Origin of the sequence: Aureimonas altamirensis, from assembly GCF_023702225.1 — a bacterium.
Taxonomy (GTDB): domain Bacteria; phylum Pseudomonadota; class Alphaproteobacteria; order Rhizobiales; family Rhizobiaceae; genus Aureimonas; species Aureimonas altamirensis_B.
On record NZ_JAMQCO010000006.1, the window covers coordinates 57,672 to 115,342 of the forward strand.

General features: G+C 65.6%; 45 protein-coding genes and 1 tRNA gene (2 of these 46 cut by a window edge). 24 read left to right on the forward strand and 22 right to left on the reverse strand.

Translation table 11 applies throughout. From position 1 onward, the window contains the following. From NDN16_RS11400 to glmS, 3 genes are all read left to right on the forward strand, one after another. Window positions 1-418, forward strand: the 3' portion of a protein-coding gene (locus NDN16_RS11400) for a cytochrome c biogenesis CcdA family protein (protein ID WP_251113708.1). 320 nt of this gene lie to the left of the window's left edge; the window shows 418 of its 738 coding nt (coding positions 321-738); its start codon lies off the left edge, out of view; it ends in the stop codon at window positions 416-418. Between the two features lie 39 nt (window positions 419-457). Next, complete coding sequence (glmU, locus tag NDN16_RS11405; RefSeq protein ID WP_251113709.1) at window positions 458-1,828, forward strand: bifunctional UDP-N-acetylglucosamine diphosphorylase/glucosamine-1-phosphate N-acetyltransferase GlmU; 1,371 nt, start codon at window positions 458-460, stop codon at window positions 1,826-1,828. Between the two features lie 106 nt (window positions 1,829-1,934). Beyond that, window positions 1,935-3,761: a glutamine--fructose-6-phosphate transaminase (isomerizing) gene (gene glmS, locus NDN16_RS11410; protein WP_251113710.1), complete on the forward strand. Its 1,827-nt coding sequence runs from the start codon at window positions 1,935-1,937 to the stop codon at window positions 3,759-3,761. Here the strand turns inward: glmS and recG are convergent, their stop codons facing one another. Beyond that, window positions 3,762-5,867: an ATP-dependent DNA helicase RecG gene (gene recG / locus NDN16_RS11415; protein ID WP_251113711.1), complete on the reverse strand. Its 2,106-nt coding sequence runs from the start codon at window positions 5,865-5,867 to the stop codon at window positions 3,762-3,764. Between the two features lie 110 nt (window positions 5,868-5,977). Here recG and NDN16_RS11420 point away from each other — a divergent pair, with 110 nt between their 5' ends. Further along, on the forward strand, window positions 5,978-6,274 hold the full coding sequence (locus tag NDN16_RS11420) for a succinate dehydrogenase assembly factor 2 (RefSeq protein ID WP_251113712.1): 297 nt from the start codon (window positions 5,978-5,980) through the stop codon (window positions 6,272-6,274). Next, window positions 6,271-9,786: a transcription-repair coupling factor gene (gene mfd / locus NDN16_RS11425; protein ID WP_435301094.1), complete on the forward strand. Its 3,516-nt coding sequence runs from the start codon at window positions 6,271-6,273 to the stop codon at window positions 9,784-9,786. The genes NDN16_RS11420 and mfd overlap by 4 nt, the downstream gene beginning before the upstream one ends. Window positions 9,787-9,850: 64 nt before the next feature. Here mfd and NDN16_RS11430 read toward each other — a convergent pair whose 3' ends face one another. The 3 genes from NDN16_RS11430 to parE form a co-directional block, all read right to left on the reverse strand. Next, window positions 9,851-11,353, reverse strand: a complete 1,503-nt coding sequence (locus tag NDN16_RS11430; RefSeq protein ID WP_251113713.1) for a DEAD/DEAH box helicase — start codon at window positions 11,351-11,353, stop codon at window positions 9,851-9,853. A 184-nt stretch (window positions 11,354-11,537) separates the two neighbouring features. Then, window positions 11,538-12,050 carry a hypothetical protein gene (locus tag NDN16_RS11435; protein ID WP_251113714.1) on the reverse strand — a complete coding sequence of 171 codons (513 nt, stop codon included), beginning with the start codon at window positions 12,048-12,050 and terminating at the stop codon, window positions 11,538-11,540. A 2-nt stretch (window positions 12,051-12,052) separates the two neighbouring features. Beyond that, complete coding sequence (parE, locus tag NDN16_RS11440; protein ID WP_251113715.1) at window positions 12,053-14,086, reverse strand: DNA topoisomerase IV subunit B; 2,034 nt, start codon at window positions 14,084-14,086, stop codon at window positions 12,053-12,055. Between the two features lie 235 nt (window positions 14,087-14,321). Here parE and NDN16_RS11445 point away from each other — a divergent pair, with 235 nt between their 5' ends. Further along, entirely contained in the window at window positions 14,322-15,218 is an 897-nt protein-coding gene (locus tag NDN16_RS11445) for a hypothetical protein (protein ID WP_251113716.1), read from the forward strand. A 310-nt stretch (window positions 15,219-15,528) separates the two neighbouring features. Here NDN16_RS11445 and glnA read toward each other — a convergent pair whose 3' ends face one another. Together glnA and NDN16_RS11455 are read right to left on the reverse strand one after the other, a co-directional pair. Then, the gene (gene glnA, locus NDN16_RS11450; protein WP_251113717.1) at window positions 15,529-16,938 is read right to left on the reverse strand and encodes a type I glutamate--ammonia ligase; all 1,410 of its coding nucleotides are present in this window, start codon (window positions 16,936-16,938) and stop codon (window positions 15,529-15,531) included. A 49-nt stretch (window positions 16,939-16,987) separates the two neighbouring features. Beyond that, window positions 16,988-17,326 (reverse strand): P-II family nitrogen regulator, encoded by a 339-nt coding sequence (locus tag NDN16_RS11455; RefSeq protein ID WP_039196266.1) that lies wholly within the window; start codon window positions 17,324-17,326, stop codon window positions 16,988-16,990. A gap of 135 nt (window positions 17,327-17,461) precedes the next feature. On the opposite strand from NDN16_RS11455, the gene NDN16_RS11460 reads away from it, so the two are divergent. Next, a complete protein-coding gene (locus NDN16_RS11460; protein ID WP_285292619.1) occupies window positions 17,462-19,000 on the forward strand; it encodes an NAD(P)H-hydrate dehydratase in 1,539 nt (512 codons plus the stop codon). Here NDN16_RS11460 and uvrA read toward each other — a convergent pair. Then, a complete protein-coding gene (gene uvrA / locus NDN16_RS11465) occupies window positions 18,956-21,832 on the reverse strand; it encodes an excinuclease ABC subunit UvrA (RefSeq protein WP_251113719.1) in 2,877 nt (958 codons plus the stop codon). The genes NDN16_RS11460 and uvrA overlap by 45 nt on opposite strands. Before the next feature lie 427 nt (window positions 21,833-22,259). Here uvrA and ssb point away from each other — a divergent pair, with 427 nt between their 5' ends. After that, window positions 22,260-22,808, forward strand: coding sequence for a single-stranded DNA-binding protein (ssb, locus tag NDN16_RS11470; protein WP_251113720.1), 549 nt, complete (start codon window positions 22,260-22,262; stop codon window positions 22,806-22,808). A gap of 75 nt (window positions 22,809-22,883) precedes the next feature. On the opposite strand, the gene NDN16_RS11475 is transcribed toward ssb, so the two are convergent. Then, window positions 22,884-23,510 (reverse strand): MarC family protein, encoded by a 627-nt coding sequence (locus NDN16_RS11475; RefSeq protein ID WP_251113898.1) that lies wholly within the window; start codon window positions 23,508-23,510, stop codon window positions 22,884-22,886. Between the two features lie 306 nt (window positions 23,511-23,816). Between NDN16_RS11475 and gyrA the strand changes: the two genes are divergently transcribed. Beyond that, complete coding sequence (gyrA, locus tag NDN16_RS11480; RefSeq protein ID WP_435301095.1) at window positions 23,817-26,510, forward strand: DNA gyrase subunit A; 2,694 nt, start codon at window positions 23,817-23,819, stop codon at window positions 26,508-26,510. Window positions 26,511-26,596: 86 nt separating this feature from the next. Here gyrA and NDN16_RS20950 read toward each other — a convergent pair whose 3' ends face one another. Beyond that, entirely contained in the window at window positions 26,597-26,725 is a 129-nt protein-coding gene (locus NDN16_RS20950; protein WP_285292620.1) for a hypothetical protein, read from the reverse strand. 192 nt (window positions 26,726-26,917) lie between these two features. Between NDN16_RS20950 and coaD the strand changes: the two genes are divergently transcribed. From coaD to ribA, 6 genes are all read left to right on the forward strand, one after another. Continuing rightward, window positions 26,918-27,406 carry a pantetheine-phosphate adenylyltransferase gene (gene coaD, locus NDN16_RS11485; RefSeq protein ID WP_251113721.1) on the forward strand — a complete coding sequence of 163 codons (489 nt, stop codon included), beginning with the start codon at window positions 26,918-26,920 and terminating at the stop codon, window positions 27,404-27,406. Window positions 27,407-27,424: 18 nt separating this feature from the next. Continuing rightward, window positions 27,425-27,979, forward strand: coding sequence for a peptidylprolyl isomerase (locus tag NDN16_RS11490; RefSeq protein WP_251113722.1), 555 nt, complete (start codon window positions 27,425-27,427; stop codon window positions 27,977-27,979). 81 nt (window positions 27,980-28,060) lie between these two features. Beyond that, a complete protein-coding gene (locus NDN16_RS11495; protein WP_251113723.1) occupies window positions 28,061-28,531 on the forward strand; it encodes a peptidylprolyl isomerase in 471 nt (156 codons plus the stop codon). 18 nt (window positions 28,532-28,549) lie between these two features. After that, complete coding sequence (gene queA / locus NDN16_RS11500) at window positions 28,550-29,599, forward strand: tRNA preQ1(34) S-adenosylmethionine ribosyltransferase-isomerase QueA (protein ID WP_251113724.1); 1,050 nt, start codon at window positions 28,550-28,552, stop codon at window positions 29,597-29,599. Then, complete coding sequence (tgt, locus tag NDN16_RS11505; RefSeq protein ID WP_251113725.1) at window positions 29,596-30,732, forward strand: tRNA guanosine(34) transglycosylase Tgt; 1,137 nt, start codon at window positions 29,596-29,598, stop codon at window positions 30,730-30,732. Before queA ends, tgt begins: the two co-directional genes overlap by 4 nt. Window positions 30,733-30,832: 100 nt before the next feature. Further along, window positions 30,833-31,981, forward strand: coding sequence for a GTP cyclohydrolase II RibA (gene ribA / locus NDN16_RS11510; RefSeq protein WP_251113726.1), 1,149 nt, complete (start codon window positions 30,833-30,835; stop codon window positions 31,979-31,981). 6 nt (window positions 31,982-31,987) lie between these two features. Here the strand turns inward: ribA and NDN16_RS11515 are convergent, their stop codons facing one another. From NDN16_RS11515 to NDN16_RS11525, 3 genes are all read right to left on the reverse strand, one after another. Continuing rightward, entirely contained in the window at window positions 31,988-32,962 is a 975-nt protein-coding gene (locus tag NDN16_RS11515) for an alpha/beta hydrolase (protein ID WP_251113727.1), read from the reverse strand. A gap of 61 nt (window positions 32,963-33,023) precedes the next feature. Beyond that, on the reverse strand, window positions 33,024-33,218 hold the full coding sequence (locus NDN16_RS11520; RefSeq protein ID WP_251113728.1) for a hypothetical protein: 195 nt from the start codon (window positions 33,216-33,218) through the stop codon (window positions 33,024-33,026). A gap of 73 nt (window positions 33,219-33,291) precedes the next feature. After that, on the reverse strand, window positions 33,292-34,101 hold the full coding sequence (locus NDN16_RS11525; protein WP_251113729.1) for an IclR family transcriptional regulator: 810 nt from the start codon (window positions 34,099-34,101) through the stop codon (window positions 33,292-33,294). A gap of 136 nt (window positions 34,102-34,237) precedes the next feature. On the opposite strand from NDN16_RS11525, the gene NDN16_RS11530 reads away from it, so the two are divergent. The 7 genes from NDN16_RS11530 to NDN16_RS11560 are packed head-to-tail and all read left to right on the forward strand — an operon-like array spanning window position 34,238 to window position 43,552. Next, complete coding sequence (locus NDN16_RS11530; RefSeq protein WP_251113730.1) at window positions 34,238-35,830, forward strand: ABC transporter substrate-binding protein; 1,593 nt, start codon at window positions 34,238-34,240, stop codon at window positions 35,828-35,830. Between the two features lie 47 nt (window positions 35,831-35,877). Then, window positions 35,878-36,819, forward strand: coding sequence for an ABC transporter permease (locus tag NDN16_RS11535; protein ID WP_251113731.1), 942 nt, complete (start codon window positions 35,878-35,880; stop codon window positions 36,817-36,819). After that, window positions 36,819-37,700, forward strand: a complete 882-nt coding sequence (locus NDN16_RS11540; protein ID WP_251113732.1) for an ABC transporter permease — start codon at window positions 36,819-36,821, stop codon at window positions 37,698-37,700. The genes NDN16_RS11535 and NDN16_RS11540 overlap by 1 nt, the downstream gene beginning before the upstream one ends. Before the next feature lie 3 nt (window positions 37,701-37,703). Beyond that, window positions 37,704-39,368, forward strand: a complete 1,665-nt coding sequence (locus NDN16_RS11545; RefSeq protein WP_251113733.1) for a dipeptide ABC transporter ATP-binding protein — start codon at window positions 37,704-37,706, stop codon at window positions 39,366-39,368. After that, window positions 39,365-40,861 (forward strand): M81 family metallopeptidase, encoded by a 1,497-nt coding sequence (locus NDN16_RS11550; RefSeq protein WP_251113734.1) that lies wholly within the window; start codon window positions 39,365-39,367, stop codon window positions 40,859-40,861. Before NDN16_RS11545 ends, NDN16_RS11550 begins: the two co-directional genes overlap by 4 nt. Window positions 40,862-40,886: 25 nt before the next feature. Beyond that, window positions 40,887-42,047 carry a M20 aminoacylase family protein gene (locus tag NDN16_RS11555; protein ID WP_251113735.1) on the forward strand — a complete coding sequence of 387 codons (1,161 nt, stop codon included), beginning with the start codon at window positions 40,887-40,889 and terminating at the stop codon, window positions 42,045-42,047. After that, entirely contained in the window at window positions 42,044-43,552 is a 1,509-nt protein-coding gene (locus NDN16_RS11560) for an amidase (protein WP_251113736.1), read from the forward strand. Before NDN16_RS11555 ends, NDN16_RS11560 begins: the two co-directional genes overlap by 4 nt. 90 nt (window positions 43,553-43,642) lie before the next feature. Here the strand turns inward: NDN16_RS11560 and NDN16_RS11565 are convergent. Next, window positions 43,643-43,719: transfer RNA gene (locus tag NDN16_RS11565), tRNA-Pro, on the reverse strand. Between the two features lie 708 nt (window positions 43,720-44,427). Then, window positions 44,428-45,027: an NAD(P)H:quinone oxidoreductase gene (gene wrbA, locus NDN16_RS11570; RefSeq protein WP_251113737.1), complete on the reverse strand. Its 600-nt coding sequence runs from the start codon at window positions 45,025-45,027 to the stop codon at window positions 44,428-44,430. Window positions 45,028-45,169: 142 nt separating this feature from the next. Here wrbA and NDN16_RS11575 point away from each other — a divergent pair, with 142 nt between their 5' ends. Both NDN16_RS11575 and gpt read left to right on the forward strand, forming a co-directional pair. Further along, window positions 45,170-45,910 carry a competence/damage-inducible protein A gene (locus NDN16_RS11575; RefSeq protein ID WP_251113738.1) on the forward strand — a complete coding sequence of 247 codons (741 nt, stop codon included), beginning with the start codon at window positions 45,170-45,172 and terminating at the stop codon, window positions 45,908-45,910. Window positions 45,911-45,985: 75 nt separating this feature from the next. Then, window positions 45,986-46,480, forward strand: coding sequence for a xanthine phosphoribosyltransferase (gpt, locus tag NDN16_RS11580; RefSeq protein ID WP_251113739.1), 495 nt, complete (start codon window positions 45,986-45,988; stop codon window positions 46,478-46,480). Between the two features lie 82 nt (window positions 46,481-46,562). Here gpt and NDN16_RS11585 read toward each other — a convergent pair whose 3' ends face one another. The 8 genes from NDN16_RS11585 to NDN16_RS11620 form a co-directional block, all read right to left on the reverse strand. Continuing rightward, the gene (locus NDN16_RS11585; protein ID WP_251113740.1) at window positions 46,563-48,365 is read right to left on the reverse strand and encodes an NAD(P)/FAD-dependent oxidoreductase; all 1,803 of its coding nucleotides are present in this window, start codon (window positions 48,363-48,365) and stop codon (window positions 46,563-46,565) included. Window positions 48,366-48,553: 188 nt separating this feature from the next. Continuing rightward, window positions 48,554-50,437, reverse strand: coding sequence for a sigma-54-dependent Fis family transcriptional regulator (locus NDN16_RS11590; RefSeq protein WP_251113899.1), 1,884 nt, complete (start codon window positions 50,435-50,437; stop codon window positions 48,554-48,556). 99 nt (window positions 50,438-50,536) lie between these two features. Then, complete coding sequence (locus NDN16_RS11595; RefSeq protein ID WP_251113741.1) at window positions 50,537-51,223, reverse strand: CBS domain-containing protein; 687 nt, start codon at window positions 51,221-51,223, stop codon at window positions 50,537-50,539. Between the two features lie 66 nt (window positions 51,224-51,289). Then, window positions 51,290-53,245: a Fe(3+)-hydroxamate ABC transporter permease FhuB gene (gene fhuB, locus NDN16_RS11600; RefSeq protein WP_251113742.1), complete on the reverse strand. Its 1,956-nt coding sequence runs from the start codon at window positions 53,243-53,245 to the stop codon at window positions 51,290-51,292. Next, the gene (locus NDN16_RS11605) at window positions 53,242-54,123 is read right to left on the reverse strand and encodes an ABC transporter substrate-binding protein (protein WP_251113743.1); all 882 of its coding nucleotides are present in this window, start codon (window positions 54,121-54,123) and stop codon (window positions 53,242-53,244) included. The genes fhuB and NDN16_RS11605 overlap by 4 nt, the downstream gene beginning before the upstream one ends. An 8-nt stretch (window positions 54,124-54,131) precedes the next feature. Continuing rightward, complete coding sequence (locus tag NDN16_RS11610) at window positions 54,132-56,276, reverse strand: TonB-dependent siderophore receptor (RefSeq protein WP_251113744.1); 2,145 nt, start codon at window positions 56,274-56,276, stop codon at window positions 54,132-54,134. A gap of 116 nt (window positions 56,277-56,392) precedes the next feature. After that, a complete protein-coding gene (locus tag NDN16_RS11615) occupies window positions 56,393-56,977 on the reverse strand; it encodes a glycerol-3-phosphate responsive antiterminator (RefSeq protein WP_251113745.1) in 585 nt (194 codons plus the stop codon). Window positions 56,978-56,979: 2 nt separating this feature from the next. Continuing rightward, window positions 56,980-57,671 carry the final stretch of an FAD-binding oxidoreductase gene (locus tag NDN16_RS11620; protein ID WP_251113746.1) on the reverse strand. 862 nt of this gene lie beyond the right edge of the window, so the window shows 692 of its 1,554 coding nt (coding positions 863-1,554); its start codon lies beyond the right edge, outside the window; its stop codon occupies window positions 56,980-56,982.

The window sequence follows — 57,671 nt, forward strand, 5'->3', positions numbered from 1 at the left end:
CGGCGTCTTCAGGCTTTCCTTCCTGTCGCGGGAGATGCGCGTGGCGGCGCCCGACAAGCCACGCAGCTTCTGGGGCGCCTATCTGATGGGCCTTGCCTTCGCTTTCGGGTGGACACCGTGCATCGGCCCCGTCCTCGGCGCGATCCTGGGGCTTGCCGGGGCGCAGCAGACGGTGGGCGAGGGCGCCGTCCTGCTCGCCTTCTATTCGGCCGGCCTCGGCATCCCGTTCATTCTGGCGGCCGCGTTCTCCGGCGTGTTCCTGCGCGGGCTCGGACGCTTCCGCGCTTATTACGGCACGGTCGAGAAAGCCATGGGCGGGCTCCTCGTCGTGACGGGCATCCTCTTCCTGACCGGCGGCATGCAGACGATGGCGTTCTGGCTGCTGGAAACCTTCCCTACGCTGCAGATGATTGGCTAAAGCGGTTAAGTGTTGCCGCGGATCGACGAACGGATACTCATGAGCAGAACCTGCCTGACCATCATCCTCGCTGCCGGCGAAGGAACGCGGATGAAATCCAGCCGCGCCAAGGTGCTGCACCCGGTTGCCGGTTTGCCGCTGGTCTGCCACGTGGCGGCGGCCGCCGAAAAGGCCGGCGCCGACGCCATCGCAGTGGTGACGGGGCGGGATGCCGAGGCCGTGGAGGCGGCAGTCGCCGTTCATCACGGCGAGGTGCAATCCTTCCGGCAGATCGAGCGGCTCGGCACGGCCCATGCCGTTCTTGCCGCAGCGCCCGAGATCGAGCGCGGCTATGACGATATCCTCGTCCTGTTCGGCGATACGCCTCTGCTGACGGGCGAAAGCCTGGCAAAGGCGCGGGGGCAACTCGCCGCCGGTGCCGGCGTGGTCGTCTTTGGCTTTCATTCCAAAACTCCAACGGGTTACGGACGATTGCTGACCCAGGACGGCGAGTTGCTCGCCATCCGGGAGGAAAAGGACGCATCGCCGAAAGAGCGGGCGGTCACCTTCTGTAATGGCGGGTTGATGGCGATGGACGGTCGACGGGTCGCGCCGCTGCTGCGCGACATCGGCAACGGGAATGCCAAGGGTGAGTATTACCTGACCGATATCGTGGCGCTGGCGCGCGCGGCGGGCGAGCGGGTCGTAGCCCTGGAGACCGAAGAAAGCGAGTTGCAGGGTGTCAACGATCGCGCCGACCTGGCCTGCGTCGAAGCGGCCTGGCAGGCGCGGCGGCGCGAGGAAATCATGGAAGCCGGAGTGACGATGATCGACCCGGCGACGATATTCCTGTCCTTCGATACGCGCATCGGCGCCGACTGCGTGCTGGAGCCGAATGTCTTCTTCGGCCCGGGCGTCTCCATCGGCCCCGGATGCACCATCCATGCCTTCTGCCACATCGAAGGCGCAACGCTTGCGGGCCATTCGGAGATCGGGCCCTTCGCAAGGCTGCGCCCCGGCACCGAGCTGGCGGACAAGACGAAGGTCGGGAATTTCTGCGAAACCAAGAACGCCAAGGTGGAGCGGGGGGCGAAGATCAACCACCTGTCCTATATTGGCGATGCGCGCGTCGGCGCCGAGGCCAATATCGGCGCGGGCACGATCACCTGCAACTACGATGGCGCGCTGAAGCATCATACGGACATCGGCGCCGAGACCTTCATCGGTTCCAACTCCTCGCTGGTCGCGCCGATCACGATCGGCGATGGAGCCTATGTCGCCTCCGGAAGCGTCGTGACCGAGGACGTGCCGGCCGATGCCCTGGCCTTCGGTCGCGCGCGACAGGTGGTCAAGGAAGGGCGGGGCCTTGCCATCCGCCAGCGCAACGCCGCCGCCAAGGCTGCGCGGAATGCGGCAAGGCAGTCGGGTTGAGCGCCTTGCAAGGCGAAACGATCGGACATCAAAATTGACACCCCTCGTACGCCGCTTCCGCTAAATCTCTCGTCAAACGTATCGCGTCGGTTTCTGGAGCAATCCCATGTGCGGCATCATCGGCATCGTCAGCAACCAGCCCGTGGCCGGACGCCTCGTGGATTCCCTGAAGCGCCTCGAATATCGCGGCTACGATTCTGCCGGTATCGCAACGCTGGATGGCGGTCGGCTGGATCGTCGGCGCGCAGAGGGCAAGTTGCGCCACCTCGAGGCGCGCCTTGCGGAAGCGCCCCTGCCGGGAACCATCGGCATAGGCCACACGCGCTGGGCCACGCATGGGGCGGCCACCGTGGCCAATGCGCACCCGCACGCGTCCGGACCGGTCTGTGTCGTGCATAACGGCATCATCGAGAATTTTCGCGAGCTCAAGAACGAGTTGATCGCCGACGGCTTCACCTTCGAGAGCGAAACCGATACCGAGATCGTCGCCGTGATGGTGGCGCGCGAGCTGAAGCAGGGCGCCTCGCCCCGCGATGCCGTGTCGCGCATCCTGCCGAGGCTGGAAGGCGCGTTCGCCCTGGCTTTCCTGTTCGAGGGCGAGGAAAACCTCATGATCGGTGCCCGGCGTGGCAGCCCGCTGGCCGTGGGCTCGGGCGAGGGCGAGATGTTCCTCGGCTCGGATGCCATCGCCCTGTCGCCCTTCACCGATACGGTGCGTTACCTGAACGATGGCGACTGGGTGGTGCTCGGGCACGACCATGCCGAAATCTTCGACGCCGAAAACAGGCCGGTGGACCGGCCGGTGCGACAGGCGGTGGGCAAGAGCTTCAACGTCGACAAGGGCAATTACCGCCACTTCATGCAGAAGGAGATGTTCGAGCAACCGGAAGTCATCTCCCATACGCTGGGCGCCTATGTGGACATGGCAAGCGGGCGGACACGCCTGCCGGCCGGCGCCGACATCGATTTCGGCAAGGTGCGGCGCATCGCGCTGTCGGCCTGCGGAACGGGCTACTATGCGGCGCTGGTGGGCCGCTACTACTTCGAGCGTTATGCCCGCATCGCCTGCGATCTCGATGTCGCTTCAGAGTTCCGCTATCGCGAAAGCCCGCTCGACGGCATCGACCTGGCGCTCTTCGTTTCGCAGTCCGGCGAGACGGCCGATACGCTGGCTTCGCTGCGCTATGCAAAGTCGCAGGGCGTACCAGCTGCCGCCATCGTCAACGTGCCGGAATCCACCATCGCGCGCGAGGCCGATGTCGTGTGGCCAACCCTTGCCGGGCCCGAGATCGGCGTCGCTTCAACCAAGGCCTTCACCTGCCAGCTTACCGCCCTGGCCGCCCTGGCGATCCGCGCCGGGGTGGCGCGCGGCGTGATCGATGACGCAGAAGAACTCGAATTGACCCGTCAACTGATGGAAATCCCGCGGCTGGTGAACGAGGCGCTGGCGCTGGAGCCGGAGATCGAGACGCTCGGCCACGACCTGGCAGGCAAGCGACACGCTCTGTATCTCGGCCGCGGATTCTCTTTCCCACTGGCCCTCGAAGGCGCATTGAAGCTGAAGGAAATCAGCTACATACACGCCGAAGGTTATGCAGCAGGCGAGCTGAAGCACGGGCCGATCGCGCTGATCGACGAAACGATGGACGTGGTGGTTATCGCCCCGCACGACCGCGTCTTCGACAAGACGGTTTCCAACATGCAGGAGGTTGCGGCGCGCGGCGGCCGTATCCTTCTCATTACCGATGCGCCGGGTGCCGAAGCCTGCGCCATGCGCGACCTGCGGACGCTGGTCCTGCCGGTCATGCCGGAAATCCTGACGCCCATCGTCTATGCCGTACCGTTGCAGATGCTGGCCTATCATACGGCGGTGCAGATGGGCACCGATGTCGACCAGCCCCGCAACCTCGCCAAGTCCGTCACGGTGGAGTAGTCATCCGGAGCGCAACAGGCGCACCGCCTCATCCTTGCCGAACAGATACAGGAGGGCGCGGACGGCCTGTCCGCGCGGCGAGGTCAGATCCGGATCCTGTGTCAGGAGCAGGCGCGCGTCGTCACGGGCGATCTCCATAAGGGCGGAATGCTCTTCCAGACGGGCGATGCGAAAACTCTGCATGCCCGATTGTCGCGTGCCGAGAATGTCGCCTTCGCCCCGCAGGCGCAGGTCCTCCTCCGCGATCCGGAAGCCGTCTTCCGTTTCGCGCATGATGGCCAGCCTGGCATGGGCCGTCTGCCCCAATGGTCCGCGGTAAAGAAGAACGCAAGTGGAGGCGCGCGTTCCACGGCCGACACGCCCTCGCAACTGGTGAAGTTGCGACAGGCCGAAGCGCTCGGCATGCTCGATCACGATGATGGAGGCCTCCGGCACGTCGACGCCGACTTCGATGACGGTCGTCGCCACGATCAGCTTCGTATCGCCCGCCTTGAAGGCCGCCATCGCGGCGTCCTTCTCGTCACCGCTCATCTGGCCATGGACCAGCCCGACCTTGTCGCCGAACCAGCTTTTCAGCGTCTCGTACCGCTCCTGTGCGGCGGTCAGGTCGCTTTTCTCCGATTCCTCGACGAGCGGGCAGACCCAGTAGACGCGGTCGCCGCCATCCATCGCCTTGCCGATGCGTTGCACGATTTCGCCGATCCGCTCGGTGGAGACGGCCACGGTGGCTATCGGCAGCCGGCCGGCCGGCTTGCCGGACAGCCGGGAAACGTCCATGTCGCCGAACGCCGCCAGTACGAGCGTGCGCGGGATCGGCGTCGCGGTCATGACGAGAAGGTCGGGCGCAACGCCTTTCCTGGTCAGTTGCAGGCGCTGATGGACGCCGAAGCGATGCTGCTCGTCCACCACGACGAGGCCGAGATTGCCGTAGGCGACATCCGCCTGGAACAGCGCATGCGTTCCGACCACGATGTCGACCGAGCCGTCGGCCATGGCCTGCAGCTTGCGTTCGCGTGCCTTGCCGCTGTCACGCCCGGTCAGCAGCGCGATGGACATGCCGGCCTTGGCGCATATCGCCTCCAATCCGGCAAAATGCTGACGGGCAAGGATCTCCGTCGGCGCCAGCAAAGCGGATTGCGCGCCGGATTCACGTGCGGCGGCCATCGCCATAAGCGCGACGACCGTCTTGCCGGCGCCGACATCGCCCTGCAGCAGCCGAAGCATTCGATCGGGCGCGGCCATGTCGGTGTAGATTTCCTGCAGCGCCGCGTCCTGCGCTTCCGTCAGCGTGAAGGGAAGCGCATCGACGACGCGCGCACGCAACGCGCCGTCGCCGCCAAGGCTTTGGCCGCGCAGCTTGCGCATGCGCTGACGCGACAGGGCAAGCGCCATCTGGCTGGCGAGGAACTCGTCATAGGCTAGGCGTTGGAAGGCCGGGCTCTTCGGTTCCGCATGGTCCGGGGTTTCGGGGTTGTGGATCTGCAGCAGCGCTTCCGCGAAGGCAGGAAAGCGCTGGCGCGCCAGTGCCTGCGGCTCTATCCATTCCGCCAGCGGCGGAACGCTCGTCAGCGCCGCCTCCACCGCCTTGCGCAGGGTGCGCGGCGACAGGCCCGCCGTCATCGGGTAGACAGGTTCCACCAAGGCGAGATGTTCCGCCTCGTCCAGCGGCGCGACGAAATCCGGATGGACCATGGACGGGCGGCCGTTGAACCGCTCGACCTTGCCGGAGACGAGAACGTCGGCCTCCAGCGGCAGAAGTTTTTCGATCCACGGCCGGTTCGGCCGGAAATAGGTGAGGGTGATTTCTCCGGTCTCGTCGGTCGCCAGGATTCGGGCGGGCTGGTTGCCGGCCTTGCCGCCGGGAAAGAAGTGCCGTGTCACGCGCAGCGCCAGGCTGACGATCTCGCCCTCCGGCGCATCGGCCACCGCGACGCGCCTTCGCCTGTCGATCACACCGGAGGGCAAATGGAACAGGAGGTCGCGGACCCGTGCGTCCCCGCCACCGGAGGGCGCGACAAGGCCAGCCATTGAGGCAGCCACCTTGGGCCCGACGCCGGGCAGGCTCGTGATCGGCGCAAAGAGAGGATCGAGGGCGGAAGGGCGCATGCCATTCCAATACCCCGGCAGGCCGCAGATGCAAGCGCCGGGCTTTCCGTTTGCGTCCGCGATGCCCTATATGTGCGCGCTCGTGCTGCAAGGAGCCGCAAGGAAAGACGATGACAGGTATCGGCCGTACATCCAGCGATCTCGACCCGCGCAGGCGCAAGGTGCTGTTCCGCTCCTGGCATCGCGGCACGCGCGAGATGGACCTGGTGCTGGGCCGCTTCGCCGATGCCGAGATAGACCGGCTGAGCGAGGATGAACTGACCGTCTACGAGGCGCTCATCGAAGCGCCCGACCGGGAAATATTCTCGTGGATCACGGGTACGGAGCCGACGCCGGCCGAATACGATACGCCGATCTTCCGGCGCATCCGCGATTTCTATGCGCTGCCGGAAGGCGATGCGCGATGAGCCAGCCGGCGGATTTGAAGAAAGGGCTGTCCAGGGACGGCGCGCTCGCCATCGGCAATGTGCTGGACGGCTATGTGCCCTTCATCCTGGCCGAGATCGCCCGCCACCGGGGCGGCGATCGGCCGATCGTCTTCGTCATGCGCGACGGCGGCTCCATGGGAGAGGTCGAGGATGCCTTGCGCTTCGTCGCCCCCGAGCTTCCCGTGTTGACGCTTCCCGCCTGGGATTGCCTGCCTTACGACCGCGTCGGCCCGTCTTCCGGCACGGCGGCCACCCGCCTTGCCGCCATGACGGCCATCGGCGAATTGCGGACCCAGCCGCACCGCGCCGTGATCCTGACGACGGCGAACGCCCTTCTGCAACGCATGCCGCCGCTTGCTGCGCTGATGGACGAGACGATCCGCGCCAAGGCCAGCGGCCGCGTGCCGATGAACAAGATCGTCGACGCGCTGCAACTGGGCGGGTTCGAGCGCGTCACCACCGTGCGGGAAGCCGGCGAATTCGCGGTGCGCGGCGGCATACTGGACCTGTATGCCCCCGGCGAGGACGAACCGGTGCGCCTGGATTTCTTCGGCGATACGTTGGAGACGATCCGCAGCTTCGATCCGGCCACGCAGCGCAGTACCGGCACCCGCAAGACATTCGAGCTTGCGCCGGTATCGGAGGTTTCGCTGCGCGAGGAGTCGATCTCGCGGTTCCGCAGCAATTACGTGCGCCGTTTCGGGGCGCCCTCGCGCGAGGATGGGCTCTATGCGTCCATCTCGGAAGGCAAGCGCTTCGCCGGCATGGAGCACTGGCTGCCGCTCTTCCATGAGCGGCTCGAGACCATGTTCGATTATGTGGACGGCTTTCCGATCGTACTCGACCATCTGCTGGTAGAGGCCGCAGGCGAGCGCCGGAAGCTGATCGACGACTATTACGAGGCGCGGCGCCGATCCATCGCGGCCGAGAGCGCCGGAGGCGTGCCGTACAATCCCATCGTCCCGGACGAACTGTACCTTCCGATGGACGAGCTGAACGACCGGATCGCGGCATCCGGCCCCGTGCGCCTGTCGGCCTATGCGCTGACCGATGCCGGCGGCGCCGATACGTTGAACCTCGACGTGACGCGCGGCCGCAATTTTGCCGGCGAGCGTCAGGCCGGCGACGTCAATGTGTTTTCCGCGGCGGTGGATCATATTTCGCGGCTGCGGGCCGACGGCAGACAGGTGATCCTGGCCGCCTGGACCGAGGGATCGCGGGACAGGCTCACCCAGATCGTGGAAGAGCACGGGCTCGGCAACATCAAGCCCGTGGACAATCTGAAGCAGGCGCTGGAAATCGGCCGCAATACGGTGGCCACCGCCGTCCTCGGGGTGGAAGCGGGGTTCGAGACGCAGCGCATCGCTGTCGTCGGCGAGCAGGACATACTGGGCGACAGGCTCATTCGTCGGGCGCGGCGGCGCAAGCGCGGATCGGATTTCATCAGCGAGGTGTCGGGCTTGGCCGAGGGCGACATCGTCGTCCATGTGGATCACGGCATCGGGCGCTTCGTCGGCCTGCGCACGATCGAGGCGGCGGGCGCCCCGCACGATTGCGTGGAGCTGCGCTACGCCGGAGACGACCGGCTGTTCCTGCCGGTCGAAAATATCGAACTTCTGTCGCGCTATGGCGGCGAGGGCTCCGAGGCCAACCTCGACAAGCTCGGCGGCGGCGCATGGCAGGCGCGCAAGGCCAGGCTCAAGCGTCGGCTCCTGGACATGGCGGGCGAACTCATTCGCATCGCCGCGGTGCGCCAGACGCGCGGCGCGCCCAAGCTGCTGCCGCCGGAAGGGCTGTGGGACGAGTTCCAGGCGCGCTTTCCCTACGAGGAGACGGACGACCAGCTTGGCGCCATCGAGGCGGTGGCCGACGATCTCGGCGCCGGCCGGCCGATGGATCGCCTCGTCTGCGGCGATGTCGGCTTCGGCAAGACGGAGGTGGCGTTGCGGGCGGCCTTCATCGCCGCGATGAACGGCCTGCAGGTTGCCGTGGTGGTTCCGACGACGCTGCTGTCCCGCCAGCACTACAAGACGTTCGCCGAGCGGTTTCGCGGTTTGCCGTTGACCGTGGCGCAAGCTTCGCGGCTCGTGGCCGGCAAGGAGCTGTCCGCCACGAAGAAGGGTATCGAAGAGGGCACTGTCGACATCGTGGTCGGCACCCATGCTCTGCTGGGCAAGTCCGTCGACTTCAAGAATCTCGGTCTGCTGATCATCGACGAGGAGCAGCATTTCGGCGTCAAGCATAAGGAACGGCTGAAGGAACTGAAGTCCGACATCCATGTGCTGACGCTGTCGGCGACGCCGATTCCGCGCACGCTGCAACTGGCGCTGACCGGGGTGCGTGAATTGTCGCTCATCACGACGCCGCCGGTGGACCGGATGGCCGTACGTACCTTCGTTTCGCCCTTCGATCCGCTCGTCGTGCGCGAAACCCTGCTGCGCGAGCGCTATCGCGGCGGCCAAAGCTTCTATGTCGCACCCCGCCTCGCGGACCTGGCCGGCATCAAGGAGTTCCTGGACGAGCAGGTTCCCGAGCTGAAGGTGGCCGTGGCGCATGGGCAGATGCCGGCGGGAGAGCTCGACGACATCATGAACGCCTTCTACGAAGGCCAGTACGACGTGCTGCTGTCCACCACCATCGTGGAGTCCGGGCTGGATATCCCGACGGCCAACACCATGATCGTGCATCGTGCCGACATGTTCGGCCTCGCGCAGCTGTACCAGCTGCGGGGACGCGTCGGCCGCTCGAAGCAGCGCGCCTACGCGTTGCTGACCATTCCGGCCAACAAGACGCCGACGGCGGGGGCCGACCGTCGATTAAAGGTCCTGCAGTCCCTGGACACGCTTGGAGCCGGCTTCCAGCTTGCCAGCCACGACCTGGACCAGCGCGGCGCCGGCAATATCCTCGGCGAGGAGCAGAGCGGCCATGTGAAGGAAGTCGGATTCGAACTTTACCAGCAGATGCTGGAGGAGGCGGTCGCCGAAATGAAGGGCGAGGAGCCGGAGACCAATGGCATCTGGTCGCCGCAGATCACGCTCGGTACCGCGGTGATGATTCCCGAAAGCTACGTGCCCGACCTGCAATTGCGCATGACCTTGTATCGGCGGCTGGCAGACCTGACCGACGCCAAGGAAATCGATGCCTTCGGCGCCGAGTTGATCGATCGGTTTGGCCCGCTTCCCGCGGAAGTGGACCACCTTCTCAAGGTGGTCTTCATCAAGGCCCTGTGCCGCAAGGCCAATGTCGAGAAGCTGGATGCCGGGCCAAAGGGCGTCGTCGTACAGTTCCGCGACAAGAACTTCGCCAATCCGGCGGCGCTGGTGCGCTTTATCGGAGAGCAGGGCGTGTCCGCCAAGATCCGGCCCGATCAGTCCATCGTCTTCATGCGGGATTGGCCGAAGCCGGAACAGCGTCTCAACGGCGCCGCCGTCATCGCCACGCAACTGGCGCGCATGGTGGACAAGGCTGCCGAAACGGCGAAGGCCGGATGAAACTAAAAACGGCAGGAGCCCGATGGGCTCCTGCCGTCTGTGCGTCGCGACGAATCTGTCGAGTTCAGCTACCCGTGCGGATTAGCATGAAGGCGGGGATTTCCTCGCCGAAGCCGACCGGCGTCGGCTCGTTTCCATGGTCGCTGCCGCCGCGGCTGCGGCCGCCACGGGAAGGCTCCTGCGCGCGGCGCGCCGTGCCTGCAGGCTCCGGAGCCCGACGTGCGCTTTCGGTGGGCTTGTCCGCCCGTTCGGCCTTCACAGGCTTCGCCGCGGCTTCATCGCCGGCCTCGAGCGGTGCGTCCGGCGTCTCGGCAGGCGCGTCGGCCGTCTTGGCGCGCTTCGTGCCCCTGCCGCGGCCGCGCTCCGACGAATCGTCGCTCTTGCGTGCGCCGCGCTTGCCCCGCTTTTCGCCGCTGTCGGCACTTTCCGTCACGGTGGACATGTCGCCGTCGAGCCAGTCGATGTCCTTGACGATCATCTTCTCGATCGCGTCCAGGTACTTCCTGTCTTCACGCGTGACGAGGGTGAATGCTTTGCCGGATCGCCCGGCACGGCCCGTGCGGCCGATGCGGTGGACATAGTCCTCGGCGTGGGTGGGCACGTCGAAATTGAAGACGTGGCTGACCATCGGAATGTCCAGGCCGCGCGCCGCGACGTCGGAAGCGACCAGCAGCGTCAGCTTGTTGTCGCGGAAGGCCTGCAGCGTCATCGTACGGGCGCGCTGATCCATGTCGCCATGCAGGGCGCCCACCGAGAATCCATGCTTGTCCAGCGAGCGGAACAGCGTCGAGACATCGCGCTTGCGGTTGCAGAAGATGATCGCATTGGTGAGGCTTTCGCCCTCGTTGCGGATCAATTCGCGCAGCTTGTCGCGCTTGTCGTAGTCCTTGGAGGCGGTGGCGACGAGCTTCTGCTCCACCGTCTGGGCGGTGGAGGCCGGCTTGGCCACCTCGACGCGCACGGGGTTCTGCAGGAACTGATCGGCAAGGCGGGTGATTTCCGGCGGCATCGTCGCCGAGAAGAAAAGCGTCTGCCGGGTGAACGGGATCATCTTGCAGATCCGCTCGATATCCGGGATGAAACCCATGTCGAGCATACGGTCGGCCTCGTCGATGACGAGGATTTCCACGCCCGTCATCAAGAGCTTGCCACGCTCGAAATGATCGAGCAGCCGGCCCGGCGTGGCGATCAATACGTCGACGCCGCGCTCCAGCTTGCGGTTCTGGTCTTCGAAGGAAACGCCGCCAATCAACAGCGCCACGTTCAACCGACTGTTGACACCGTATTTGTCGAAGGATTCCTCGACCTGGGCCGCCAGTTCGCGCGTGGGCTCGATGATCAGAGTGCGCGGCATGCGCGCCCGCGCGCGCCCCTTCTCGAGCATTGTCAGCATCGGCAGCACGAAGGATGCCGTCTTGCCCGTTCCCGTCTGGGCGATACCCAGCACGTCGCGGCGTTGCAGGGCATGCGGAATGGCCTGCGCCTGAATGGGCGTCGGCTCCGAATATCCGGCTTTCTCGACGGCCTCGAGAACCTTGGCGCTAAGTCCCAGCTCTGAAAATGGCATGAAGGGGGCTAATCTCTTGATCTCAATGGTCGAAGACAAGGTTGAGGAAGGCTTGTGCCTTGGCACCGGCCATAGAACTGCAGGCCCCGAATGTCAAGTTGTCGCAATATTACGGTAAGCAGATGGGAAAACCGGCGCGATCGGCCGGCTTTTTCTTGTGCGCGATCTATCGCCTGGGGCGGCTTCAATTGGACGCCGGGCCGAACACATAGGGTTCGCCCGGCGTGACGAACAGCTCGTATGTTTCCGCGATCTCTCCGTCCAGCGGCACGATGTCGAGGAAGAGAGACAGCGTGGACGGCGCATCTTCGGAGGGTTCGTCCGCACGGTAATTGACGATGGCGCCGTTCAGCCTGGAGACTTCCACGATCTCGGTGGTCGTGAGAACCGACAATTGCCCTTCATCTTCGCGCACCTGCTGTACGAAGAAGCGGTTGCCATCCGGGTCGCCGGCCGCCTGCAGCAGAACCGTGCGCCAGACTCCGTTGCTTTCGCCATCGGCCCAGGGGCCCAGCACCTGGACATCGGTGATGTAGGGCGAAAGCTGATCGAGTTCCGGGGCGGTTGCCGCCGGCGCCGGCGCCTCTGCGGCCGGCGCAGGCTGCGGCTGCGCAGCATCGGGCGCGGCCTCCTGCGCCAGGGCCGGCATGGCCAGCAGGCAGGCGAGGGCAAGTGCGGGCAAGAAGCGTGAATTCATGATCAGACGTCCAGATCTTCGGCAAATGCTGCCCGTTCCTGAATGAAGCGGAAACGGGCCTCGGGCTTGTTTCCCATCAAGGCTTCCACCGCGCCGGCGGTTCCGGATTCGGGGAGGTCGTCCATTACCACCCGCAGCAGCGTGCGCTTGCGCGGGTCCATGGTGGTGTCCTTCAACTGGCCCGGCAGCATCTCTCCCAGGCCCTTGAATCGGCTGACCTCTACCTTGCCCTTGCCCTTGAACTCGCGTTGCATCAGCCGCTCGCGGTCGGCGTCGTCCCGGGCATAGACGGTCTTGCCGCCCTGGCTGAGCTTGTAAAGGGGCGGTACGGCCAGGAACAGGTGTCCGCCACGGATCAATTCGGGCATCTCCTGGAAGAAGAAGGTGATGAGAAGCGAGGCGATATGCGCGCCGTCCACGTCGGCGTCGGTCATGATGATGACGCGCTCGTAGCGCAGGTCGCCCTCCCGGTACTTGCCGCGCGTACCGCAGCCGAGCGCGAGGATCAGGTCGGCAAGCTGCTGGTTGGCGCCCATCTTTTCGCGGCCGGCGCTGGCGACGTTCAGGATCTTGCCGCGCAGCGGCAGGATGGCCTGCCGCATCCGGTCGCGAGCCTGCTTGGCCGAACCGCCGGCCGAGTCGCCCTCCACGATGAACAATTCGGCCCCCGCAGCGCCGTTTTGGGAGCAGTCGGCCAGCTTGCCCGGTAGCCTCAGCTTGCGCGTCGCGGTCTTGCGGCTGACTTCCTTTTCGGCGCGCCGCCGAAGCCGCTCGTCGGCGCGCTCGACCACCCAGTCGATCAGGCGCGCCGCATCCTGCGGCGAACTGGCGAGCCAGATGTCGAAGCTGTCGCGAAGGGCGTTCTCGACGATGCGGTGGGCCTCGCCGGTGGCCAGGCGGTCCTTCGTCTGGCCCACGAATTCCGGTTCGCGGATGAAGACCGACAGCATGGCCGACGCCGTCACCATGATGTCCTCGGCGGTGATGACGCTGGCCCGTTTGTTGCCGGATACCTCCGCGAAGGCCTTGATGCCACGCAGGAGTACGCTGCGCAGACCGGCCTCGTGCGTGCCGCCCTCCGGCGTCGGGATGGTGTTGCAGTACGAGCGGACGGCCCCATCCGCCGCGGTCCAGCAGACGGCCCATTCGACCGCGCCATGGCCGGACGCCTTCTGCGTGCGGCCGGAAAAGACCTGCGTCGTCACCCGGTGCTCGGAGCCGATGCTCGTCTCGAGGTAATCCTTCAGGCCGCCGGGAAAATGGAAGGTGGCCTTGGGCGGCACCTCCGCTTCGCCGAGAAGGGCCGGGTCGCAGGACCATCGGATCTCGACCCCGCCGAACAGATAGGCCTTGGAGCGCGCCATGGCGAACAGCCGTGCCGGATCGAACGTCGCCCCGTCGCCGAAGATCTGGCTGTCCGGGCGAAAGCGCACACGCGTACCGCGACGGTTCTGAACTTCGCCGACTTCCTGGAGCTGGCTCGTCGCGACACCGCGCGCATAGCTTTGCCGATACAGTCGGCGGTTGCGCGCGATCTCCACTTCCAGGACGTCGGACAGGGCGTTGACCACCGAAACGCCGACGCCGTGCAGGCCGCCGGAGGTTTCATAAACCTTGGAGTCGAATTTGCCGCCGGCATGCAGCGTGGTCATGATGACCTCGAGAGCCGACTTGTCCTTGTATTTGGGATGCGGGTCCACCGGAATGCCGCGCCCGTTATCGGTGACGGACAGGAAACCCTGCGCGTCGAGCGCGACTTCGATGAAGGTGGCGTGGCCGGCCACCGCCTCGTCCATCGAATTGTCGATCACTTCGGCGAACAGATGGTGGAGGGCCTTGGAGTCGGTGCCGCCGATGTACATCCCGGGGCGCCTGCGGACAGGCTCCAGCCCCTCCAGCACCTCGATGTCGGCGGCGGTATAGTCGCCCTCGGACGGAGCTTGCTGGGCCCGCTGTGGCGCGCGGGGTTGCGCGGCGGGGGCATCGGCCACCGGTACGACGCGCGCGGCGGAGCCGGAAAACAGATCGTCGCTCATATCCGTGCCCCACCTTCGCGCCGCAATGCCGAACCTTTCGTGCCCGCCTCCATCCGTATGCCTCTGGGTATACTTTCACGAAATGTTCTACAAGCGCAACGCCGCGTTTTCAGCCAGCAAAAGCTTGGAAACATGCGCTTTTCCACGGTTTTCCTTACAGGACCGGCAGTCTCGACAAGCGGGGCGCCAACCGCCACTCTGAACCCCGAAAGCCCGCTGATTCCCCGGAGAAGCCGTGCCACGCCGCTTTTTCTCGTTCCTGCCGGTGGCTCTCTTGGCGGCCGTGGCCATCCCGGCGGGCAGCCTGCCGGCCGCAGGGCAGGTCATCGCACCCTACAAGGATGGGCTCTTCGCCTACCGGGAGGGCACGGCCGGCCTTGCGGGCGGACGCGTCCTGGACGTTCCCTATTCGGCGGATATCGACATCGGCAGGCGCGACCAGATCCCCGAACGGCAGGTGCGGCGCGACTATGTGGACCTGTCGCCGACACGCCGGCAGACCGACGAGACCTGGCATACGCAGGCGGGAGCGGTCGAGGTGGCGCTGGCGGGGGTAAGGCACGATCCCGCCTTTGTCGTGCTCTTCATCCATGGCAAGGGCGGCGACCGCCGGCTCGGCATGAACGACTGGACGTTCGGCGGCAATTTCAACCGGCTCAAGAATATCGCGCAGCGTTCCGGCGGGCTCTACATGACCATGAGCGCGGGGCTGTTTGCCGAAGCCGACCAGAAGCGGGCGTCCGGCCTCGTCGCCGAGATCGCATCGCGCTACCCGTCCGCCCGCATTGTCGTGGCCTGCGGATCGATGGGCGGGCGGCTGTGCTGGTCGATCGCGGAAGGACGCCAGGCGAGCCTCGTATCCGGTCTCGTCCTCCTCGGCGGGCAGAGTTCCACCGGCGACGTCAGGGCGGCGATGAAGGCGCGAGGCGGACGCCCGCTGCCAACGCTGATCGCCCATGGCTCGGCCGACAAGGTCTATGATTTCGCCCTGCAGCGCCATGTCGCCGACGAGGTCGCCGCCGCGTTCCCCGGCTATCCGATCCGCTTCGTCGGATTCGAAACGGGCAGCCACGGCACGCCGATCCGCATGATCGACTGGCGCGATACGCTGAACTGGATTCTCGGACGATAAAGGCACAGTTGCCTTAGCAAACAGTCGGCCTATAGTGGAGGGTAGCGAAGGAGGCTGCTCGTTCGTGTAGCCACCGCCAGACACAAGCGCGAACACGCGCCCCGCTTCGCCTTTCAGCGAGCCGGCACCCAAGACCGGCCAGACGGGAGGTGTGTGATGTCTTCGATCATCGATTTCTTTGCCGATGCCAGCCTGCAGTTCTACGCCGGTCTCGGCGTCGCCGTGCTTCTGAGCGTCTTCGGCGGAGAATGAGAAAGCCCCGGCTGCGCGGGCGCGACCGGGGCTTTTCCGTCTTTTGGCGGCCTGACGATCAGACCGAGTAGTACATGTCGAACTCGACCGGGTGCGGCGTCATCTCGAAGCGCAGCACTTCGGCCATCTTGAGCTCGATGAAGGCGTCGATCTGGTCGTCGTCGAACACGCCGCCGGCCTTCAGGAAGTCGCGGTCGCTGTCGAGGGCTTCGAGCGCTTCACGCAGCGAACGGCAGACCGTCGGAATTTCCTTCAGCTCTTCCGGCGGCAGATCGTACAGATCCTTGTCCATGGCCGAGCCCGGATGGATCTTGTTCTTGATGCCGTCGAGGCCGGCCATCAGCATGGCCGAGAAGGCCAGGTACGGGTTCGCCGTCGGATCGGGGAAGCGGACTTCCACGCGCTTGGCCTTCGGCGACTGGCCGAACGGGATACGGCAGGACGCCGAGCGGTTGCGTGCCGAGTAGGCCAGCAGAACCGGCGCCTCGTAGCCCGGCACCAGACGCTTGAACGAGTTGGTGGACGGGTTGGTGAAGGCGTTCAGCGCCTTGGCATGCTTGATGATGCCGCCGATGTAGAACAGGGCCGTTTCGGACAGGCCCGCATACTCGTTGCCCGCGAAGGTCGGCTTGCCGCCCTTCCAGATCGACTGGTGGACGTGCATGCCCGAGCCGTTGTCGCCGAAGATCGGCTTCGGCATGAAGGTGGCCGTCTTGCCGTAGGCGTTGGCGACCTGATGGATCACATACTTGTAGATCTGCATCTTGTCGGCGTTGCGGACGAGCGTGTCGAACTTGATGCCGAGCTCGTGCTGGGCCGCCGCCACCTCGTGGTGATGCTTCTCGACCGAAACGCCCATTTCGGCCATCACGGTGAGCATCTCGGAGCGCATGTCCTGGCAGGAGTCGACCGGGGGCACGGGGAAGTAGCCGCCCTTGACGCGCGGCCGGTGGCCCAGGTTGCCCGTCTCGTACTCGGTGTCGTCGTTGGAGGGCAGCTCGGTCGAGTCCAGCTTGAAGCCCGTATTGTACGGATCGGCCTTGTAGCGGACGTCGTCGAAGATGAAGAACTCGGCTTCCGGGCCGAAGAAGGCCGTATCGCCGATGCCGGACTGCTGCAGGTAGGCCTCGGCCTTCTTGGCCGTGCTGCGCGGATCGCGGTTGTAGGACTCGCCCGAGATCGGGTCGAGGATGTCGCAGTAGATCGACATGGTCGACTGCGCGAAGAAGGGGTCCATGTGGGCCGTCTCGGGATCCGGCATCAGGACCATGTCGGACTCGTTGATGGCCTTCCAGCCGCCGATCGAAGAGCCGTCGAACATCGTCCCCTCGGAGAAGAGGTCTTCGTCCACGATGGCGATGTCGAGCGTGACGTGCTGCAGCTTGCCCTTCGGGTCGGTGAAGCGCAGGTCGACGAATTTGACGTCGTTATCCTTGATCTGCTTCAAAACATCATTGGCCGAAGTCATTTTAGTCCTTCCTGTTTGGAATGTTCGAATGTTGGACGGGCTCGGGAGCTCAGATCGCGTCGACGCCGACTTCGCCGGTGCGGATGCGAACGGCCTCCTCGATATTGGAAACGAAAATCTTGCCGTCGCCGATGCGCCCGGTCTGGGCGGCCTTGCGGATGGCCTCGACGGCGGCCGCAACGGACTCGTCCGCAAGCACCACCTCGATTTTCACCTTGGGCAGAAAGTCGACGACATATTCCGCGCCGCGGTAAAGCTCGGTATGGCCCTTCTGGCGTCCGAAGCCCTTGGCTTCCGTGACGGTGATGCCCTGAAGTCCGACATCTTGAAGCGCTTCCTTCACCTCATCGAGCTTGAAAGGCTTGATGATCGCTTCAATCTTCTTCATCGGGTCGTCTCCAATGCGCACGCGGGCTCAAGGTTGTCTATCCTGTCGGCTTCCTGAACGCTACAGTACGGAAGGCCGGTTCTGCCCGTAGTTTCACCAATTCGTTGCAAAAAGAATAGGCAAGGTGCGCAAAAAATGAACCGGGGTGACGCCGATGTTGGCGATTGTAGTTTGCTGACGCCGAAAGAAATGGCGCAAGCAGATGAAATGGCTGCCAAATTAGGCGGCGGAAGCTACTCATTGATGCAGCATGCGGCGACCGCCATCGCCGACATGGCCGAGTCGATGGCACCCGACGGGCCTCTCGCCATACTGGCCGGTCCGGGCAACAATGGCGGCGACGCCGTATTGGCGGCCCACTATCTGCGCGCCCGTGGACGGACCGTGCGGCTGTTCACGCTCGGCGAGGCGCAAGGCGACGATGCCGGCAAGGCGCGGTCGGAATGGGCGTCGGAGACCGAATCGCCGGAAGCTTTCGTTGCGACCGAATTCAAACTCGTTGTCGACGGACTTTTCGGAGCGGGGCTCCAGCGCCCATTGACCGGCGCTGCCGCCGAACTGGTCCGTCGTCTCGGCGAGGCGAAGGCGCGGGTCCTGTCCATCGACCTTCCCAGCGGCGTGTCGGGCGAGACCGGGCAGGTCCTCCGGGTTGCTCCCCGGGCCGAAGCGACGGTGACCTTCTTTCGGCGCAAGCCCGGCCATCTGCTGCAGCCCGGCGCCGCGTTCTGCGGCCGGGTGACGGTCGCCGATATCGGCATTCCCGCAAGCGTGCTGCAAGAGATCGAACCGCAAACCTTTGCGAACCAGCCGGAGCTTTGGCGTCATCGCCTGCTCGAGCCGACCGAGGCGGACCACAAATATGCGCGTGGGCATGCCATCGTCTTTTCAGGCGGGCCCAGCCATACCGGCGCGGCGCGCCTTGCCGCGATAGCCGCCTTGCGCGGCGGGGCAGGGCTGGTGACGGTGTTCGCGCCCGGCGCGGCGATGGCCGTCAACGCCGCGCACCTGACGGCCATCATGCTGCGTCGATGCGACGATGCCGGCCAACTTGCGGATCATCTGTCGGATGCCCGCCTGAATGCCTTCGTGCTGGGACCGGGTTTCGGCCGCGCGGACAAAGCGCGGGCCTATGCGGCCGCGATCCTGGAGGCCGGCCGCGCGCTGGTGCTGGATGCCGATGGCCTGACGGCCTACCGCGACCACGCGGCGGACCTGTTCCTGCTGGGCGCTACCAACGACGCCCGTCTCGTGCTGACGCCGCATATGGGCGAGTTCGCACGGCTGTTTCCCGACCTGGCATCGGAAGCCGAACGCGGAAAGCCGCATATGGCCCGGTTGGCCGCCGCGCGCTCGGGCGCGGTGGTGGTGCTGAAAGGCAGCGATACCGTGATCGCGGCGCCGGACGGGCGCGCGGCGATCAACGCGACGGGAACACCGGCCCTGGCCACCGCCGGCACGGGCGACGTGCTGGCCGGGCTCGTCGGCGCGCAACTTGCCAACAAGGTTCCGCCGTTCGAGGCGGCCTGCATAGCGGTGTGGCTGCATGGCGTCGCCGCGCGCCTGCATGGGCCGGGCCTGATCGCCGAAGACCTGCCGGGGCTCATGCCCCGCGCGATCGCCCGGATGCATTCACTCTGCGGCTTCGGCCTTCCCGGCTGGCCGCCGCAGGAGTAGCTCCTTGAGGAAGCGGCCGGTCCAGGAGCGGGGTTCGGTGACGATATCCTCCGGTGTCCCGGTGGCGACGATCTCGCCACCGCCGTCTCCGCCCTCGGGGCCGATGTCGATGACGTAGTCCGCGGTCTTGATGACTTCCAGATTGTGCTCGATCACCACGACGGTGTTGCCCTGGTCGACGAGGGAGTGCAGCACCTCAAGCAACTTCGCGACGTCGTGGAAGTGCAGGCCGGTGGTGGGTTCGTCGAGGATGTACAACGTACGGCCCGTCGCGCGGCGCGAGAGCTCTTTTGCCAGCTTGACGCGCTGCGCCTCACCGCCCGACAGCGTCGTCGCCTGCTGCCCGACCTTGATATAGCCGAGCCCCACCTCCTTCAGCGTCGCGAGCTTATCGCGCACGGCGGGTACGGCCGCGAAAAACTCGACGGCCTCTTCCACGGTCATGTCGAGCACGTCGGCGATCGACTTTTCCTTGAAGGTCACGTCCAGCGTTTCCCGGTTGTAACGCTTGCCGTGGCAGACGTCGCACGTCACGTAGACGTCCGGCAGGAAATGCATCTCGATCTTGATGACGCCGTCGCCCTGGCACGCCTCGCAGCGGCCGCCCTTGACGTTGAAGGAGAAGCGGCCCGGCTGATACCCGCGCGCCTTGGCCTCGGGCAGCCCCGCGAACCAGTCGCGGATGGGGGTGAAGGCTCCGGTATAGGTGGCCGGGTTGGACCGGGGGGTGCGGCCGATGGGCGATTGGTCGATATCGATGACCTTGTCCAGCAGTTCCAGCCCCTCGACCCGGTCATGCTCGGCCGGTACGTCGCGCGCGTTGGAGATGCGGCGCGCCGCGGCCTTGAACAGGGTTTCGATGAGGAAGGTGGATTTGCCGCCGCCGGAAACGCCCGTCACGCAGGTGAACAGGCCCATCGGGACTTCCGCGGATATGGACTTGAGGTTGTTTCCGCGCGCCCCGACGACCTTGATCGCCTTGCCCTTCTGCTTCTTGCGGCGCTTGTCCGGCACCGGAACGCCGAGAGCGCCGGAAAGATACTGCCCGGTCAGCGACTTCGGGTTGGCCATGACCTCGGCGGGCGTGCCGGCGGCGATCACCTGGCCGCCGTGCACACCGGCGGCGGGGCCGATATCCACGACGTAGTCGGCCGTCAGCACGGCGTCCTCGTCGTGCTCCACGACGATCACCGTATTGCCGATATCGCGAAGGTGCTTCAGCGTATCCAGAAGACGCGCATTGTCGCGCTGGTGCAGGCCGATCGACGGCTCGTCCAAGACGTAGAGGACGCCGGTCAGGCCGGAGCCGATCTGCGAGGCCAGGCGGATGCGCTGGCTTTCGCCGCCCGACAGCGTACCCGAGGCGCGCGACAGGGTCAGATAGTCGAGCCCGACGTCGACGAGGAATTTCAGTCGCTCGCGGATTTCCTTGAGGATGCGGACGGCGATCTCGTTCTGCTTGGCGGTCAGCCTGTCGGGCAGCGCCTCGAACCAGTCGGCCGCGCCGCGAATGGACAGTTCCGTCACCTCGCCGATATGACGCTCGGCGATCTTGACGGCCAGGGCTTCCGGCTTGAGGCGATAGCCGCTGCAGGCCGGGCAGGGCGTCGCCGACATGTAGCGCTCGATCTCCTCGCGAGACCATGCCGAATCGGTTTCCTTCCATCGCCTTTCCAGGTTGGGGACGATCCCCTCGAAGGTCTTGGTGGCATTGTAGGACCGCAGGCCATCGCTGTAGCGGAACTGGATCTTGTGGCTGCCCGTGCCGTGCAGGATGGCGTCCTGCGCCGCGACGGGCAAGGCGGACCACTTGTCGGTCAGCTTGAACGCGTATTCCCGCGACAGCGCTTCCAGTGTCTGCAGGTAGTAGGGCGAGGTCGACTTGGCCCAGGGCGCGATCGCGCCGGCCTTCAGCGTCCGGTTCTCGTCCGGTACGATGAGCTTGGGGTCGATGGCGCGCTGCGAGCCCAGCCCGTCGCAAACCGGGCAGGCGCCGAACGGATTGTTGAAGGAGAACAGGCGCGGCTCGATCTCCGGAATGGTGAAGCCGGAAACGGGACAGGCGAACTTTTCAGAGAATATGAGCTGGCGGGGCTTTCCCTGCTCATCCTTTTCGTCGGCGAACTCGGCGACGGCCAGCCCTTCCGCCAGCTTGAGCGCCGTTTCCAGGGAGTCGGCCAGCCGCGCCTGGATGTCGTCGCGTACGACGATGCGGTCCACGACCACGTCGATATCGTGCTTGTACTTCTTGTCGAGGGCCGGCGCATCGGCGATGTCATGGAACTCGCCGTCGATGCGAACGCGCTGGAACCCCTTCTTCTGGAGCTCGGCCAGCTCCTTCCTGTATTCGCCCTTGCGGCCGCGGACCATCGGCGCCAGCAGATAGAAACGCGTGCCCTCGGCCTGCGCCATCACGCGGTCCACCATCTGGCTGACCGTCTGGCTTTCGATCGGCAGGCCGGTGACGGGCGAATAGGGCACCCCGACCCGGGCGAAGAGCAGGCGCAGATAGTCGTAGATCTCGGTGACGGTGCCGACCGTGGAGCGCGGATTGCGCGACGTGGTCTTCTGCTCGATGGAGATCGCGGGCGAGAGGCCGTCGATCTGGTCGACATCCGGCTTCTGCATCATCTCCAGGAACTGCCGGGCATAGGCCGACAGGCTTTCCACGTAGCGGCGCTGGCCTTCGGCATAGATGGTGTCGAATGCCAGGGAGGATTTGCCCGAGCCGGAAAGCCCCGTCATCACCACCAGCTTGTCGCGGGGAATGTCGAGATCGACGTTCTTGAGATTATGTTCGCGGGCGCCGCGAATGGAGATGACGTTTTTCATCTGGCCGGCCGATGGTGGGGAGAACGGGTCTTGTGCCACCCATATCGGGCATGGGAGGGCGGGTTGAAAGACGTATCGGGCAAAAAGACTTGACGCCCCATTGTCTATGTTCTTTCTTTGTTCGCGTCAATCGCGCTTCAAACGGGTGTGGATCGCGGCTGAATTCATGGCGCCGGCCGCTTGGAACGGACGGTGCGATGGTCTAGAGCGTTTCCTGCTCATATGGAATCACCCTGCCGGAGGCGCTTCGGGTTTCCCGAGGGCGAATGTCCGCGGCGTCAGCCGGACTTGCCGTACCGCCGGTACGCCCTGCGCCGCCTTCCTGGCGGGCCATCCGGCCCTCGGAGAAACAGAGTGTTTCCATATGAGCAGGAAACGCTCTAGCTTCCACCCGTTCGAATTCATTTTCACAGACTGAGGTATCCCGATGGCAGGCAGCGTCAACAAGGTCATTCTGGTCGGCAATCTGGGCGCCGACCCGGAGGTGCGCCGCCTGAATTCCGGCGATGCCGTCGTCAACCTGCGCATCGCCACCTCCGAAACGTGGCGCGACCGCCAGTCCGGCGAGCGGCGCGAGCGCACCGAATGGCATAATGTGGTGATCTTCAACGAAAACCTCGTCAAGGTCGCAGAGCAGTACCTGAAGAAAGGCGCCAAGGTCTATCTGGAAGGCCAGTTGCAGACCCGCTCCTGGGAAGACCAGCAGGGCCAGAAGCGCTACACGACCGAGGTTGTGCTGCAGCGTTTCCGCGGCGAGCTGCAGATGCTCGACGGGCGCGGCGAGGGTGGCGGCTCCTATGAAGGCGGCGGCGGCGGAGGCGGCGGCTACGAACGTAGCGCCGGCGGGGCAAGCCGTGGCGGCTACGAAGACCGCGGCGGCGGCAGCGGCGGCGGTCGCGGTGGTTATGACGAGCGCGGTGGTGGCGGCGGTGGCGGTGGCCGCGGCGGCGAGATGGACGACGAGATTCCCTTCTGATCCCCTGCAGGCTGGCGGGTATGCGCACGCCCGGCCCTTGCGGCCGGGCTTTGCTTTTGCAGGTGGTGGTTGCGGTCAGAGTGCGAAGAGCTGGCGCACGCCATCTGCTACGAACTGCACGGCCAGCGCCGCCAGCAGAACGCCCAGAAGGCGCGTCACGACCGCACGGCCGGTAACGCCCATCAGCTTGTCTACCCGGTCGGCCACGGCCAGGAACAGGAACGTCGCGACGCAGACCAGCGCGATCACCAGAACCAGCAGGCTTTGTCCGACGAAGCCCGGAAGATTGCCGGACAACAGGATGACGGCCGAGATCGCTCCCGGTCCCGCCAGAAGCGGGATGCCGAGCGGAAAAGCCGCGACGTTGGCCGCTTCCTCCGGGTGGGGCACGGCCTCTCCGGCGCTTTTCTCCTTGCGATGCTGCCGTTTCTCGAACACCAGCTCGAAAGCGATGGTGAACAGGAAGAGGCCGCCTGCGACGCGAAAGGCGCCCAGCGAGACGCCGATCGCTTCGATGATGACAAGGCCGAACAGGGCGAATACGGCCAGGATCACGAAGGCGATCAGGCTCGCCTGGAAGGCGATGTGGCGACGCTCCAGCCGCGTGCGGCCCGGCGTCAGCGTCAGGAAGAGCGGGATGAGCCCAAGCGGATCGATGATGACGATGAGGGTGATGAACCCTGTCAGCAGCATGTCCGCCATCGAAAAGCACCCCTGGTCGAGAATCGCGCCGACAGCGCCGGTGCGATCCTGCACGCTCGGCAGAGCGCGCGCGACAGCCATTGGACGGATTTTTTTCGTCATTGGCCGGCAGTGGTAATAAGTTGTTGAAAAAACGTCGGAAATCCCCGCCAGTGCGCGGCCCCGGATTTGCCAATTCGATGCGCCGCAGGCTATAAGCGCGCAAGGTCGAAGTGTAGGCAAGGAAGCGTCTTGGCAGACGATCGTAAGGACAGCCCGCCGGCGGAACGCCCAAGCGGCATCGAGCCCGTATCCATCATTGAGGAGATGCAACGCTCCTACCTCGATTACGCGATGAGCGTCATCGTCAGTCGCGCCTTGCCGGATGTGCGGGATGGGCTGAAACCCGTGCACCGCCGGGTGCTTTATGCCATGTCCGAGATGGGGCTCGTGCACAACCGACCCTACCGCAAGTCGGCGGGCGTCGTCGGCGAGGTGATGGGCAAGTACCATCCGCACGGCGACTCCTCCATCTACGACGCGCTGGTCCGCATGGCGCAGGATTTCTCCCTGCGGGCGCCGCTGATCGACGGACAGGGCAATTTCGGCTCCATCGACGGCGATCCACCCGCCGCGATGCGATACACCGAGTGCCGGCTGGAGAAGCTGTCGGAGGCCCTGCTCGAGGATATCGACAAGGAGACGGTCAACTTCCAGGAGAATTACGACGGGCGCGAGCTCGAGCCGACGGTTCTCCCGGCGCGTATCCCCAACCTTCTGGTCAACGGCTCGGGCGGCATCGCGGTGGGCATGGCGACCAACGTGCCCCCGCACAACCTGGGCGAGGTTGTGGACGGCTGTATCGCCATGATCGACAATCCGGCCATAACCCTGCCGGAGCTGATGGAGATCATTCCCGGGCCCGACTTCCCGACCGGCGCCATCGTGCTCGGCCGCGCCGGCATCCAGTCGGCCTATGCCACCGGGCGCGGTTCCATCCTGATGCGCGGCAAGGTGCATGTGGAGAGCATGCGCGGCGAGCGCGAAGCCATCGTCATCACCGAGGTGCCCTACCAGGTCAACAAGGCGTCGATGATCGAGAAGATGGCCGACCTAGTCCGCGACAAGCGGATCGAGGGCATCTCCGACATACGCGACGAAAGCGACCGCGAAGGCTATCGCGTCGTCATCGAGCTGAAGCGCGATGCCTCGTCCGACGTTGTGCTGAACCAGCTCTATCGCTTCACTCCGCTCCAGACCTCGTTCGGGGCCAACATCGTGGCGCTGAACGGCGGCAAGCCTGAACAGATGACGCTGGTCGACATGCTGTCGGCCTTCATCGCCTTCCGTGAAGAGGTGGTGAACCGACGCACCAAGTTTCTGCTGCGCAAGGCACGCGAACGCGCCCATGTGCTGGTCGGGCTGGCCATCGCCGTCGCCAATATCGACGAGATCATCAAGCTGATCCGCGAGGCGCCGGACCCTGCCACCGCGCGCGAGCAGCTGATGGGCCGCGACTGGGACGCGCGGGACGTCGAGCCGCTGATCCGCCTGATCGACGACCCGGTCTACAAGATCACCGAAGCCGGGACGTACCGCCTGTCCGAGGCGCAGGCCCGCGCGATCCTCGATCTGCGCCTGCAGCGCCTGACGGCGCTCGGGCGTGACGAGATCGGCGACGAGTTGAACAAGCTGGGCGAAGAAATCCGCGACTATCTCGACATTCTCTCCTCGCGCGTGCGCGTGCGGGAGATCGTCAAGACCGAGCTTGCCGCGGCGCGCGACGAGTTTGCGACGCCCCGGCGCACGGAACTCACCGAAGGCGCCGCCGACCTCGACGACGAGGATCTGATCCCCCGGGAAGAGATGGTCGTGACGGTGAGCCATGGCGGCTATATCAAGCGCGTGCCGCTGACGACCTATCGCGCCCAGCGCCGCGGCGGCAAGGGGCGTTCGGGCATGGCGCTGAAGGGCGACGAGGATTCCGTCACCCGCCTGTTCGTCGCCAACACGCATACACCCGTCCTGTTCTTCTCGTCGCGCGGCATCGTCTACAAGGAAAAGGTGTGGCGCCTGCCGCTGGCGACGCCGCAATCGCGCGGCAAGGCGCTGGTGAACATGCTGCCGCTGGAAAAGGGCGAGCGTATCACCTCGATCCTGCCGCTTCCGAACGACGAGGAAGCCGCCGAGGCGCTGAACGTCATGTTCGCCACGACGCGCGGCACGGTGCGCCGCAACAAGCTGTCCGACTTCGTTCAGGTCAACCGCAACGGCAAGATCGCCATGAAGCTGGACGAAGCCGGCGACGAGATCCTGGCCGTGGCCACCTGCTCGGAAGATGACGACGTGCTGCTGACGGCGGCATCGGGGCAGTGCATCCGTTTCCCCACTACCGACGTGCGCGTCTTCGCGGGGCGCAACTCCGTCGGCGTGCGCGGCATGTCGCTGGCCGAAGGAGACTGCCTGATCTCCATGGCGATCATGCGCCATGTCGATGCGACGCCGGCCGAACGCGCCACCTATCTGCGCATGCGCCGCGCCGTCGAGGGAGAGCCGAATGGCGATGTCCCGGCCGACGAAGAGGCCACGGAGGAGGTGGCGCTGACGCAGGAGCGGTATGCCTTCCTGAGCGCGGCGGAAGAGTTCGTGCTGACGATCAGCGAGTTCGGCTTCGGAAAGCGCTCCTCCTCTTACGACTTCCGCACCATCGGGCGCGGGGGCAAGGGCATCAGGGCGACGGACGTATCGCGCATAGGCGACATCGGCGCGCTGGTTGCCGGCTTCCCTGTCGAGGAAAACGACCAGCTTCTGCTGATCTCGGATCGTGGCCAGATGATCCGCGTGCCCGTCAACGGGATACGCATCGCCAGCCGCGCCACGAAGGGCGTGACGATCTTCAATACCGCCGACGGCGAGCGTGTCGTCTCGGTGGAGCGGATACCCGACCAGGGCGGGGAAGTGCCGGAGGTGGACGAAGGAGGCGCCGGCGAGGAGCCGGGCGAGCCGACCGTCGAAAGCTGAGCTGTCTGAACAGGAAAAGGGGCCGTCCACAGGATCGGCCCCTTTTTCGATGCTGCAGGCAGTCCGGCCTGGTCAGGCTGCCCGTATCAGTACATGACGCGGTTCTTGCGGACGGAGGCCTTTACGCGCGCCTTGTCCGCTTCATTGTGGATGGTGATGGCGGTGGCCGTAAGAAGAGTGACGACCATGGCCATGGACAATGCGAAGATGAGCATTCCTAAGCCTCCGAATTTGCGAGGAAAACGTGGTTAACTCCCCGTTGGTTCCACCGCCTTGCGCCGCCTTCCGCGAAACCGCACGCATGTTCCTGTCTGATTGCAGTTTGGGGCGATTTGCTCGCGAAGGGGTTTCGCGGATATGTCCAATTTTATCGAAACCGCCTTGCCTGCGATGAGGGTTACGAAGCTATGAACGCACCGCGCCGCGCGCTGTACTCCGGGTCGTTCGACCCGATCACCGACGGCCATCTGGATATCATCCGCCGTGGTCTGCGCCTGTTCGACGAAGTCGTTGTCGCCATCGGCGTGCATCCGGGCAAGAAGCCGCTCTTCACCTTCGACGAGCGCGTCGGGATGATCCGTGATGCCCTGGGCGGCGAGGCCGCGGGGCTCAGTGTGATCGCCTTCGAGGGGCTTGCCGTCGACGCCGCGCGCGCAAACGGGGCGGCCGTCCTGCTGCGCGGCCTGCGCAGCGGCAGCGACCTCGACTACGAGATGGAGATGGCCGGAATGAACGGCGCGATGGCCGCCGACATCGACACCGTGTTCCTGCCGGCTTCACCGCCGGTCAGGCCCATAACCGCCACATTGGTACGCCAGATCGCAGGGCTGGGCGGCGACGTGTCGGCCTTCGTGCCGGCCAATGTCGCGGCTGCCCTGAAAGCGAAATTTTCCTGAAGTTCCGGAGTCTGCCTCATGAAGCTGCTTGCCCGCCTTGGCCTTATCGCCGGCATCCTCGTATCCGCCTTCACCTTTTCCGCCTCGGCGCAGCAACCGGACCCGGACAACCAGCTGACGGTGACGACCGACAAGGGATCGTTCGTCATCCAGCTCCGCCCCGATCTTGCGCCCCATCATGTGGAGCAGATCAAGAAGCTCGCCGCCGAAGGGTTCTATGACGGCGTGGTGTTCCATCGTGTGATCGACGGCTTCATGGCCCAGACGGGCGACCCGACGGGCACCGGCACGGGCGGCTCGCAGCTTCCGGACCTGCAGGCGGAATTCTCGAACGAGACCTTCGATCGCGGCACGGTGGGCATGGCGCGGGCACAGGACCCCAACTCGGCCAACTCGCAGTTCTTCATCATGCTTGCGGATGGCGATTTCCTGGACGGCCAGTACACGGTCGTCGGGGATGTCGTCTCGGGCATGGAGGTTGTCGACCAGATCAAGAAGGGTGACGAGGCACAGAACGGCACCGTCGAAGATCCCGACAAGATGCTCTCGGTGACCGTCGGCGGCGCTTCCTGAGCCATGCCATCTCTCCCGGCGGTTGTGCTTGCCGGCGCGATGGGGCATTCACTGCGCACACTCTGAACGAAAGGAAGGCCGATGACCTTCGAAAAGCCCGAAGACACGCTCGTACTGGAAACCAGCAAGGGGCAGGTCGTCATCGAATTGCGGCCCGATCTGGCGCCCAACCACGTCGCACGCATCAAGGAACTGGCCCGCGAAGGCTTCTATGACGGTGTCGTGTTCCATCGCGTGATCGATGGCTTCATGGCCCAGACGGGCGATCCGACGGGGACGGGTACGGGCGGCTCCGACAAGCCGGACCTGAAGGCCGAATTCTCGTCCGAACCGCATGAGCGCGGCACCGTATCGGCAGCCCGCACGGCCAATCCGAATTCGGCGAATTCGCAGTTCTTCATCTGCTTCGACCGCGCGCCCTGGCTCGACAAGCAGTATTCCGTATGGGGCAAGGTCGTCGAGGGCATGGACGTCGTCGACAAGATCAAGCGGGGCGAGCCGGTTCGCGATCCCGATTCGATCAAGACCATGCGCGTCGCCGCCGACCTCTAGGTTCGAAGGCAGACGGACATGCGGGTCGATCTGTTCGATTTCGACCTCCCGGAAGAGCGGATCGCGCTGCGGCCCGCTCTTCCGCGCGAATCGGCCAAGCTTTTGCACGTTCCGGCCTCCGGGCCGTTCCACGACAGGCGTGTCGGCGACCTGCCGGGTCTGCTGCGGCCCGGCGACTGCCTCGTCTTCAACGATACGCGCGTGATTCCCGCACGGCTGACGGGCGTCAGGCGGCGCGGCGACAACGCCGCCCGGGTGGAGGTGACGCTTCATATGCGCCTGGGCGCCGATGAATGGCGCGCCTTCCTGAAGCCCGCCAAGCGTATCGATGCCGGCGAGACGCTGGAGTTCGGCGACGGCGCGCTGGCCGCGACGATTGCCGACAAGCGCGATGGCGGAGAAGCGACCTTGCGCTTCGACAGAGGGGGCGCCTCCCTCGACGCCGCCATCGCCGGCGTCGGAATCCTGCCGCTGCCGCCGTATATTGCGGCCCGCCGCGCCGTGGACGCGCAGGACAGTGCCGACTATCAGACCATCTATGCGCGGGAGGAAGGAGCCGTGGCGGCCCCGACCGCCGGGCTGCATTTCACGCCGGAGTTGATGGCGAGCCTGCAGGGCAAGGGGGTCGAAACGGCCTTCGTGACGCTGCATGTCGGGGCCGGGACCTTCCTGCCCGTCAAGGCGGACGATACCACGCAGCATCGCATGCATGCCGAGATCGGCGAGATCGACGCCGCGACGGCGGACAGGTTGAACGCTGTCCGGATCGAGGGTCGGCGGATCGTGGCCATCGGCACGACGTCTCTACGCCTGCTGGAATCGGCGGCCCGGGAAGACGGGACGTTGATGCCCTTCCGCAAGGCCACGGACATCTTCATCACGCCGGGCTATCGCTTCCGGGCCGTGGATGCCCTATGGACGAATTTCCATTTGCCGCGCTCCACCCTGTTCATGCTGGTTTCCGCGTTCAGCGGTCTTGATCGGATGCGGGCGGCCTACGAACACGCGATCGCCGGAGGCTACCGCTTCTACTCCTACGGCGACGCCTGCCTTCTGGAACGTGCATGAGCCAAGAATTCGCATTCACTCTCATGAAAACCGACGGCAAGGCGCGGCGCGGCGAAATCTCCATGCCGCGCGGCACGGTGCGCACGCCCGCTTTCATGCCGGTGGGCACGGCCGGCACCGTCAAGGCCATGTACCTTTCGCAGGTGCGCGACCTGGGTTCGGACATCATCCTCGGCAATGTCTATCACCTGATGCTGCGGCCCGGCGCGGAGCGGGTAGGCCGGCTGGGGGGGCTTCACGAGTTCGCCCGCTGGCCGTGGCCGATCCTGACCGACAGCGGCGGCTTCCAGGTCATGTCGCTGGCCTCCTTGCGCAAGCTGACCGAGAAGGGCGTGACCTTCCGTTCCCATGTCGACGGCTCGGTCCATGAGTTGACGCCGGAACGCTCGATCGAGATCCAGGGGCTGCTCGACAGCGATATCCAGATGCAACTGGATGAATGCGTCCGCCTGCCGGCAGACCGGCGCGAGATCGAGCGCGCCATGGAAATGTCCCTGCGTTGGGCCGAGCGGTGCGCGGTCGCCTTCGGCAACCAGCCGGGCAAGGCGATGTTCGGCATCGTGCAGGGCGGTGACCAGCCGGACCTGCGGATCCGCTCGGCAACCGAATTGGCGGCGATGAACCTGAAGGGCTACGCGGTCGGCGGACTTGCGGTCGGCGAGCCGCAGGAGGTCATGCTGGAAACACTGGACGAGACGCTGCCCTCGCTGCCGACGGACAAGCCACGCTACCTGATGGGTGTCGGAACGCCCGACGATATCGTCAAGAGCGTCGCTCGGGGCATCGACATGTTCGACTGCGTCATGCCCACGCGCGCCGGCCGGCATGGTCTGGCCTTCACGCGGCACGGGCGCATCAATCTGCGCAATGCCGTCCATGCGGAGGATGCCGCCCCGCTGGACGAGATGTCGGATTGCCCTGCGGCGCGGGACTACTCGCGGGCATACCTGCATCATCTGGTGCGCACCAACGAGGCGCTCGGCGGCATGCTGCTGACCTGGAACAACCTTGCCTATTACCAGTCGCTCATGGCCGGCATCCGCGCGGCCATCGAGGAAGGGCGCTTTGCGGCCTTTGCCGCCGAGGTGACGGAGGGCTGGGCGCGTGGCGAAGCCAGGCGCAAAATCGCCTGACACTGCGTTCGACCGGATCGAACGCTTGGGTGTTGGAAACTGGTGCCCGGATAGGCCATATAGGTCCGATGGCGCTAATGCGGTCTAAGAGGCATCCCGCGTGAATATCGACAAGGCCCCCGTGACGGGACGTGACGTCGGCAAGCTGGTGTTCGGTTCGCCGGGCACGCTTCGCGCCGAGCGTGGCGCGGCCGAGTTGCGGGCCGGCCGCCCGGTCGTTCTGCGGCACGAGGGATCGCGGATCGCGATCCTGGCGCTGGATGCGGCCAGCCCATCCATCTACGAGGCATTCCTGGCCGCGACGGACGGAAATGCGTGCCTGTACCTGACACCGCCGCGGGCGGCGGTGCTTGGCCTCGACGCCCCGGCGGGCGCGCTCATTCCCGCTCGCGCAAGAGATCACGACAGCATCTGCAGGCTCGGCTACATGCGTGGCGCGGATGCGCCGGCGGAATGGCGCCCGGCGACGCCCCTGATGCACGAGGCCGCGGCGCTGGCACGGCTGGCGTTGCTGTTGCCGGCCGTTCTCGTCGCGCCGATCGGCGAGGGGCCATCCCTGTTCGACGCCTGCGCCGAGGTGGAGCCGGGAGACATCCAGGAGGGGTTCTCCACCGCCGCGCTCGATTTCCGCGAGGTCGCCCGGACGCCCGTGCCGCTGAAGGATATCGGCGATGTCATCTTTACCGTTTTTCGTGGCGGGTTCGCCCAGCGCGACCAGCTTGCGCTGATCGTCGGGGAGCCTGACTTGTCGGGCAGCGTCCCGGTGCGGGTTCATTCCTCCTGCATCACGGGCGATCTCTTCGGTTCCCTGAAATGCGATTGCGGCGACCAGCTTCGCGGGGGGCTCGCAAAACTGAAGGCGCTCGGCGGCGGCGTTCTCCTGTATCTCGATCAGGAGGGTCGAGGCACCGGAATCGCCTCGAAGATGCGGGCCTATGGCTTTCAGCATCAGGGCCTGGATACGGTGGACGCAGACGCGGAACTCGGCTTCGGCGGCGACGAGCGGCGCTACGAGGCGGCTGTTTCCATTCTTCGGCAACTCGGCATCGGCTCCGTCCGACTGCTCACCAACAATCCGGCCAAGATCGCCTATCTGCGCGCCAGCGGCATTGCTGTGGACGAGCGCCTGTCGGTGGAGGGCGAGGTGACTGCGCAGAACGAGGGCTACCTGCGCACCAAGGTGAACCGCTCGGGCCATCTGATGGATGTCGATGCGCTGCCGCGCAAGGACGGCGACGCGGCAGCCTGACCGCATTCAATGCGGGGCGGAGCCGCCCCATTGACCCTGTATGAAGCGCAAGCCGTCCTTGATGGTCTGGCTCCAGAGCGGCCAGACGTGGTCGCCGTCGGTTATCCGGAACTCGATGGGGCGGTCGTCGGCCTTCATGGTCTCGTACAGCGCGATCGCACCGCGCCAGAGCTTGTGGCTGTCGTCGTCGCCGACCGTCGCGTACATCGCCGGCAAGGTATCGCCGGCCTCCAGACGCTGTTCCAGGAGTGTGAACACGTTCAGGCTGTTGTAGCGCCGGCCGTCGAAGGGCGAGCCGTAGGCCTTGCCGAAGTAAGGCGGGGCAGGCGGCAGGTCCACTCCCTCGGTGACGTCCGTCGGGTCGGCATGGTGGAAGTAGGTGCTGTCGATGATGAGGGACATCGCCTCCGGTGCGAGGTCAAGCTGATCCTGCGGGATATTCTGCCAGAGGCCGGGCGACAGCGCGACGGAGGCGACATAGAGCTGCGGATGGGCAAGTGCCAGCCGCAGTGCGCCGAAACCGCCCATCGACAGGCCGGCGATGGCCCGCCCGCCGCGATCCTTGCGTACGTCGTAACGTGCTTCGACCGCCTGCAGGAGATCGCGCGTGATGGCCGTTTCGTAATCGCCGGGGCCGCCGACTTCCGCCGAGTCCACATACCAGCTATCGCCGACGCCCGGCATCACCACCACGACGGGGTCGATCTCACCAGACCCGATCATCCCGTCGAGTGTGGCCTGGATGTCGCCGAGGTCGCGCCAGCTCGTTTCGTCGCCGCCATGACCGTGCAGAAGGTACAGTACCGGCCAGCCGCCGCTCGGCGGGGCGCCGTCCGGCCGATAGACGATTGCGGGAAGGGTGGCCGACAGGGCAGGGCTGTCGAACTGTTCGGCCGACAACCGGCCTGCGGCCATCGCGCCGTCCGGGCAGCCGGACGCGATGGTGGCAAAAAGGGCCATTGTTCCGAGCACGCGCTTCATGTCCTGCCCCTTTCCTTCGGTAAGGGCTCTATATGGCGCGGCTCGGGGGCTTGGGCAGTTCTCAGGCCTGGCGAATGCTGGCGGCCATGTCGTCGCCATAAGCCGAGACCGCATAGAAGGCCGCCTTGACGACGTCCTTGCGGCTGGCGCTGGGATGCGCGGCCTGCACTTGCCGGATGATCTTCTTGCGGGACTTGCCGGGCCTTGCCACCCGCACAAGCGTCGCCGCGATATCGAAAAGCGCGTCCTGTGCCACGCAGTCAACCTTGGGTTGTTTCGTCGGCCTCCCTTAGAAGCGTTCCATTACAGGCGTATGACAGCGAGTCGGCCTAGCGCGTGCCTTCGAACGTCAAGTCGTAGAGCCCATTGACGGCATCTCGCAGGCGCGGCACCACTTCGCTCAGCGCCCGTTCGACCGTCCAGTGCGTTCCGGACAGAGAGCAGTGGACGGCGTAGGCCGTCCCGTCCCGGGTCGTGTGCGGCACGGCAACGCCGATCTCGTTCAGCATAAGCTGATCTGCGGTCACGCAGCACTGCGTGCGGGCAGCCTCGTCCACGCGGTCCTGGATTGCCGCCCGATCGACAATGGTTTCCCGCGTGAAGGACTCGAGCCGCCAGCGATCTACGGCCTCCTTGCGCAGCGCCGGGGGAAGCGTCGCCACCATTGCACAGCCACTGGCCGTGTTGAGTGCAGGCACGCGCCGACCGGGAACCGTGGCCCCGAAACTCGTTCGCGCACTCGGCAGGCGGACCAGATAGACGATGTCCTCACCGTCCAGTCGCGCGAAGTTGATCGTCTCTCGCAATGATTGGTGCAAATCGATCAGGCGCGGCATCGCCTCCCGAACGACGCCATCGGACCAGAGATAGGCGTTGGCGAATTCGAGAAAGCGCACGCCAGGCTTGAACCGTCGGGTTTCGGCGTCCTTGTCCAGATACCCCATGGCATGGAACGTCGCGGTAAAGCGCTGGACGGCGCTCCGATCGAGGCCGGTTGCGCGGGACAGCTCTCCAAGCCCCATTTCGGGCCGCCCTTCTCCAAAAGCCGACAGCACGCGCATCGCCTTTTCCAGAGACGACACCATCAGGCCCGACGCGCCCGCGTCGGATTTGAGCATCTTGTCGATTCTGCTGCTCATAATTTGCGCTCAACTTCAGGTTGACGAACTTTTCGGCATTAGCGAAGATGCTATCGCCATGTGAAACAACTGTATCGCATTGCGATACACCCCTAATTCACAGTCCGGACGGTCCGCCGTCAAGCAGGAGGTTTGAATGGGCATCGCCAATCATCGAATTAAGACGGTCTTGCGCCTGGCGCTGGGCGCGAGCATCGCGACGATGGCCCTGCCGGCTGCCGCCAAGGCTCAGGAAGTGCGGGCGGTCATGCATTCGGCGATCCGGGTGCTCGATCCGATCATCACCACGGCGCACATCACGCGCAATCATGGCTATATGATCTACGACACCTTGCTCGGCATGGACGCGTCGTATCAGCCGCGCCCGCAGATGGCCGACTGGACCGTATCCGACGATGGGCTCGTCTACCGCTTCACGCTCCGTGACGGCCTGACCTTCCATGACGGTACGCCCGTCACGGCCGCCGATTGTGTCGCGTCGCTGCGCCGTTGGGCGGAGCGGGACGCCGGCGGCCAGATGATGATGGAGCATGCGGCGAGCCTCGAGGCCGAGGGCGACGATACGATCGTGCTGACGCTCGAGCGTCCGTTCACCTATGTCGCCGAGCTTCTGGCGAAGCCGTCTTCGGTGCCGGCCTTCATCATGCCCGAGCGGATTGCCGAGACCCCGTCCACGGAAGCGATCAGCGAGCATATCGGCTCCGGCCCGTTCCGCTTCGTGGCCGACGCTTTCCAACCCGGTGTTCAGGCCGTGTACGAAAAGTTCGCCGAGTACCGCCCGCGCGACGAGCCGCCGAGCTGGACCGCCGGCGGCAAGACGGTGAATGTCGATCGGGTGGTCTGGGTCGCCATGCCGGATGCCCAGACGGCGATCAGCGCGCTGATGGGCGGCGAGATCGACTTCATGGAGGCTGTCCCGACCGATCTCCTGCCGATCCTGGAAGCCAATCCGGACCTGACCGTCGGTGTCGTCAACGAACTCGGCTCGCAGACCATGGGCCGGATGAACTTCCTGTACCCGCCCTTCGACAAGCCTGAAATCCGCCGTGCGGCGCAGAAGGCGTTGAGCCAGGAGGCGACGCTCGCCGCGCTGATTGGCAATCCCGAATATTACTCTGTCTGCGGCTCCTTCTACGGTTGCGCGTCCCCTTTGGCGTCGGAGCCGGATCCCGCATTCGTCGCCTCCGGAAACGCAGAGGAGGCCAAGGCCATGCTGGAGGCAGCGGGCTATGACGGAACGCCTGTCGTGATCCTGCAGCCGACCGATGTCGTCACGACATCCGCCCAACCTGTCGTTGCGGCCCAGTCGCTGCGCGCCGCCGGCTTCAACGTCGATATGCAGCCCATGGACTGGCAGACCGTCGTGACGCGGCGGGCCAGCCAGGAGCCGCCCGCCAGCGGCGGCTGGAACATGTTCTTCACCAACTGGGTGGTTCCGGAAGTCTGGAATCCGGTCGTCAACCCGATGCTGGGCGGCGGGGGGCGGGAGACGGGCTGGTTCGGGTGGCCCGGAGATCCGAAGCTCGACGACATGCGCCGCGCCTTCGCCGCCGCGGGCTCCGATGACGAGCGCAAGGAAATCGCCACGCAGTTGCAGGATTATGCGCTGGAGAACGTCACCTACGTTCCGCTTGGCGAGTATCGCAGTCCGAGCGCCTGGACGGCCTCCGTCAACGAGGTGCTCCGCTCGCCCATTCCCGTCTTCTGGGGCATGACCAAGAGCGAGTAGCGGCACGCTTCCGCCTGCCTGCAACCCCTCGCACAAGGAGCATCCGCATGATGGCCTATGTCTCCCGCCGGCTTATGGCAGCCATCCCGGTCCTTCTGGTCGTGGCCGTCTTCGTCTTCGCGCTCCTGCGCTTTTCCGGCGGCGACCCGGCGGCCATCATCGCGGGCGACATGGCCACTCCCGAACAACTGGCCGCGATCCGTGCCCAGCTCGGCCTCGACCAGCCTTTGCCGGTCCAGTTCGCAGCCTGGACCGGTCAACTCCTGTCCGGCGATTTCGGGACATCGCTCATTTCCCGCACGCCGGTCACGACCTTGATCGGCCAGCGGCTGGAGCCGACGCTGTCGCTCGCACTCGTCGCGATCGCCATCACGGTCCTGATCGCCGTGCCGCTCGGTGTCCTTGCTGCATGGCGGCATGGCGGCATCGTCGACAATTTCGTGTCGGCTGCCACCGTGCTCGGCTTCTCGGTGCCGGTCTTCGTCGTCGGCTACGTGCTCATCCAGATTTTCGCAAACGAGTTGCGCTGGCTCCCGGTGCAGGGGTTCAAGCCGATATCCCAAGGCCTTATGCCGTTTCTTTCGACTATTATCCTGCCTGCGCTGACCCTTTCTTCCATCTATATCGCACTCATCGCGCGGATGACGCGCGCCTCCATGCTCGACGTTCTGGGGGAAGACTATGTCCGCACCGCGCGTGCCAAGGGCCTGTCCGAACGCCTCGTCCTGTTCCGGCATGCGCTGCGCAACGCCGCGGTTCCCATACTGACCGTCATCGGCACCGGCTTCGCGCTCATGATCTCCGGCGTCGTCGTGACCGAAAGTGTCTTCAACCTGCCCGGCCTCGGTCGCCTGACGGTGGATGCGATCCTGGCGCGGGACTACCCGGTCATCCAGGCGCTCATCCTCCTGACGAGCCTCGTCTATGTCGCGATCAATCTCCTGATCGACCTGTCCTATGCCGTCCTGGACCCGAGGATCCGTTACTGATGAGCCTCGCCGTGAAGACACGCTCGACAACCAGGGCCTCTCGACCTGGCCTTTCGCTCCGCAGGGCGGGCCGCGCCGCTGCGCCCGTCCTGGCCGGGATCGTGCTGGCGACCGTGGTGCTGGCGGCCCTTCTGGCCCCATGGATCGCTCCGCACGATCCGATCGCCATGTCGCCCATGGACCGGCTCAAGCCGGCAGGCGGCGGCTTCATCCTCGGAACGGATGCTTATGGGCGGGATCTCTTCTCGCGCATTCTCTACGGTGCACGAACCTCGCTCGTGGTCGGCGCCGGGGTTGCCGTCGCAGCGCTGCTCATCGGCTTGCCGCTCGGCATCCTGGCGGGCTTCTTCCGGGTGGTCGATGCCGTATTGATGCGTCTCATGGACGGGCTGATGGCGATACCGGGCATCCTTCTGGCCATTGCAATCGTGGCACTCGGCGGCTCGTCCATCGCAACGGTCCTTATCGCCATCACCATTCCCGAAATCCCGCGGGTGGTGCGGCTGGTCCGCTCCGTGGTTCTGACCACGCGTGAGGAGCCTTATGTCGAAGCAGCCATCGCTCTCGGCACCAGCCTGCCGCGCATCATGTGGCGGCACCTGATGCCGAGCACCTTCGCGCCGCTCATCATCCAGGGAACGTACATCGCCGCATCGGCCATCCTGACAGAGGCGATCCTGTCCTTCCTGGGCGCCGGAATCGGGACGGAAACCCCATCCTGGGGCAATGTGATGGCCGAGGGTCGGTTGTACTTCCAGCTCAAGCCATCCCTGATCCTGTGGCCGGGCCTTGTCCTGTCCCTGTGTATCCTGTCGATCAACATCCTGGGCGACACGGTTCGGGACCAGCTCGATCCACGCCAGAAACTGCGGGAAGCCTGATCCATGACCCGTTCGAGCGATCCCGTCCTGTCGATCCGCGATCTCGATGTGCGCACCCGCGCGGACGTGCCCCGCGCCATCCTGCGCGGCGTCGACCTGGACATAGCGCCCGGTGAAACCTTATGCGTCGTCGGCGAAAGCGGCTCGGGCAAGTCCGTGACGTCACTTGCCGTCATGGGGCTTCTGCCGCGCCGCGGCCTGGCCCTGCATGGTGGCTCGATCCGGCTGCTCGGGGAAGAGATCGCCCATGCCGGTGCCGCGCGGCTGCGCAACCTCCGGGCAACGCGGATGGCGATGATCTTCCAGGAGCCGATGACGGCGCTGAACCCCGTGATCGCCGTCGGCCCGCAAATCGAGGAGGTCTTGACCGCGCACGCCAGGCTCGGCGCGGCAGCGCGTCGGGCGCGCGTCCTGGAAATGATGGAGAAGGTCCACCTTCCGGATGTCGAGCGCATCTACGGCGCCTTCCCGCATCAGCTCTCCGGCGGGCAACGCCAGCGGATCATGATCGCCATGGCGCTGGTCATGGAGCCGCAACTGCTCATTGCCGACGAGCCGACCACTGCCCTGGACGTGACGACGCAGCGCCAGATCCTGTCGCTCATAGACGCGCTGCGGCGGGAGCACGGGACGGCCGTCCTGTTCATCACGCATGACATGGGCGTGGTGGCCGACATCGCCGATCGCGTGGTGGTCATGCGGGCCGGCGCTCCCGTCGAGACCGGTCCGGTCATGCAGATCCTCGGGAAGCCGCAGGCCGACTATACGCGGGAGCTCCTGCGCGCGGTTCCAGCCCTTGCGCCCCGGCCCGCACGCCCGGAGCGCGATCCGCAGGTCGTCCTGGAGACGATCGAGCTGACCAAGCGCTACGCGGAAAAACGCATGTTCCGGCCGTCGCGCGTTACGGTGGCAGCGGCGGAGGTCAGTTTCCGCCTGAAGCGTGGCCGCACGCTCGGCATCGTCGGCGAAAGCGGTTCCGGAAAGTCCACCGTCGCCCGTTGCGTGATGCGCCTCGTCGATCCCACTTCGGGCAGCGTGCGCGTCAATGGCCATGACATATCCGAACTCGGTCGGGTGGCGCTGCGTCCGCACCGCCGCCGTATCCAGATGGTCTTCCAGGACCCGAACCGCTCGCTCAATCCGCGTATTCCCGTCGTCGCCAGCATCATAGAGGGGCCGTTGAACTTCGGTGTGCCCAAGGCTGCCGCGGTGAAGCGGGCGCATGAACTGCTGGAGCTCGTCGGACTTCCGGCCGATGCGGGGGAACGGCATCCGCATGAATTTTCCGGCGGACAGCGCCAGCGCATCGCCATAGCCCGGGCGTTGGCCATGGACCCGGAAATCATCGTTGCCGACGAGGCCGTATCGGCGCTCGACGTCTCCGTTCAGGCGCAGGTTCTGAAGCTTCTGGCCGACATTCAGGAACGGCTGGGCGTCGCCATCCTGTTCATCACGCACGACCTTCGGGTGGCTGCGCAGATCTGCGACGACATCCTCGTCATGCGCAAGGGCCGTATCGTGGAGGAGGGCGCCGCCGGATCGGTCCTGGCCCGGCCCACGCAGGCCTATACACGTGCATTGTTCGAGGCGGCGCCCGGACGCCACTGGGATTTCCCCAATTTTCGCCCGCTTTCGACCGCGCCTGCACCAGGAGCCGCTCTCGCATGACCGCACCCCGCATCGCCATCGCCGGCTTTTTGCACGAAACCAATACGTTTGCGCCGACCAAGGCCGACCTGGATGCGTTCCGAAAGGGCGGCGGCTGGCCCGGTCTTTCGCTGGGCGACGCTATCCCCGACGCCGTCAGGGGCACCAATGTCGGCGCCTGCGGCTTCATCGAAGCAGCGCACGAACGCGGATGGGAGACGGTGCCGCTGATCTGGTGTGCGGCGAGTCCGTCGGCACAGGTCACCCGCGAAGCCTTCGAATGGACCGCGCAGGCTCTTCTGGAACGCCTGCAACAGGCCTTGCCCGTGGACGCGGTCTATCTGGACCTGCACGGGGCGATGGTCGCCGAACATCTGGACGATGGCGAAGGCGAGATCCTGGCCCGCGTCCGGGCGCTCGTCGGCCCGCAGGTTCCCATCGTCGCGAGCCTTGACCTGCATGGTAACGTGACCGAGCGGATGGTGGCCGAAAGCGACGTGCTGGTCGCCTTCCGAACCTATCCGCATGTCGACATGGCCGATACCGGGCGCCGCGCCGCCGCGCTCGTCGCCGACCTTCTGGCCGGCCCGCGGTTTGCCAAGGCGTTTCGACAGCTTCCCTTCCTCATCCCGATAGCCTGGCAGGGCACGGGGTTCGAGCCGTGCCGGACGCTGTACAAGGATCTGGCGGCACTGGAGGGCGACAGAGTGGCTTCTGTGTCTTTCCTGCCGGGTTTCCCGGCGGCGGATTTTCCCGACTGCGGCCCGAGCGTCGTCGCCTACGCGCAGAGCGCGGCAGAGGCTGCCCACGCCGCCGACACGATGGCAGAGGCCGTGATGGCGGCCGAGCCGATGTTCGCAGGCCGTGCCTTCGAGCCGCAAGACGCGGTGGCCGAAGCCGTCCGGTTGAGCGCAGCTGAGGCAGGCCCGGTGGTGATCGCCGACACGCAGGACAATCCGGGTGCGGGTGGAAATTCCGATACGACCGGAATGCTGCGCGCGCTCGTCGCCGCGGACGCCCAGGATGCGGCGATCGGGCTGATCGTGGATCCGGAAGCCGCGTCCGCCGCCCATTCGGCCGGCGTCGGCGCGACACTCGACCTGACGCTTGGCGGGCGTTCGGGCATTGCCGGCGATGCGCCATTCGGCGGCCGCTTCGAGGTGGAAGCGCTTTCGGATGGGCGACTCACCGCGCCCGGGCCGTTCTATGGGGGCGCACGGCTGCGGCTGGGCCCGTCCGCCTGCCTCAGGATTGGCGGGGTCCGCGTCATCGTGGCGTCCTCCAAGACGCAATTGGCCGATCGGGAGATGTTCCGCTTCCTCGGCGTCGAACCCGAGACGCAGCGCGTGCTCGTGGTCAAGTCGTCGGTCCATTTCCGGGCCGACTTCGAGCCGATCGCCGCCGCCATCCTGGTGGCTACGGCTCCTGGGCCGATGCCACTCGATCCCGCAAGCCTGCCCTTCCGTCACCTGCGGAACGGGCTTCGCCTGTCGCCCCGCGCAATCGCCGCCTGAGCATACCCAAGACAGAGGAAACGACATGACCGTACTGCCCCGAATCCAGGAATTTGCCGCCGATCTGGAACGCATCCGCCACGATCTGCATGCGCATCCGGAAATCGGTTTCGAAGAGCACCGCACGTCGGACATCGTCGCAGCCGAACTCGAACGCATGGGTGCGCAGGTGCATCGCGGCATCGGACGGACGGGCGTCGTCGGGCTGATCGCCGGCAAGCATTCCGGCACGGGAAGCATCGGCCTGCGGGCAGACATGGACGCCCTGCCGATGGACGAGGAGACGAACCTCACCTACCGCTCCACCACACCTGGCCGCTTCCATGGCTGCGGCCATGATGGACACACGACGATGCTGCTGGGCGCCGCCCGCTATCTGGCCGAGACGCGGGACTTTGCCGGAACGGCGGTGTGCATCTTCCAGCCCGCCGAAGAGGGTCTCGGCGGCGCGCGGGCCATGCTTGCCGACAAGCTGTTCGAGCGCTTCCCCTGCGACGAAATCTACGGCCTGCACAATGCCCCGCAGCTTGCACTCGGAGAAGTCGCGATCTTTCCCGGCAGGGCGATGGCCGGCGCCAGCTTCTTCGACATCCATATCCGCGCGCGGGGCGCGCATGGCGCACAGCCGCACAATGCGCGCGATGCGGTGTTGATCGCCACCATGCTGGCCCAGAACCTTCAGTCGATCGTCAGCCGCAACGTGACGCCAATGGAGCCCGCCGTCCTATCGATCACGCGGATCGAGTCCGGATCGGCCTACAACGTTATTCCGGCCGAAGCCCGGATGAGCGGGACGATGCGGTTCTTCGACCGGTCGATCGGTGAACTGATGGCGCAGCGCATGCGCCAGATCGCCGCCGGCATGGCGCAAGGGTTCGAGGTAGAGATCGACGTCGACGTGCGGGATATCTTCACGGTCCTGGAAAACGCCCCCGCTCCGACGGCATATCTGACCGAGGTCGCCGAAGAGATCGTCGGTGCCGACGGCGTTCTGAGGGAGCCCAAACCCGTCACCGGTTCCGAGGATTTCGCAGATATGCTGCTGGCGGTGCCGGGTGCCTATTGCTGGGTCGGCCATGGCGGGGACGTGCCGGTTCACAATCCCGGCTTCGTCCTGGACGACGCGATCCTGCCGATCGGCTCCTCGCTGCTCGCGCGGATCGTCGAAAAGCGGCTCGCCGCATGACCGAGGCTGCCCCGCCTGACGATGACGCCGCCCCGGCGTCGCCATTCGATGCGGATGGCGCCTTGCTGCAACCGTCCGGCATCGAGCCGCCCTGTCCCATCACCGCGCTCGGGGCGCGGGCGCTGGCGGCTGCGATCCGCGATCGGCACCTGTCTGCCCGCGCGGTCGCCACGGCGTACCTGGACCGGATCGAACGGATCAACCCTGCGTTCAATGCCCTCGTAGCCTTGCGCGCGCGCACCGATATACTGAAAGATGCCGACGCGGCCGATGCGGCATTGTCGCGCGGCACGCCGACCGGACCGCTCCACGGCGTCCCGATCGCCATCAAGGATCTGGTGCCGACAAAAGGACTGGCCACGACGTTCGGTTCGGCGCTCTATGCCGATCACGTGCCGGATGAGGATGCGCTGAGCGCCGCCCGGATCCGCGCCGCCGGAGCGCTGATCATCGGCAAGACCAATACGCCCGAATTCGGCGTTGGGTCGCACACCTTCAATACGGTCTACGGGACCACCCTCAACGCCTACGACCCAAGCCTTTCGGCGGGTGGATCGAGCGGCGGGGCCGCCGTCGCGCTTGCGGCCAGGCTGCTGCCGGTCGCGGACGGAAGCGACATGGGCGGCTCGCTGCGCAACCCGGCCGCGTGGAACAACGTGTACGGCTTGCGTCCGACGATCGGACGCGTGCCGTCGCCCACGCAGGACGATCTGTTCTCCGCACCGCTTGCCACCGATGGTCCGATGGCGCGCAGCGCCGACGACCTTGCCCTGCTGCTCGACGTGATGGGCGGACCCGATCCCCGGGCGGCCCTGTGCCTGCCGAAACCGGATGCGCCCTTTTCGGACATCGCGCCACTGGACCGGCCCCTGCGCCTGACATGGATGGGCGATCTGAATGGCCATCTTGCTTTCGAGCCCGGGCTGCTTGCCGCGACGCAGCAGGCGGCCAGGCTTCTGGCCGGGCCGGGACATAGCCTGCAGGACGGGGTGCCCGAATTCGATTTCGAGGCGCTGTGGCAGGCTTTCGTCGTCCTGCGCCAGCATTTGATCGCCTCCCGCTACGCCGAACTCATGAACCATCCCAAGGCCGCGCAAATGAAGCCGGAGATGCGCTGGGAGATCGAGAATGGCCTTGCGCTCGATATCGGCCGTCTACGCGATGCTGTGCGCACGCGCTCTGCCTGGTATCGCACGCTGATGGAGCTCTTCAAGGAAACGGATATCCTGCTTCTGCCCTCCACCGCGGTATGGGCTTTCCCGGCCGGGGCGAGGTGGCCGGAGAAGATCGGCACGCGCGCCATGGACACTTACCACCGCTGGATGGAGGTCGTCGCCGGCCCGACGCTGGCCGGCCTGCCCGTGCTCGCCATGCCGGCAGGATTCCGGAACGGGCGTGCGCTCGGCATCCAGGCCATCGGCCGTCCGGGCAGCGAAGCCCAGCTTCTGTCGCTGGCCGTCAGTGTCGAGACGGCGGCGACGACACCCGCAACATCGCCGGTGTGAGGAGCCCGCCGAGTTGGCGGCGGAACGGGAAGTGGCCCACGTCTTAGGTACGGTCTGTTACCTATGTCTCCGGGCTGTAAATTTTGGAGATGGTCGGAGCGAGAGGATTCGAACCTCCGACCCCCTGAACCCCATTCAGGTGCGCTACCAGGCTGCGCTACGCTCCGACGGGCGAAGCTCTATGAAATCTCGGGCGACAGCGCAACCGATTTCTGGTCCTGAAATGCAAACGCCCGGCACGCCCTCGCGGATTGTATCCGTCGGTAATGCGAAAGGATGAGGCGGTCTGTACAGGTTGTCGCATACCGCCGTCGAATGTCACGTCGCCGCCAGATTGCAAGAGAGCTTGCGCCGGTTAAAGAATGATTATCGCAAACTGAAAGTTACGGAACGGAAAGTGTATATCCGGCGGACATTACGTAGTTTTACGGTGATTGGAAGAAGGTATACATCGAAGCGGACGGATTATAATCGATCTTAAAAGTGTCATCATCCCGTCGATTGTAAAATATGCGCGACAGGAGGTTTCCGTGCTTGTGTTTCCGCCACAATGATAGCTACTATCGATAGTAGAGGGTGTCGGGGGCAAGCGAGGGAGAGGACCATGACTGGTAGTGACCGTCCTGGGTTTTCCGGCGCCATGCCGGTAGAGTTCATCTCCGAAAGAGGGTCAGTCACGGAGAGCGCGTCCGGCCTGATTCTGCGGCTGCAGGATAGCAATCGCGCCTTGGAAAACCTTTTGCGCGCGCTGGAGCGCGATGAATCCACGAGCCGCTCCGCGTGCTGCGGGCCCGACGCCTACCCATTCGTCTGATTGTAGCGGACATGAGAAAGGCCGGCGAATGCCGGCCTTTGCTTGTTCCGGTCGTGCCCAATTATCCGGCGAGCTTGCCGGCGATCTCGGCGATGTGACGCCCCTGGAAGCGCGCTCCCTCCAGCTCGATCTCGCTGGGCTGCCGGGAACCGTCGCCTCCGGCGATGGTAGTGGCGCCGTAGGGCGAGCCACCCACGATCTGGTCCAGAGCCATCTGCCCGGCGAAGGCGTATGGCAGTCCGACGACGACGAGGCCGTGGTGCAGGAAGGTCTTGTGCATCGACAGGAGTGTCGCCTCATTGCCGCCGTGCTGTGTGGCCGAGGAGGTGAAGGCACCGGCGACCTTGCCGAACAACTTGCCCGCCGCCCAGAGGCCGCCCGTCCTGTCCCAGAAGGATTGCATCTGCGAGCTCGGATTGCCGAAGCGGGTCGGCGCGCCGACGATGATGGCGTCGTATGCGGGAAGGTCTTCCGGCTTTGCCTCCGGATAAGCCGAATCCGTCTTGAAGCCGGCGGCGGCGACGACTTCGGCCGGCGCGGTTTCCGGAACCCGCTTGATGTCCACCTCGGCGCCGGCGCTGGCGGCGCCTTCCGCCACGGCGCGCGCCATGGCTTCGATATGGCCGTAGCTGGAATAATAGAGTACCAGAACCTTGGTCATGCATCTTCCCTTCAGATGGCCCGAAGGCCGTTGCTCTTGACCTTGTAGATACGCGATTGCACAGAAATACGTGAGGCGGGATGCGGAAACGCACTGTCCACAGCGGTTGACCGCCGGTCCGGCGGGAAAGGAAACTCCGGCAATGGCCCAGACTGCCTCCATGCTCGCGATCGGGGACGAACTCCTGTCCGGCCGGACCAAGGACAAGAACATCGCTCACCTTGCCGATGTCATGACGCTGGCCGGCATCGACCTAAAGGAGGTCCGCATCGTCGGCGACGAGCCGGAAGACATCGTGGCGGCCGTAAACGCACTGCGCGGGCGCTACGATTATGTGTTCACCTCGGGCGGCATCGGCCCCACGCATGACGACATGACGGCGGACGCGATCGCCGCGGCCTTCGAGGCGCCGATCGGCTACCATCCGCAAGCCTATGCGCTGATGGCGAAGCATTACGAGGCGCGCGGGATGGAGTTCACCGACGCGCGCAAGCGCATGGCGCGTACGCCGGAGGGCGCCAGCCTGATCGACAATCCCGTATCGGTGGCGCCGGGGTTTCATATCGGCAATGTCTATGTACTGGCCGGCGTGCCCGCCGTTTTCCAGGCCATGCTGGAAAAGATCGTGGCCGGCCTGCCCCAGGGTCCGCTCGTGCTTTCAGCAGCAGTGGAATGCCCTTTCGGCGAGGGCGATATCGGTGGTCCGCTGGGGGAAATCCAGAACCGGCATCCCGATGTGGTCATCGGCTCCTATCCCAGGTTCGACGGCGCGCGCTACAGCACCGAGCTCGTGGTTCGGTCCCGCGATGCCGATGCTCTTGCGCGCGCCCGGCGCGAGGTGGAGGCGATGCTGGCCGACCTGCAGGCCCGCCGTTCCACGTGACGCCGCGCCCATGCTTGCGGTAGCCGCGCAGTCGGGCTATCGCATCGCCCTTGGAAAGATCGGAGCCATGCAGATATGACGAGCGAAAAGTCCTTTCCCGTTTCCTGGGATCAGTTCCACCGCGACGCGCGCGCGCTCGCATGGCGGCTGGCCGGGGTGCGCGACGACTGGAGGGCGATCGTCTGCATCACGCGCGGCGGGTTGGTGCCGGCCGCCATCATCGCGCGGGAACTCGGTACGCGGTTGATCGAAACCGTATGCGTGGCCTCTTATCACGACTACGAGACCCAGGGCGAGTTGAAGGTACTCAAGGGCATATCGGCCGATGTTTCGGGCGATGAGGGCGACGGCGTGCTGATCGTCGACGACCTGACGGATACCGGAAAGACGGCCGCGCTGGTGCGCTCGATGCTGCCCAAGGCGCATTTTGCCACGGTCTACGCAAAGCCGAAGGGCCGGCCGCTGGTGGATACCTTCATTACCGAAGTATCGCAGGATACCTGGATCTTCTTTCCGTGGGATCTGGGCCTGACCTTCCAGGCCCCGATAGCCAAGGGCGTGGCCGGCTGACCCCGGAGCATGGGGCCGAAAAGTGGATGAGCCGCCCGCCGTGCCCAGGGCACGGCAGGCGGCGATGGCCTGCTTCACCGCGTCAGGAGACGTGGTGGGGAGGGTGCAGGCCGTATACCGGCGTTTCGATGCCAATCTGACGCGCCTTCAGCTGCAGCGCCAGATATTGGGAGTAGTGGCGGGACTGGTGGAGATTTCCCCCGTGAAACCATAGCGCTTCCTGCGCGGTGGGCTTCCACATGTTGCGCTGCTCGCCCTCCCACGGGCCGGGGTCCTTCGGGGTGGCGGAGCCGAGGCCCCAGCACTTGCCGACCGCATCGGCGACTTCCTGCGAGATCAGGTCCGCAGCCCAGCCATTCATCGATCCGTAGCCGGTGGCATAGACGACGAGGTCCGCCGGCAGTTCGGTGCCGTCCTTCAGCACCACCGCATCCTCCGTCAGGTGGCTGACGTCGGACCCCGACTTCAGCTTGATGGACCCGTCTATGACGAGATCGCAGGCGCCGACATCGATGTAGTATCCGGAGCCGCGCCGCAGGTATTTCATGAACAGGCCGGAGTCGTCCGCCCCGAAATCCAGCTTGAAGCCGGCCTTTTCCAAAGCGGCATAGAAATCGGCGTCCTGCTGCCGGATCTTGTCGTAGATGGGTATCTGGAACTCGTGCATGATCCGGTAGGGGATCGAGGCGAAGATCAGGTCGGCCTTGCGCGTGGTGACGCCGTCGGCCAGCGCGCGCTCGGAATAGAGATCGCCCAGACCGTGCTCCATCAACGAATCCGAGCGGACGATATGCGTGGACGACCGCTGGACCATGGTGACGTCGGCACCGGCCTCCCACAGCGCGGCGCAGATATCATGGGCCGAATTGTTCGAGCCGACGACGACCACGCGCTTGCCTTTGTAGGTGTCCGGCCCCGGATGCTGCGAAGAGTGCTGCTGCTCGCCCCGGAACAGCTCCTGTCCGTCGAAACTCGGGATATTCGGCTTGCCGGACATGCCCGTGGCCAGAACCAGCTGCTTGGGGCGAAGGGTCATCTCCTGCCCGTCGCGTTCCACTACGACCGTCCACGTGCCGTCCGTCTGGTCGTACCGGGCGCTTTTTGCCGTGGTAGAGCCCCAGTAATTGAGCTCCATGACCTTCGCGTACATTTCCAGCCAGTCGCCGATCTTGTCCTTGGGCGCGAAGACCGGCCAATTGTCGGGGAAGGGGATATACGGCAGATGATCGTACCAGACGGGATCGTGCAGGCAGAGCGACTTGTATCGCTTGCGCCAGCTGTCGCCCGGCCGCTCGTTGCGTTCCACGATCAGTGTGGGCACGCCCAGCTGTCGCAGCCTGGCGCCCAGGGCGATGCCGCCCTGTCCTCCGCCGATGATGAGCACATCCGGCTGCGTCTGGCGGCCGAGCGCCTCTTTCTCTTCCGTCCGCCGTTCCGACCAGCTCTTGCGGTTCCGGTCGTGCCCGTGCTCCGCGCCCATGGGACGACGAAGCCCTTTCGGCTCTTCATGTCCCTTCAGTTCCGTCAGCGTGGTGAGCAAGGTCCAGATCAGCCCGTTGCGGATACGGACATGCCCAAGGCCGCGGCCCACCTTCGTCTCGAACTCGAACCAGCCTTCCGTTACTCCGCCGTTTTCCGCCGCCACCCATTCCGTGTCCTGCACGAAGCCGCTCGGCCGGATGGCAGGTAGCTGGGCCTTCAGCATGTCGCGGATCTGCTCGTGCCCTTCCGCCGTATCGATGTTCCAGGTGAAAGCCACGAGGTCCCGCCAGTAGCAGTCGACCTGGAACAGGTTGACGGCGGTGTCGATATCGCCTTTCTCCAAAGCGCTGCCGAGCTTGGCAAGAACGCCGTCCACCCGTGTTGCAGGGCTGTCGTTCAGCATTGTCAATTCCTCCACGTCGGTGCGGTCGTTGCCGCATGATGGCCGGCCATCCTGGCCGATCCCGATTGCCGTTCGGATGTTGCAAGCCGCATGCCAGAGAGGAAATTGCCCGCATTCGCGGCCTTTCGCGTCGGCGTCGCCACAAGACCGTTGCAGGACGCCACACCTGTTGCGCAACGGCGGACGCGTCAGTTCGGCCGCGTAACCCCGAGGCGGCGCATTTGGCGATGCAGGGTGGTGCGGTCTACGCCAAGGCGCCGCGACGCTGCGGAAATATTCCAGCCGGCCTCCTTGAGCGTTGCGCACAGGCGCTGAGCCTCGCCCGGGGGCGCGGCAGAAGGCGCGGCGCCGCCTTGGACGAGGGCGGGCGGAAGATCCTCGATGCCGATCTGGCCGGCGCTCGCCACGGCGCCGGCATAGGCCAGAACATTGGCCAACTCCCGGATATTGCCGGGCCAGTCGTGCCGGCGTAACGCCTCTCGTGCCGCATCGGCCAGGCGTGGCGCCGCCGGGCCTAGAAGCCGCGCGACCAGCCAGTCGAAATCGCTCCGCTCGCGCAGCGGCGGAAGATCCAGCGCGGCCGCATTGAGCCTGTACAGAAGATCCTGCCTGAAGCGACCGGCGGAGGCGAGTTCGGCAAGGTTCCGATTGGTTGCCGAAAGGATGCGGATATCCACGCCGCGTGCCTCCGACGTGCCGACCGGCTGTACGACCTTTTCGGAAAGAACGCGCAGAAGACGCGTCTGGAGAGCCAAGGGCATGTCGCCGATCTCGTCCAGGAACAGCGTCCCGCCATCGGCCTCTTCAACCAGGCCCCGGCGCGCCTTGCCGGCTCCGCTGAAGGCGCCGGCCGCATGCCCGAACAACTCGGATTCGATCAAGCCTTCCGGGATGGCCGCGCAATTGATGGCGATGAAACGGCCCCCGCGGCCCGATGCGGCATGGATGGCGGCGGCAAGGACCTCCTTGCCTGTTCCCGTCTCTCCCTGGAGGAGGATGGGCAGCGTCGATGGCGCCAGCCGCAGGGCGAGGGCGCGTACCCTCTCGATCCTGATGTCGTCTCCGCCTATCCCGTCCAGTGCCGATGCCGCCGGCCTGACGGGTTCGACGGGCGGGCGGGCCGTCTTCCAGCGCGTCGGCGGCTCTATCGCATGGGCAAAGACGACGCTGCCGTCGCGGCATCGCAACAGCCTTTCATGGGCCGGCCGGTCCCGCGTCAGATCCGGCAGCCCGTCCACCCCGATGTGGAAGAAGCGATCCAGCCTTTCCCCGATAAGGCCCGGCGATACGCCGGATGCCTGGCCGATGCTGGCGCCGAGCAGCCGGGCACCGCGATGCGTCATGCCGCAAATGCGGCCCGCGGCGTCCACGGCCACGGCTGCATCCGGATCGACGTCCAGGAATTCCGGCGATTGGGAAAGGCGCAAAACCCAGTTGCGCCGCTGCGAGGCCATCAGATTTGCCATCTCGATACGCCGCGCGGTGGCGGTGACGAGGTGTAGCGCCAGGTTCTGGCTGACCTTGGGCGTGGGCGACGACAGCAACGAAATGTCCAGCACCGCGGCAAGCCCGCCCAGCGCATCGTAGATCGGCGCGGCCGTGCAGGAGAGCGGCGTATGGGTAAGGTCGAAATGGTCGTCCTGATGGATGGTCAGGGCCTCGCCGGTGGCGAGGCAGGCGCCGATGGCGCAGGTGCCGGCGCGCTCTTCCAGCCATTCGGAGCCGAGATACAGGCCGGCACGCCGCAGGCGATGGTCGAAATGCGGATCGCCCATGAATTCCACCGTCACGCCCTGCATGTCGGACAAAAGCAGGACGTAGTTCTGGCCGGCGACCTGCGCGTACAGGCGCTCAAGCCCGGACCGCGCGATATGGACGAGCTCTTCCGATTGTTGCCGATGCTCCTTCAGGCGCGTTTGCGGCACGATGACGGCTTCGCAGGCCGTTGCGGGGTCCAGCCCGTGACGTGTCAGGCAGCGCTGCCAGGATTCCACCACGAGGCCGTCGCGCCCCGTTGCATGGCCGCGACTGGCAAGCTCGATCTCGCGCGCGTGCTTCGATCCGGAGACGATGGCTGATCCGCGCCGCCTCCCAACGGCGCGCTCCCTCGACTGTTTCTCCCACTCAAGAGCTTAGAGAAGGCGGATGGCCTCGTCCATCCCGCCGGAGCGTCAACTCCAGGACACGTCCACGCGGGTGGAATCCTCGATGCCGCGCACTTCCGCCATGCTTTCTGCGGCAAGACGCAGCGCCAGGCGCTCGCGCTGGCTCGAGAGATTGCCGCTGTAATGAACGATCCCGTCCACCACACGGACGTTCTCGTCACGCAGATAGAACCAGGGCTGGCGCCTGAGATCCTCCATCAGGCGTCGGCGGATCTCCTCGTCGGAAATCGCCTCCGGTTCGCGGCGCCCGGCCTTCTGGATCGCCTTCAGGATGTCGGAGCGCGTGACGATTCCGACGGGGCGCAGCCTTTCAAGCACCACGATGGAGCGGATCTTGCGGGCGACCATCTCGGCCACGATGTCGGCCATGTCTGCGTCCAGCGGCAGGGTTCGGACCTTCGACGACATCATGTCGCCGGCGACGTTGGCATGGCTGCGGATATAATGCTCCAGCATCTCGCGCGGGTTCTTGCGATCCCAGGACCACCAGTTGGACGGCAACAGCGTATCGATGCTGCGGCGGACGATCAGGTCCGTCGTCGTCACGATACCGATGAGGTTGCCGGCGTCATCGACCACCGGAAGCGAGTTGAACCCTTTGTCCAGCAGGAGCGCCGCCACCTCGGCGACGGGCATTTCGGGCTTTATGGTCGTGATGGGCGAAACCATCAGTTCGGAAGCCTTCATCGGCATGGATATATCCTCCTGCGTGCGTCGATTCCCGTCTGGATTGTAGCGCAGACATATGAACCGTCCGCTTCACCTTCGGCTTATCAGGGCCACGAGATACACTCCGCCGATCAACGATGCGAAGAGGCCGACCGGCATCTGGTAGGGAAAGCCCACCATGCGCGCCAGCCAATCGGCCCCCGCCAGCATGATCGCGCCGATCATCACCGCGGCGGCTACCTCCTGCAACGGCCTCGAAAACCCCATGCGCCGCGCGATATGAGGCCCGATCAACCCGGCAAAGGACAGCGGGCCGACATGCAGGGTCGCAGCGGCGGAGGCGACGGCGGCCAGCACCAGCATGCACCCTGTCGCCCGCGCGGCCGGCACGCCGAGAGCCGTCGCGCCCGCCCGGCCCAGCGGCAGGATCGCCAGCCAGCGGGCGATGAATGGCAGCGGCAGCAGCAGCAGAAGTGCGCTCGCTATGGCGGCGATACCCTGCGTCGGCGTCGACGACTGGATCGCCCCGCTGAGCCATTCCAGCATCTGCATCGCCTCGGGCCCGCCATCGGAGATGACGGCGGTCACCGCCGCTCCGGTACAACTGCCGAGGGCGATGCCGGCAAGCAGGAGCCGCTCCGGCCCGCCGGCATTGCGGGCCGCGAAATACAGGATCGCCAGCAGCGCCAGTGCGGAGCCGGCCAGAGTTGCCGTAAAGCGCAGCGATGGCGTCGGCATGTCGACCGTCAGAAGGACGACCGCGAGGCCCAGCCCCGCGCCGGAGCTGATGCCCAGCACCTCCGGGCTTGCCATCGGATTGCCGGTGATGCGCTGGAGGAGGTAGCCGGCCAGCGCCAGCAGCCCGCCGCTGCCTGCGGCGACCGCCAGGCGCGGTGCGCGGAATGGCAGGAGTTCGGGGAGCGTGACGCCGGTCGCAAAGGCCCAGCCGGTGCCTGTCCGCCCGACGCACAGGGATACAGCGACGACCGCCAGAAGCACCAGGGCCAGTGCGGCCAACCGGGTTTCGGGGCGTCGGCTGCGCCTCCGCTCCATGCCGGTGTCGGCCGGCTGCAGCCCCAGACGCAGCCGGGGCAGGGCCCATAGCAGGATGGGCCCGCCGATGAGCGCCGTGAAAGCGCCCGTGGGCAACAGGTCGCGTCCGCCCGTCGTCATGGCGAGAACCAGTCCGTCGGCGATGGACAGAAGCAGCGCGCCGGCAAGCGGAGCAAGAAGAAGCTGCTGGCGCAATGTCCGCGCGCCGCAGGCTCTTGCCAGCGCAGGGGCGGCAAGGCCGATGAAGCCGACGATGCCCACGAGCGCGGTCACGGAGCTTGCCAGGAAGACCGCCAGCGCCAGCGCGGCCAGGCGGATGGCGCCGACGCCGAGCCCGAGGCTGCGGGCGCTTTCCTCGGCAAGGCCCAGCACGGTCAACGGCCGCAGCATCAGGGCCGCAAGCACCGCGCCGGCCGCGACACGGATGCCCAGCGTAATCGACGGAAGCCAGCTTTCCTGGGACAGAGTCCCGCCGCCCCAGATGAAAAGCGACATGACATAGTCGCCATTGGCCAGCGTCAACGCCGCGCTCAGGGAAGCCGCCACCAGTGACAGGAGAAGACCGCTCAGCACCGTTCCCACAGGCTCCAGCTTGCGCCGCCAGTTGAGCGCCACGATCAGCCCCAGCATCACGCTTCCGCCCATGAAGGCCACCGGCTCGCGCCCGCTGGCCAGCGCGGCCGGCAGGTAAAGCGTCGCCAGCGTCAACGCCAGTTGCGCGCCCGCGGCGACACCCAGCGTGGACGGATCGGCGATGGGGTTGCGCAGGACGCGTTGCAGCAGGAGGCCGGACAGACCGAGGGCCGCCCCCGCCAGAAGCGCGATCGCGCCGCGCGGCAGCACGGTGGCGTGGAACAGGACCGCGTCGAAACCGCCGGCCCGTGCGGCGCGCCATGCCGGCACGGCTTCCAGCAGAAACAGGCAAAGGGCTAGGGCGGCGGCGACGAGCCAGGGGATCGGCGTCAGGCGCGTGTCGTCAGGGGCGTGCGTCATCCGTCGGTGGACCCGGACAGCGCCGCCTCGAAGAACCGGGCGAACCGCCGCGCTGTCGGCAGGCCGCCGAAGGCATTCATCGGCGGCAGGATATGCGCGCGCCCTGCCGCAACGGCCGGAATGGCCTTCCACAGGGCGCTGTGCGGCAGGGCGGCGGCCGCATCCGGCGGCACGGGGCCGACGACGACGACGATGGCGTCCGGCCGCTCGGCCATCGCCTCGATGCCGATGGGGGCGGAGGCGGCATAGCGGGTATCGCCTGTGAAGGCGTTTTCGAAACCGAGATCCGCCATGACGCTGCCGAACAGGGAATCCGGTCCGAACACCCGCACATGGCGGGCATCGCCGAGATTGACGAGATAGACCGGCCTTCGGGCGTGGACCGCAAGATTCTGCCGGCCGGTTGCGATCAGCGCCTTGGTGCCCGCGATGTAGACGGCCGCCTCTTCGGTGCGCTCGAGGTCTTCGCCCATTCCCCGCGTCGCGGCTTCCATAAGGTCTATGGGCCGTCGTCCGCCACCGAAGACGGGAAAGGACCGCACGGGGGCGATCCGCGCGATCTGCGGCTCCGCCCAGGCGTTGAAGGGCGAAATGTAGATCAGGTCGGGATGGACGCTGAAGAGAAGCTCGAGGTTGAACGAGCCGCGCAATCCGAGGTCGATCACGCTTTGCGGTACCGCCGGCTCCACCGCAAGGCGACGGAAGAGGACCAGCTCGACGGCGGCCACCGGCGTCACGCCGAGGGCCAGGATCGTTTCCAGCAACGCCCAGTCCAGCACGGCGATGCGTTGCGGCACGCTTGCCGCCGCACCACGCGGCATCAGCGACAGGGTTGCCAGGCCGGCCATGAAGCCGCGCCGGTCAAGCGCGGCGGTCATGCCCTACCTCACCACTTGTAGGCCACCGACGCGATGACGCTGCGGCCCTCGCCGTAGAAGCAGCCGAAATTGCAGCTTGCGACATACTCTTCATCGGCCACGTTGTTGACGTTCAGAGCGGCCTTGAAATCATCCTTTTCGTAGCGGATCGCAAGGTCGACGAGCGTTGCGGACGGCAGGTCTATGGAATTGGCATTGTTGCCGAAGCGCGAGCCGATATAGCGGACGCCGCCGCCCAGCGAAACACCTTCGAGCACCGTTCCGGGCTGGAACGCGTAATCGAGCCAGAGGGCAGCGGCATGTTCCGGCACGTTGGCCGGGCGGTTGCCGGTCGTGGTGGCGGTTATGATGCCGGCCACCACGGTGTCGTCCCCTTGCGTGATCTCCACGTCGGAGTAGGTGTAGTTGCCGACGAGGCTCAGCCCGTCGGTCAGGCTTGCCGTAGCCTCCAGTTCGAAGCCGCGCGAGCGGATCTCGCCCGTCTGGGTGATCTCGCGCACCAGCGATCCGCCGTCCGGCACGGCCTGGTTGGCGACGACGTTGGTCTGCTCGATCTGGTACAGCGATGCGGTGACGAACGAGTTCCAGCCTGCCGGCTGGTACTTGATGCCGCCCTCGACCTGCTTGCCTTCCGAAGGCTTGAACAGTGCGCCGTCGGAGGTTTCCCCGGTGATCGGGTTGAAGGATGTCGCGTAGCTGACGAAGGGCGCCAGGCCGTTGTCGAACAGATAGACCGCGCCCGCACGCCCGGTCAGGGCGTCGTCATCGACGCTGCCGCCGGCATTGGACAGGTCCGACCAGTCCTGGCGCAGGCCCGCGGTGACGACCAGCCGGTCGAAACGGATCTGGTCCTGCGCGTAGATGCCGGTCTGCTTCAGGTCGACATTGGTGATGTTGGCGCCATCCGGGTCGACGATGACGGGCGTACCGTAGACCGGGTCGAAGGCGTTGATGGGCAGTGCCGTGCCCGAGAAGTTCGACGAGCGGTCGAGATTGTTCTGCCGGTAGTCCAGCCCGATCAGCGCGGTATGCTGGAGAACGCCGGTCTCGAACTGCGTTTCGACCTGATTGTCAATACCGAAGCTGTTTGTCAGCTCGTCCTGGACGGAGGGGCCGCGCGCCACGGTGAAGTTGTCGGCGCCGAGGCCGGCGAAGTAAAGGTTCTGGTAGTTGAAGTCGAGCCGCGTGTACTGTGCGTTCTGGCGAAACTCGACCGCCTCGTTGAAACGATGGCTGAACTCGTAGCCGATCGTGCCGAACCAGCTTTCGGAATCGTTGAAGTCGGGCTCGCCCAGATACAGGCTCGGCGGAAGGCGGCCATAGGGGTTGCCGTCCAGCGTGCCGGCCTGGGGCAGGCCGACGGGCGAATCCGCCTTGTCGTACTGCAGGCTGCCCATCAGCGTGAAGCTGGTGTCGGCGTCGGGACGGAAGCTGATCGACGGCGCCAGGTAGACGCGGTCGTCGTCGACGTAGTTCTGCTGCGTTTCCGAAAGGCGGCCGAGGCCGACCATGCGGTAGCTGACATCCTCGTTGTAGACGCCGCCGACATCGAACTTGGCGACGTAGCGGTTGTTGTTGCCGATCTCGGCGCCGACATTGCGGAATTGCGTGAAGGTCGGCCGCTTCTGCACGAGGTTGATGATCCCGCCGGGGGCGCCCTGGCCGTACAGGACGGAGGCCGGCCCCTTCAACACCTCGATGCGTTCGAAGCCATAGGGCTCGAAGGCGAGCGCGCCGAAATCGCGGATGAAGCGGAAGCCGTTGATGTAGAGGCTGTCGGTCGATTCGAAGCCTCGGATGATGGGCGAGAAGAAGCGCGGGTCGGCCCCGAAGGGCTGCGTCACGACGCCGGACGTATAGTTGAGCGCCTCGCCGATATTCTGGACGCCGCGATCTTCCATCTGCTGGGTGGTGACGACCGAAATGGACTGAGGCACCTCGATCAGGGGCGCCGAAATCTTGGAGCCGGTCTGCGTCTGCGTCGCGACATAGCCGTCGACCGGGCCCGTCGCCGTGCCGAACGTGCCGCCGGTTCCACCGCCGCCGGCACCCTCGACGACCACCGTGTCGAGCGTGACGGACGATTGTGCGTGGGCGCAAAGGGGTATCGCGACCGAGGCCGCCAGAATGGACAATCGATGGCCGAGGCGCATGGGATACTCCGCGCAGGAAACTGGACAACTCCGCTCCTGATTACGCGTGTATAAGCTGACTTTGAATATCCTATTTTAGTCGCACTATCGGAAGTCCTCCGCCTGTGCGGGTTTTGTCACAATCGAGGCCGTTCCATGTTCCAGAGCTTGGCGTTGCTGGATGACACGGCGACAGCGCCCAGCTTCAACGCCGCCTGTGCATCGGCTTGCGTGCATATGAAACCGGAGGCCACCGCAGGCGGCATGCGCTTTCGATCGTCTGCAGGGATGTGCGCCAGCATGGGCGCCGGCATCAGCTGCACCAGGTTGGGGCTGCTTTGCGAAATGGCCTTGACGCTGCGCGGCCAGGTAGACCGATCCGTGACGAATACCTTTTGCATGGTCAGAAGGCCGCATTGCGCGGCCTTCTGGATCGTCGGAACCCTGGTGGACAGAAGAACGGAAATCCCCGCTTCGGACAAGAATTCGATTGCCCCCTTGTCCTGGGACAGACCCTCGCAACTATCGATATTCAACACGATCAGCTTGTTACGCCGAGTCAGCGTCCGTACCAGTTCGGCCACATGGCGCAGCGATATATTGGCCACGATCCCGATCTCGGCACGACTGGCCAGGAACGTGTCCACCTGCTCGGTGCCATAAAGCGTCGCCATGACCGGATGGCGCATCAGTCTCTCGCCGATGGTTCTGTCCAGGGCCAAGATTACCTCTCCGCGTCGCGGGGCATTTCCGCTGACAGGCCGAGCTTGCCCGGGTTCAGGAGATTGTCCGGGTCGAGCGCCGCCTTCACCGCCTCCAGAATCGGAAACGCGCTGCCGAGACTGTCGCGCATGTAGGGCGCGCGCAAGAGCCCTACGCCGTGGTGATGGCTCAGGGCTGCATTATGCCGGACGAGGACGGCGTTGGCGGCATCCCATGCGGCGCGATACCAGGCGCCGCGGCGCTCGACATCCACGTCTCCGCGAAGCGAGAAGTACAGGCAAGCCCCATCGACATAGGCGTGCGACTGGTGCGCCGAGCCGGCCAGCGTGCCCGGAACCGCGTTGATAGCCGCGACGACCTCATCGTAGATTGCCGGAAGGTCTCTCCAGCAGCCCGTCATCTCCAGCGTATCGGCGACGAAACCGGGACTGCGCTTGAACCCCTCGGCGCTCTTGCCGGTCAGGTAGCGCGTGTCCAGCCAGCGCTCGAAGATGGCGTCGCCGTCCAGCTTGCGGCCAAGGCCGGCGCAGACCCGTTCGCTGATGGCCATCACCGCATCGACCATTTCCGGTGCGCCTTCGTCGGCGATCAGCAGCACGTTGAGCGCCGGTTCTTCGAACTGCACGCCGCTTTCCAGGGCATCGTACAGGCGCAGCGCGGCCGGGTTCGCGCCGCCCTGCATGATCTGGCGAC

What these genes read in the sequence shown, in the direction of transcription:
- NDN16_RS11420 (WP_251113712.1), top strand. Translation starts at nt 5,978, where the DNA reads ATGACAGGTATCGGCCGTACATCCAGCGATCTCGACCCGCGCAGGCGC.
- NDN16_RS11575 (WP_251113738.1), top strand. Translation starts at nt 45,170, where the DNA reads ATGGCCCAGACTGCCTCCATGCTCGCGATCGGGGACGAACTCCTGTCC.
- NDN16_RS11525 (WP_251113729.1), bottom strand. Translation starts at nt 34,101, where the DNA reads ATGAGCAGCAGAATCGACAAGATGCTCAAATCCGACGCGGGCGCGTCG.
- mfd (WP_435301094.1), top strand. Translation starts at nt 6,271, where the DNA reads ATGAGCCAGCCGGCGGATTTGAAGAAAGGGCTGTCCAGGGACGGCGCG.
- NDN16_RS11560 (WP_251113736.1), top strand. Translation starts at nt 42,044, where the DNA reads ATGACCGAGGCTGCCCCGCCTGACGATGACGCCGCCCCGGCGTCGCCA.
- NDN16_RS11545 (WP_251113733.1), top strand. Translation starts at nt 37,704, where the DNA reads ATGACCCGTTCGAGCGATCCCGTCCTGTCGATCCGCGATCTCGATGTG.
- NDN16_RS11555 (WP_251113735.1), top strand. Translation starts at nt 40,887, where the DNA reads ATGACCGTACTGCCCCGAATCCAGGAATTTGCCGCCGATCTGGAACGC.
- NDN16_RS11460 (WP_285292619.1), top strand. Translation starts at nt 17,462, where the DNA reads ATGAACCGGGGTGACGCCGATGTTGGCGATTGTAGTTTGCTGACGCCG.
- NDN16_RS11535 (WP_251113731.1), top strand. Translation starts at nt 35,878, where the DNA reads ATGATGGCCTATGTCTCCCGCCGGCTTATGGCAGCCATCCCGGTCCTT.
- fhuB (WP_251113742.1), bottom strand. Translation starts at nt 53,245, where the DNA reads ATGACGCACGCCCCTGACGACACGCGCCTGACGCCGATCCCCTGGCTC.
- glmS (WP_251113710.1), top strand. Translation starts at nt 1,935, where the DNA reads ATGTGCGGCATCATCGGCATCGTCAGCAACCAGCCCGTGGCCGGACGC.
- gyrA (WP_435301095.1), top strand. Translation starts at nt 23,817, where the DNA reads ATGCAACGCTCCTACCTCGATTACGCGATGAGCGTCATCGTCAGTCGC.
- NDN16_RS11515 (WP_251113727.1), bottom strand. Translation starts at nt 32,962, where the DNA reads ATGAAGCGCGTGCTCGGAACAATGGCCCTTTTTGCCACCATCGCGTCC.
- NDN16_RS11530 (WP_251113730.1), top strand. Translation starts at nt 34,238, where the DNA reads ATGGGCATCGCCAATCATCGAATTAAGACGGTCTTGCGCCTGGCGCTG.
- gpt (WP_251113739.1), top strand. Translation starts at nt 45,986, where the DNA reads ATGACGAGCGAAAAGTCCTTTCCCGTTTCCTGGGATCAGTTCCACCGC.
- tgt (WP_251113725.1), top strand. Translation starts at nt 29,596, where the DNA reads ATGAGCCAAGAATTCGCATTCACTCTCATGAAAACCGACGGCAAGGCG.
- NDN16_RS20950 (WP_285292620.1), bottom strand. Translation starts at nt 26,725, where the DNA reads ATGCTCATCTTCGCATTGTCCATGGCCATGGTCGTCACTCTTCTTACG.
- NDN16_RS11610 (WP_251113744.1), bottom strand. Translation starts at nt 56,276, where the DNA reads ATGCGCCTCGGCCATCGATTGTCCATTCTGGCGGCCTCGGTCGCGATA.
- recG (WP_251113711.1), bottom strand. Translation starts at nt 5,867, where the DNA reads ATGCGCCCTTCCGCCCTCGATCCTCTCTTTGCGCCGATCACGAGCCTG.
- ssb (WP_251113720.1), top strand. Translation starts at nt 22,260, where the DNA reads ATGGCAGGCAGCGTCAACAAGGTCATTCTGGTCGGCAATCTGGGCGCC.
- NDN16_RS11550 (WP_251113734.1), top strand. Translation starts at nt 39,365, where the DNA reads ATGACCGCACCCCGCATCGCCATCGCCGGCTTTTTGCACGAAACCAAT.
- NDN16_RS11490 (WP_251113722.1), top strand. Translation starts at nt 27,425, where the DNA reads ATGAAGCTGCTTGCCCGCCTTGGCCTTATCGCCGGCATCCTCGTATCC.
- glmU (WP_251113709.1), top strand. Translation starts at nt 458, where the DNA reads ATGAGCAGAACCTGCCTGACCATCATCCTCGCTGCCGGCGAAGGAACG.
- NDN16_RS11475 (WP_251113898.1), bottom strand. Translation starts at nt 23,510, where the DNA reads ATGGCGGACATGCTGCTGACAGGGTTCATCACCCTCATCGTCATCATC.
- NDN16_RS11430 (WP_251113713.1), bottom strand. Translation starts at nt 11,353, where the DNA reads ATGCCATTTTCAGAGCTGGGACTTAGCGCCAAGGTTCTCGAGGCCGTC.
- coaD (WP_251113721.1), top strand. Translation starts at nt 26,918, where the DNA reads ATGAACGCACCGCGCCGCGCGCTGTACTCCGGGTCGTTCGACCCGATC.
- uvrA (WP_251113719.1), bottom strand. Translation starts at nt 21,832, where the DNA reads ATGAAAAACGTCATCTCCATTCGCGGCGCCCGCGAACATAATCTCAAG.
- queA (WP_251113724.1), top strand. Translation starts at nt 28,550, where the DNA reads ATGCGGGTCGATCTGTTCGATTTCGACCTCCCGGAAGAGCGGATCGCG.
- NDN16_RS11595 (WP_251113741.1), bottom strand. Translation starts at nt 51,223, where the DNA reads ATGCCGATGAAGGCTTCCGAACTGATGGTTTCGCCCATCACGACCATA.
- NDN16_RS11605 (WP_251113743.1), bottom strand. Translation starts at nt 54,123, where the DNA reads ATGACCGCCGCGCTTGACCGGCGCGGCTTCATGGCCGGCCTGGCAACC.
- parE (WP_251113715.1), bottom strand. Translation starts at nt 14,086, where the DNA reads ATGAGCGACGATCTGTTTTCCGGCTCCGCCGCGCGCGTCGTACCGGTG.
- NDN16_RS11540 (WP_251113732.1), top strand. Translation starts at nt 36,819, where the DNA reads ATGAGCCTCGCCGTGAAGACACGCTCGACAACCAGGGCCTCTCGACCT.
- glnA (WP_251113717.1), bottom strand. Translation starts at nt 16,938, where the DNA reads ATGACTTCGGCCAATGATGTTTTGAAGCAGATCAAGGATAACGACGTC.
- NDN16_RS11585 (WP_251113740.1), bottom strand. Translation starts at nt 48,365, where the DNA reads ATGCTGAACGACAGCCCTGCAACACGGGTGGACGGCGTTCTTGCCAAG.
- NDN16_RS11455 (WP_039196266.1), bottom strand. Translation starts at nt 17,326, where the DNA reads ATGAAGAAGATTGAAGCGATCATCAAGCCTTTCAAGCTCGATGAGGTG.
- NDN16_RS11495 (WP_251113723.1), top strand. Translation starts at nt 28,061, where the DNA reads ATGACCTTCGAAAAGCCCGAAGACACGCTCGTACTGGAAACCAGCAAG.
- wrbA (WP_251113737.1), bottom strand. Translation starts at nt 45,027, where the DNA reads ATGACCAAGGTTCTGGTACTCTATTATTCCAGCTACGGCCATATCGAA.
- NDN16_RS11435 (WP_251113714.1), bottom strand. Translation starts at nt 12,050, where the DNA reads ATGAATTCACGCTTCTTGCCCGCACTTGCCCTCGCCTGCCTGCTGGCC.